The organism is Streptomyces sp. NPDC056169, from assembly GCF_042268445.1.
GTDB lineage: Bacteria > Actinomycetota > Actinomycetes > Streptomycetales > Streptomycetaceae > Streptomyces.
Map to the genome: position 1 here is coordinate 1 of NZ_JBHJUO010000025.1, position 54,493 is coordinate 54,493.

The 54,493-nt window shown below is 71.6% G+C and carries 58 protein-coding genes (1 of these 58 cut by a window edge); 28 read left to right on the plus strand and 30 right to left on the minus strand.

Going from position 1 to position 54,493, the window contains the following annotated elements; genetic code table 11:
• Positions 1 to 133: 133 nt before the first annotated feature.
• Genes ACFC0G_RS33710 through ACFC0G_RS33725 form a run of 4 tightly spaced genes read right to left on the minus strand, consistent with a single transcriptional unit; the run spans position 134 to position 3,768 of the window.
• A complete protein-coding gene (locus ACFC0G_RS33710; protein ID WP_376410920.1) occupies positions 134 to 805 on the minus strand; it encodes a response regulator in 672 nt (223 codons plus the stop codon).
• Entirely contained in the window at positions 802 to 2,046 is a 1,245-nt protein-coding gene (locus tag ACFC0G_RS33715; protein ID WP_376410923.1) for a sensor histidine kinase, read from the minus strand. Before ACFC0G_RS33715 ends, ACFC0G_RS33710 begins: the two co-directional genes overlap by 4 nt.
• Positions 2,047 to 2,059: 13 nt before the next feature.
• On the minus strand, positions 2,060 to 2,869 hold the full coding sequence (locus tag ACFC0G_RS33720) for an ABC transporter permease (protein ID WP_376410926.1): 810 nt from the start codon (positions 2,867 to 2,869) through the stop codon (positions 2,060 to 2,062).
• A complete protein-coding gene (locus ACFC0G_RS33725) occupies positions 2,866 to 3,768 on the minus strand; it encodes an ABC transporter ATP-binding protein (protein ID WP_376410929.1) in 903 nt (300 codons plus the stop codon). Before ACFC0G_RS33725 ends, ACFC0G_RS33720 begins: the two co-directional genes overlap by 4 nt.
• Positions 3,769 to 3,913: 145 nt before the next feature.
• Between ACFC0G_RS33725 and ACFC0G_RS33730 the strand changes: the two genes are divergently transcribed.
• Complete coding sequence (locus ACFC0G_RS33730; protein WP_376410932.1) at positions 3,914 to 4,483, plus strand: GNAT family N-acetyltransferase; 570 nt, start codon at positions 3,914 to 3,916, stop codon at positions 4,481 to 4,483.
• 7 nt (positions 4,484 to 4,490) lie between these two features.
• Here the strand turns inward: ACFC0G_RS33730 and ACFC0G_RS33735 are convergent, their stop codons facing one another.
• The 6 genes from ACFC0G_RS33735 to ACFC0G_RS33760 all read right to left on the minus strand — a co-directional run bounded on the left by ACFC0G_RS33735 (position 4,491) and on the right by ACFC0G_RS33760 (position 11,570).
• Positions 4,491 to 6,029 carry a type IV secretory system conjugative DNA transfer family protein gene (locus ACFC0G_RS33735; RefSeq protein ID WP_376410935.1) on the minus strand — a complete coding sequence of 513 codons (1,539 nt, stop codon included), beginning with the start codon at positions 6,027 to 6,029 and terminating at the stop codon, positions 4,491 to 4,493.
• Complete coding sequence (locus ACFC0G_RS33740) at positions 6,030 to 7,427, minus strand: ATP-binding protein (RefSeq protein ID WP_376410938.1); 1,398 nt, start codon at positions 7,425 to 7,427, stop codon at positions 6,030 to 6,032.
• A 20-nt stretch (positions 7,428 to 7,447) separates the two neighbouring features.
• Complete coding sequence (locus tag ACFC0G_RS33745) at positions 7,448 to 9,001, minus strand: SCO6880 family protein (RefSeq protein ID WP_376410941.1); 1,554 nt, start codon at positions 8,999 to 9,001, stop codon at positions 7,448 to 7,450.
• Positions 8,998 to 10,323: a hypothetical protein gene (locus ACFC0G_RS33750; RefSeq protein ID WP_376410944.1), complete on the minus strand. Its 1,326-nt coding sequence runs from the start codon at positions 10,321 to 10,323 to the stop codon at positions 8,998 to 9,000. Before ACFC0G_RS33750 ends, ACFC0G_RS33745 begins: the two co-directional genes overlap by 4 nt.
• A complete protein-coding gene (locus ACFC0G_RS33755; protein WP_376410947.1) occupies positions 10,313 to 11,146 on the minus strand; it encodes a hypothetical protein in 834 nt (277 codons plus the stop codon). The genes ACFC0G_RS33750 and ACFC0G_RS33755 overlap by 11 nt, the downstream gene beginning before the upstream one ends.
• A gap of 115 nt (positions 11,147 to 11,261) precedes the next feature.
• A complete protein-coding gene (locus tag ACFC0G_RS33760) occupies positions 11,262 to 11,570 on the minus strand; it encodes a hypothetical protein (protein WP_024757447.1) in 309 nt (102 codons plus the stop codon).
• 392 nt (positions 11,571 to 11,962) lie between these two features.
• Here ACFC0G_RS33760 and ACFC0G_RS33765 point away from each other — a divergent pair, with 392 nt between their 5' ends.
• The 5 genes from ACFC0G_RS33765 (at position 11,963) to ACFC0G_RS33785 (ending at position 15,417) form a co-directional block, all read left to right on the plus strand.
• Complete coding sequence (locus tag ACFC0G_RS33765) at positions 11,963 to 12,991, plus strand: NlpC/P60 family protein (RefSeq protein WP_376410951.1); 1,029 nt, start codon at positions 11,963 to 11,965, stop codon at positions 12,989 to 12,991.
• Between the two features lie 213 nt (positions 12,992 to 13,204).
• Entirely contained in the window at positions 13,205 to 13,927 is a 723-nt protein-coding gene (locus ACFC0G_RS33770; RefSeq protein WP_376410954.1) for a phosphatase PAP2 family protein, read from the plus strand.
• A 50-nt stretch (positions 13,928 to 13,977) separates the two neighbouring features.
• Complete coding sequence (locus ACFC0G_RS33775) at positions 13,978 to 14,100, plus strand: hypothetical protein (RefSeq protein ID WP_376410957.1); 123 nt, start codon at positions 13,978 to 13,980, stop codon at positions 14,098 to 14,100.
• Positions 14,101 to 14,251: 151 nt separating this feature from the next.
• Positions 14,252 to 15,094, plus strand: a complete 843-nt coding sequence (locus tag ACFC0G_RS33780) for a hypothetical protein (protein ID WP_376410960.1) — start codon at positions 14,252 to 14,254, stop codon at positions 15,092 to 15,094.
• A gap of 143 nt (positions 15,095 to 15,237) precedes the next feature.
• Positions 15,238 to 15,417 (plus strand): hypothetical protein, encoded by a 180-nt coding sequence (locus ACFC0G_RS33785; protein WP_376410963.1) that lies wholly within the window; start codon positions 15,238 to 15,240, stop codon positions 15,415 to 15,417.
• A 34-nt stretch (positions 15,418 to 15,451) separates the two neighbouring features.
• Here the strand turns inward: ACFC0G_RS33785 and ACFC0G_RS33790 are convergent, their stop codons facing one another.
• Entirely contained in the window at positions 15,452 to 15,817 is a 366-nt protein-coding gene (locus tag ACFC0G_RS33790; RefSeq protein WP_317597654.1) for a metal-sensitive transcriptional regulator, read from the minus strand.
• Between the two features lie 193 nt (positions 15,818 to 16,010).
• On the opposite strand from ACFC0G_RS33790, the gene ACFC0G_RS33795 reads away from it, so the two are divergent.
• Positions 16,011 to 16,631, plus strand: a complete 621-nt coding sequence (locus ACFC0G_RS33795; protein ID WP_327163361.1) for a DUF47 family protein — start codon at positions 16,011 to 16,013, stop codon at positions 16,629 to 16,631.
• 5 nt (positions 16,632 to 16,636) lie between these two features.
• Complete coding sequence (locus tag ACFC0G_RS33800; protein ID WP_376410968.1) at positions 16,637 to 17,635, plus strand: anion permease; 999 nt, start codon at positions 16,637 to 16,639, stop codon at positions 17,633 to 17,635.
• 115 nt (positions 17,636 to 17,750) lie between these two features.
• Here ACFC0G_RS33800 and pstB read toward each other — a convergent pair whose 3' ends face one another.
• The 11 genes from pstB to mshD form a co-directional block, all read right to left on the minus strand.
• Complete coding sequence (gene pstB / locus ACFC0G_RS33805) at positions 17,751 to 18,527, minus strand: phosphate ABC transporter ATP-binding protein PstB (protein ID WP_376410971.1); 777 nt, start codon at positions 18,525 to 18,527, stop codon at positions 17,751 to 17,753.
• Positions 18,528 to 18,552: 25 nt separating this feature from the next.
• Positions 18,553 to 19,626 (minus strand): phosphate ABC transporter permease PstA, encoded by a 1,074-nt coding sequence (gene pstA / locus ACFC0G_RS33810; protein WP_376410974.1) that lies wholly within the window; start codon positions 19,624 to 19,626, stop codon positions 18,553 to 18,555.
• Positions 19,623 to 20,597 (minus strand): phosphate ABC transporter permease subunit PstC, encoded by a 975-nt coding sequence (pstC, locus tag ACFC0G_RS33815; RefSeq protein WP_376410977.1) that lies wholly within the window; start codon positions 20,595 to 20,597, stop codon positions 19,623 to 19,625. The genes pstA and pstC overlap by 4 nt, the downstream gene beginning before the upstream one ends.
• A gap of 106 nt (positions 20,598 to 20,703) precedes the next feature.
• Positions 20,704 to 21,849 carry a phosphate ABC transporter substrate-binding protein PstS gene (gene pstS, locus ACFC0G_RS33820; RefSeq protein ID WP_376410980.1) on the minus strand — a complete coding sequence of 382 codons (1,146 nt, stop codon included), beginning with the start codon at positions 21,847 to 21,849 and terminating at the stop codon, positions 20,704 to 20,706.
• Positions 21,850 to 22,058: 209 nt separating this feature from the next.
• Entirely contained in the window at positions 22,059 to 22,481 is a 423-nt protein-coding gene (locus ACFC0G_RS33825; RefSeq protein ID WP_376410983.1) for an NUDIX hydrolase, read from the minus strand.
• Positions 22,478 to 23,524, minus strand: coding sequence for a CHAD domain-containing protein (locus tag ACFC0G_RS33830; RefSeq protein ID WP_376410986.1), 1,047 nt, complete (start codon positions 23,522 to 23,524; stop codon positions 22,478 to 22,480). Before ACFC0G_RS33830 ends, ACFC0G_RS33825 begins: the two co-directional genes overlap by 4 nt.
• On the minus strand, positions 23,511 to 25,823 hold the full coding sequence (locus ACFC0G_RS33835; RefSeq protein WP_376410989.1) for an RNA degradosome polyphosphate kinase: 2,313 nt from the start codon (positions 25,821 to 25,823) through the stop codon (positions 23,511 to 23,513). Before ACFC0G_RS33835 ends, ACFC0G_RS33830 begins: the two co-directional genes overlap by 14 nt.
• A 223-nt stretch (positions 25,824 to 26,046) precedes the next feature.
• Complete coding sequence (locus ACFC0G_RS33840; RefSeq protein WP_376410992.1) at positions 26,047 to 26,964, minus strand: ABC transporter permease; 918 nt, start codon at positions 26,962 to 26,964, stop codon at positions 26,047 to 26,049.
• On the minus strand, positions 26,961 to 27,803 hold the full coding sequence (locus ACFC0G_RS33845; RefSeq protein WP_376410994.1) for an ATP-binding cassette domain-containing protein: 843 nt from the start codon (positions 27,801 to 27,803) through the stop codon (positions 26,961 to 26,963). The genes ACFC0G_RS33840 and ACFC0G_RS33845 overlap by 4 nt, the downstream gene beginning before the upstream one ends.
• On the minus strand, positions 27,800 to 28,186 hold the full coding sequence (locus ACFC0G_RS33850) for a GntR family transcriptional regulator (RefSeq protein WP_376411219.1): 387 nt from the start codon (positions 28,184 to 28,186) through the stop codon (positions 27,800 to 27,802). Before ACFC0G_RS33850 ends, ACFC0G_RS33845 begins: the two co-directional genes overlap by 4 nt.
• Before the next feature lie 101 nt (positions 28,187 to 28,287).
• Positions 28,288 to 29,214, minus strand: coding sequence for a mycothiol synthase (mshD, locus tag ACFC0G_RS33855; protein WP_376410996.1), 927 nt, complete (start codon positions 29,212 to 29,214; stop codon positions 28,288 to 28,290).
• A 164-nt stretch (positions 29,215 to 29,378) separates the two neighbouring features.
• Here mshD and ACFC0G_RS33860 point away from each other — a divergent pair, with 164 nt between their 5' ends.
• Together ACFC0G_RS33860 and ACFC0G_RS33865 are read left to right on the plus strand one after the other, a co-directional pair.
• A complete protein-coding gene (locus tag ACFC0G_RS33860; protein WP_376410999.1) occupies positions 29,379 to 31,232 on the plus strand; it encodes a bifunctional metallophosphatase/5'-nucleotidase in 1,854 nt (617 codons plus the stop codon).
• Positions 31,233 to 31,349: 117 nt separating this feature from the next.
• Entirely contained in the window at positions 31,350 to 32,204 is an 855-nt protein-coding gene (locus ACFC0G_RS33865; protein ID WP_376411001.1) for a phosphatidylinositol-specific phospholipase C, read from the plus strand.
• A gap of 16 nt (positions 32,205 to 32,220) precedes the next feature.
• Here ACFC0G_RS33865 and ACFC0G_RS33870 read toward each other — a convergent pair whose 3' ends face one another.
• The 6 genes from ACFC0G_RS33870 to ACFC0G_RS33895 all read right to left on the minus strand — a co-directional run bounded on the left by ACFC0G_RS33870 (position 32,221) and on the right by ACFC0G_RS33895 (position 38,689).
• Complete coding sequence (locus tag ACFC0G_RS33870) at positions 32,221 to 33,024, minus strand: nucleotidyltransferase (protein ID WP_376411004.1); 804 nt, start codon at positions 33,022 to 33,024, stop codon at positions 32,221 to 32,223.
• 129 nt (positions 33,025 to 33,153) lie between these two features.
• The gene (locus ACFC0G_RS33875; RefSeq protein ID WP_376411221.1) at positions 33,154 to 34,509 is read right to left on the minus strand and encodes a sensor histidine kinase; all 1,356 of its coding nucleotides are present in this window, start codon (positions 34,507 to 34,509) and stop codon (positions 33,154 to 33,156) included.
• A gap of 143 nt (positions 34,510 to 34,652) precedes the next feature.
• Positions 34,653 to 35,384, minus strand: a complete 732-nt coding sequence (locus ACFC0G_RS33880; protein ID WP_376411007.1) for a response regulator transcription factor — start codon at positions 35,382 to 35,384, stop codon at positions 34,653 to 34,655.
• A 44-nt stretch (positions 35,385 to 35,428) separates the two neighbouring features.
• On the minus strand, positions 35,429 to 36,571 hold the full coding sequence (locus ACFC0G_RS33885) for a S1C family serine protease (protein WP_376411009.1): 1,143 nt from the start codon (positions 36,569 to 36,571) through the stop codon (positions 35,429 to 35,431).
• A 219-nt stretch (positions 36,572 to 36,790) separates the two neighbouring features.
• A complete protein-coding gene (locus tag ACFC0G_RS33890; protein WP_376411012.1) occupies positions 36,791 to 37,816 on the minus strand; it encodes a LacI family DNA-binding transcriptional regulator in 1,026 nt (341 codons plus the stop codon).
• 24 nt (positions 37,817 to 37,840) lie between these two features.
• Positions 37,841 to 38,689, minus strand: coding sequence for a response regulator transcription factor (locus tag ACFC0G_RS33895; RefSeq protein WP_376411015.1), 849 nt, complete (start codon positions 38,687 to 38,689; stop codon positions 37,841 to 37,843).
• Between the two features lie 239 nt (positions 38,690 to 38,928).
• Here ACFC0G_RS33895 and ACFC0G_RS33900 point away from each other — a divergent pair, with 239 nt between their 5' ends.
• The 8 genes from ACFC0G_RS33900 to ACFC0G_RS33935 all read left to right on the plus strand — a co-directional run bounded on the left by ACFC0G_RS33900 (position 38,929) and on the right by ACFC0G_RS33935 (position 44,313).
• Complete coding sequence (locus ACFC0G_RS33900) at positions 38,929 to 39,753, plus strand: alpha/beta hydrolase (protein WP_376411018.1); 825 nt, start codon at positions 38,929 to 38,931, stop codon at positions 39,751 to 39,753.
• A 45-nt stretch (positions 39,754 to 39,798) separates the two neighbouring features.
• On the plus strand, positions 39,799 to 40,053 hold the full coding sequence (locus tag ACFC0G_RS33905) for a MoaD/ThiS family protein (protein WP_376411021.1): 255 nt from the start codon (positions 39,799 to 39,801) through the stop codon (positions 40,051 to 40,053).
• 10 nt (positions 40,054 to 40,063) lie between these two features.
• Entirely contained in the window at positions 40,064 to 41,263 is a 1,200-nt protein-coding gene (locus ACFC0G_RS33910; protein ID WP_376411024.1) for a hypothetical protein, read from the plus strand.
• A 114-nt stretch (positions 41,264 to 41,377) separates the two neighbouring features.
• A complete protein-coding gene (locus ACFC0G_RS33915) occupies positions 41,378 to 42,064 on the plus strand; it encodes a DUF2993 domain-containing protein (RefSeq protein WP_376411027.1) in 687 nt (228 codons plus the stop codon).
• 303 nt (positions 42,065 to 42,367) lie between these two features.
• Positions 42,368 to 42,448: a putative leader peptide gene (locus ACFC0G_RS33920; RefSeq protein WP_350497993.1), complete on the plus strand. Its 81-nt coding sequence runs from the start codon at positions 42,368 to 42,370 to the stop codon at positions 42,446 to 42,448.
• Between the two features lie 161 nt (positions 42,449 to 42,609).
• Entirely contained in the window at positions 42,610 to 43,455 is an 846-nt protein-coding gene (locus ACFC0G_RS33925) for a sulfurtransferase (protein WP_376411030.1), read from the plus strand.
• A gap of 51 nt (positions 43,456 to 43,506) precedes the next feature.
• Positions 43,507 to 43,794, plus strand: coding sequence for a DUF1416 domain-containing protein (locus tag ACFC0G_RS33930; protein ID WP_017242395.1), 288 nt, complete (start codon positions 43,507 to 43,509; stop codon positions 43,792 to 43,794).
• Positions 43,795 to 44,046: 252 nt separating this feature from the next.
• The gene (locus ACFC0G_RS33935; protein ID WP_376411033.1) at positions 44,047 to 44,313 is read left to right on the plus strand and encodes a DUF3099 domain-containing protein; all 267 of its coding nucleotides are present in this window, start codon (positions 44,047 to 44,049) and stop codon (positions 44,311 to 44,313) included.
• A gap of 16 nt (positions 44,314 to 44,329) precedes the next feature.
• Here the strand turns inward: ACFC0G_RS33935 and ACFC0G_RS33940 are convergent, their stop codons facing one another.
• Positions 44,330 to 44,692, minus strand: a complete 363-nt coding sequence (locus ACFC0G_RS33940; RefSeq protein WP_024756301.1) for a DsrE family protein — start codon at positions 44,690 to 44,692, stop codon at positions 44,330 to 44,332.
• Between the two features lie 103 nt (positions 44,693 to 44,795).
• Between ACFC0G_RS33940 and ACFC0G_RS33945 the strand changes: the two genes are divergently transcribed.
• From ACFC0G_RS33945 to ACFC0G_RS33970, 6 genes are all read left to right on the plus strand, one after another.
• The gene (locus ACFC0G_RS33945) at positions 44,796 to 45,578 is read left to right on the plus strand and encodes a hypothetical protein (RefSeq protein WP_376411037.1); all 783 of its coding nucleotides are present in this window, start codon (positions 44,796 to 44,798) and stop codon (positions 45,576 to 45,578) included.
• Between the two features lie 17 nt (positions 45,579 to 45,595).
• Positions 45,596 to 46,435, plus strand: a complete 840-nt coding sequence (locus tag ACFC0G_RS33950) for a hypothetical protein (protein ID WP_376411040.1) — start codon at positions 45,596 to 45,598, stop codon at positions 46,433 to 46,435.
• On the plus strand, positions 46,432 to 47,379 hold the full coding sequence (locus ACFC0G_RS33955) for a hypothetical protein (protein WP_376411043.1): 948 nt from the start codon (positions 46,432 to 46,434) through the stop codon (positions 47,377 to 47,379). The genes ACFC0G_RS33950 and ACFC0G_RS33955 overlap by 4 nt, the downstream gene beginning before the upstream one ends.
• Before the next feature lie 235 nt (positions 47,380 to 47,614).
• Positions 47,615 to 48,187 carry an FABP family protein gene (locus ACFC0G_RS33960; RefSeq protein WP_376411046.1) on the plus strand — a complete coding sequence of 191 codons (573 nt, stop codon included), beginning with the start codon at positions 47,615 to 47,617 and terminating at the stop codon, positions 48,185 to 48,187.
• 42 nt (positions 48,188 to 48,229) lie between these two features.
• Positions 48,230 to 48,667, plus strand: coding sequence for a Fur family transcriptional regulator (locus ACFC0G_RS33965; RefSeq protein WP_376411049.1), 438 nt, complete (start codon positions 48,230 to 48,232; stop codon positions 48,665 to 48,667).
• 10 nt (positions 48,668 to 48,677) lie between these two features.
• Positions 48,678 to 49,643, plus strand: coding sequence for a YgfZ/GcvT domain-containing protein (locus ACFC0G_RS33970; RefSeq protein WP_376411052.1), 966 nt, complete (start codon positions 48,678 to 48,680; stop codon positions 49,641 to 49,643).
• A 26-nt stretch (positions 49,644 to 49,669) separates the two neighbouring features.
• Here ACFC0G_RS33970 and dtd read toward each other — a convergent pair whose 3' ends face one another.
• Entirely contained in the window at positions 49,670 to 50,095 is a 426-nt protein-coding gene (dtd, locus tag ACFC0G_RS33975) for a D-aminoacyl-tRNA deacylase (RefSeq protein ID WP_376411055.1), read from the minus strand.
• Positions 50,096 to 50,224: 129 nt separating this feature from the next.
• Between dtd and ACFC0G_RS33980 the strand changes: the two genes are divergently transcribed.
• From ACFC0G_RS33980 to ACFC0G_RS33995, 4 genes are all read left to right on the plus strand, one after another.
• A complete protein-coding gene (locus tag ACFC0G_RS33980) occupies positions 50,225 to 50,869 on the plus strand; it encodes an ABC transporter substrate-binding protein (protein ID WP_376411058.1) in 645 nt (214 codons plus the stop codon).
• A gap of 99 nt (positions 50,870 to 50,968) precedes the next feature.
• The gene (locus tag ACFC0G_RS33985; RefSeq protein WP_376411061.1) at positions 50,969 to 52,213 is read left to right on the plus strand and encodes a GNAT family N-acetyltransferase; all 1,245 of its coding nucleotides are present in this window, start codon (positions 50,969 to 50,971) and stop codon (positions 52,211 to 52,213) included.
• 70 nt (positions 52,214 to 52,283) lie between these two features.
• Positions 52,284 to 52,913, plus strand: coding sequence for a TetR/AcrR family transcriptional regulator (locus ACFC0G_RS33990; RefSeq protein WP_376411064.1), 630 nt, complete (start codon positions 52,284 to 52,286; stop codon positions 52,911 to 52,913).
• 60 nt (positions 52,914 to 52,973) lie between these two features.
• Positions 52,974 to 54,493: the 5' portion of a HelD family protein gene (locus ACFC0G_RS33995; RefSeq protein WP_376411067.1), read on the plus strand. It continues 514 nt past the right edge of the window; the window shows 1,520 of its 2,034 coding nt (coding positions 1-1,520); the start codon lies at positions 52,974 to 52,976; its stop codon lies beyond the right edge, outside the window.

Sequence of the window (54,493 nt, forward strand, 5' to 3'; positions counted from 1 at the left end):
GTACTGCAGGGGGGACCCTGTGGGAGAGTAGGACGCCGCCGAACAATCATTGTGGGAAAGCCCCGCACCTTATGGTGCGGGGCTTTTCTGCGTTCCGGGGCAGAAATGGGACTGCCTGTGCTTCTTATGCCGGTTATGCCGGCGCCACCAGTTGGGTGTCGTAGGCCAGGATGACCGCCTGGACGCGGTCGCGGGCGCCCGTCTTCGCGAGGATGCGGCCGATGTGGGTCTTCACCGTGGACTCCGCGAGATGGAGGCGTTCGGCGATCTCCGTGTTCGTCCAGCCCTGGCCGACGACCGTGAGGATCTCGCGTTCCCGTTCCGTGAGGGTGGAGAGGCGCGGGTCCTCCTCGGGCGGGGCCGGCGGCGCGGTGGGCCGGGGCAGGTGCTGGATGTAGGCGTCCAGGAGACGGCGCGTCAGGCTCGGGGCCACGACGGCGTCGCCGCTCGCGACCGCGCGGATGCCCGCGAGGAGCTCCTCCGGCTGGGCGTCCTTCACCAGGAAGCCGCTCGCACCCGCGCGCAGGCCCTCGTACGCGTACTCGTCGAGGTCGAAGGTGGTGACGATCAGGATCCGGGTGCGGGCGCCCGTCGTGACGATGCGGCGGGTGGCCTCGATGCCGTCGAGACCGGGCATGCGGATGTCCATCAGGACGACGTCCGGGTGGTGGCGGTCGACCAGGCGGATCGCCTCGGTGCCGTTCGACGCCTCGCCGACGACGGTCATGTCGTCCTGGCTCTCCAGCAACATGCGGAAACCGAAGCGCTGCATCGGCTGGTCGTCGGCGATGAGTACGGTCGTCACGAGGGGGAGTCCTCCAGGGGGAGTCGGAGACGGACCCGCCAGCCGCCGGCCGGCAGGGGGCCGCAGTCGAGTCGGCCATCGTAGAGGGCGGCGCGTTCGCGCATGCCGGTGAGGCCTTGGCCCGTGCCGTCGGTGAGGGGTGGGGTCGTGGTGGTCGTGCCTGTGTCGGCTACTTCCACCAGGAGTTCCTTCGGGGACCAGGACAGGAGCACGGTCGCTCGTGCCGAGGGGCCCGCGTGCTTGAGGGTGTTCGTCAGGGCTTCCTGGACCACCCGGTAGACCGTCAGCTGGGCACCCGGCGCGAGGGGTTGGGCGGTCGGCTCGTCGCGGATGTCGAGCTCCACCGCGAGGCCCGCCTTCCGTACACCGGTCAGGAGTGTGCCCAGGTCGGCCAGGGTGGGCTGGGGGTCGCGGACCGCCTCCTGCTCGTCGTCGCGCAGGACGCCGAGGAGGCGGCGGAGGTCGTCGAGGGCCTGACGGCTCGTCGTACCGATGGCGTCGAGGGCCTGGGCGGCGCGCTCGGGGCTCTTGGCCGCCGCGTACCTGCCGCCGTCGGCGAGACCGGTGATGACCGAGAGGTTGTGGCCGATGATGTCGTGCATCTCCCTCGCGATCCTGGTGCGTTCGGCTGCGGCGGCGAGCCGGACCTCCTGGTCGCGTTCGATCTCCAGGCGGCGGGCCCTGTCGACGAGGGAGGTGGTGTGGTCCCGGCGGGAGCGGACGACCAGGCCGAGGAGGGCGACGAGGGCGTACCCCCACAGGGTGGGGATGACGCGCTGGTCCCAGGTCTCGTGGGGGAAGCGGAGTGCGCCCGTCACCAGCGGCGGCAGGATGAGGGCGAAGGCCCAGAGGAGTGCGCGGGGCGGGCGGGTGAGCGCGAGGTGGAACACCGGGAGCATCTGGAGGTAGCCGGCCTGGAGGAAGGCCCCGGAGCCTTCGCTGACGAGCGTCGCGCAGGCCATCACGGCGAGGGCCGTCATGGGCCGGCTGCGGCGCCAGTAGAGCGGCAGGGTGAGGGCGAGGCTCAGGGCGAACACGAGCCGGCCGGGGACGGACGGGTCGCGGGCGGTGTTCTGCCAGCCGCCCGCCGCGTCCACGAGCGCCGCGACCGTCCAGACGAGCGTCAGGCCGGCGTCCCACACCGCGGGGTGCCGGATGTCGAAGGCCCGTGCCCGGGCCAGCAGGCGCTGGATGTACCTGCTCAGGCCCGTCGCCTCGGCAGTCGTCTCCTGAGTGGTCACCCGGTCATCATCCTCATACGTCACGGGACTTGAGCAACAGAGCGGGGACCGCGAGTGTCGCCGCCGCCCACAGGAGCAGGGCGAGGAGTGCGGCGCCGGGGGAGGCCGCGCCGGGCATCGGGGTCGCGGAACCGAGGGCGCCGGCCGCCTGGGTGGGGAAGTACCGGATGGCCGTGTCCATCGTCTCGTACGGGAGCATCCCGAGGATCTCGGGGACGATCAGGACCCCGCCGACGAACGCGCCGATCGCGCCCGGCACGGAGCGCAGGCCGGCGCCGAGGCCGAGGGCGATGACGCCGAGGAGCGTGACGCCGGCGGCGTTGCCCGCGATCGCGGTGAGGACGCCGTCGTCGGTGAGGGAGGCGGCCTGGTCGGTGCCGGAGAGGAAGGCCTGGGCCGTGAGGAAGGTGGCGAGGGCGGTGACCAGGGAGACCGTGAAGACGACGGCCGTGTAGACGGCGGCCTTCGCCCACAGGACGGGGAGGCGGCGGGGGACGGCGGTGAGGGAGGCGCGGACCATGCCCGTCGCGTACTCGCCGGCGGTGACGAGGATGCCGAGGACGGCGAGGGCGATGCCGCCGAGCTGGGAGCCGTAGAGGGTGAGGACGACGGTGTCGACGTCGGAGTCGCCGCCGTCGGAGGTGTACGTGGAGCCCATGAGGATGCCGACGCCGAGGACGAGCGCAGCGGCGGCGAGGACGGTGATCCAGGTGGAGCGGACGGTCCGGAGCTTGTGCCATTCGGAGCGGAGGATCCGGGTGAAGGTGAGGCCGTAGGGCGAAGGGGTGGTGGTGGCGGCCGTGGTAGTCGTGGTCGTCGTCATGCGGGGGCTCCCTGGTATTCGACGGAGTCGCGGGTGAGGTCCATGAACGCCTGCTCCAGCGAGGCGGCCTGCGGGGTGAGTTCGTGGAGGGGGAGGCCGTGGGCGGCGGCCGTGCGGCCGATCTCCGGGGCGTCGAGGCCGGTGACGAGGAGGGTGTCGGGTGCCTCGGTGGTGCAGCGCGCGTCGGGGAGGAGTGCGCGCAGCCGGTCCGCCTCCGGGGTGACGACCTTGACCGAGGCGCCGCCGGAGGTGCGTACGAGCTCGTCGACCGTGGTGTCGGCGAGGAGGCGGCCCTTGCCGATGACGATCAGGTGGTCGGCGGTGAGGGCCATCTCGCTCATGAGGTGGGAGGAGACGAGGACGGTACGGCCCTCGGCAGCCAGGGACCTGAGGAGGGTGCGGATCCACAGCACGCCCTCGGGGTCGAGGCCGTTGACCGGTTCGTCGAGGACGACCGTGGCCGGGTCGCCGAGGAGCGCGGCGGCGATGCCGAGGCGCTGGCCCATGCCGAGGGAGAAGCCCTTGACGCGCTTGTGGGCGACGTGGGTGAGGCCGGTGAGGGCGAGGACGCGGTCCACGCGGGTGCGGGGGAGGCCGTGGGTGTGGGCGAGGGCCATGAGGTGGTGGTACGCGGAGCGGCCCGGGTGCAGGGAGCGGGCTTCGAGGAGGGCGCCGACCCGGGTGAGCGGGGCGCGGTGGTCGGCGTAGGGGCGGCCGTCGACGGTGGCGTGGCCGCGGGTCGGGGTGTCGAGGCCGAGGATCATGCGGAGAGTGGTGGACTTCCCGGCGCCGTTGGGGCCGAGGAAGCCGGTGACGGTGCCGGGGCGGACGGTGAAGCTGAGGTCCTGGACGACGGTGGTGTCCCCGTACCGCTTGGTGAGGTTCTCTGCTCGGATCATGTCGTCGACGCTACGGAGCGGGGGGTGGCCGGACGTCGGACCCGGGGAGGGGACCGGGGCGCGGGGGTGGTACCGCGGTACGACGGGGCGGGTGTGAGAGGAAATGCCTTGTCAGGGGCGTCCTGTCGTGGCGAGGATCGTGGGCATGGACTATTCGATACGTACTCTCCGCGCCGACGAGTGGGAGAAGGCCCGTGAGCTGCGGCTCGCCGCCCTCCAGGACCCGGTCGCGCACCTCGCGTTCCTCGACACGTACGAGGACGCCGTGGAGCGGCCGGACAGCTTCTGGCAGGAGCGTGGTGCGGGGGCCTCGGAGAGCGGGGACGGTTCCGTGCGTCCGTTCGTCGCGGAGGCGGCGGACGGGCGGTGGGTCGGCTCGGTGACGGTGCTGGTGGAGCGGGCGTCGGCGGACGCGGTGTTCGGCGCGTCGGCGAAGGTCGACCAGACGCACATCGTGGGGGTGTACGTACGGCCGGAGGCGCGGGGCGGCGGGGCGATCGACGGGCTGTTCCGGGCGGCCGTGGAGTGGTCCTGGACGCTGTCGGATCCGGTGGTGGAGCGGGTGCGGCTGTACGTCCACGAGGACAACGCGCGGGCCGCGGCCTTCTACCGGCGCTTCGGGTTCGTGGCGTCGGGGGCGCGCGTGACCCTGGAGAGCGGCGTGAGCGCGGGCGCGGAGGAAGTGGAGTACGAGCTGCCGCGCCCGGGCGCGTAACGCGTGCTCAGGGGGTGAGCGCGCCCTCCGGCCAGCGGCTGCGGGCCTGTTCGCGGGAGCGGAGGAGGGCCAGGGTCGGGAGGCCCTGGTCGTGGCCGGTGGCGAGGAGCTCCGGGAGGTCGGGGAGCGGGGCCACGGCGGCGACGTCGTCGAGGACGAGCGTCAGTGGTGGGTCGAGCCGACCGTCGGATGACCGTGCGGCCATGCGGCGGCCGTGCTCGACCACGCTGGTGGCGAGGGCCGTGAGGAGCGGCATCGCGCCGGGGTGGGCTCGGGGGTCCTCGATCGCTTCGCCCACCAGGTAGAGGGTGCCCCCTTCGGCGAGGAAAGATGCGAGCGCCAGCGAATCCGTTCGATTCGGGACGCAGGACTCCCTGATGTGGATCGAGGAGAGCGCGGCGAGCGCACGGGCCGTCAGTTCCTGGGCGAGGCGGCGGCTTTCGGGGTGGGCGGTGAGCGCCGATTCGAGGAGGCCGGCGAGGCCCGAGGCGGCCTTGGGGTGGCTGCGGAGGATGCGTACGGGCTCGTGGGCGCCGGCGCCCTGGGCCCAGCGGTGGACCTGGCGGAAGGAGCGGCCGTCGACGGCGGCGGCGTGCAGCCAGCACCGCAGGAGCGTTTCGGCGGTCTCGGCGGTGGTGGCGTCGAGGCGGGAGTGCGGGCGTACGGGGGCGAGCAGGGCGGCGGCCCGCTGCTGGGCGACGGCCGGGTCCTCGCAGTGCTCGGACGGGGACCAGTGGAGCCGGGCGGGGGTGTCGCAGAGGTGGCCCGGGTCGTGGACGAGGACCGGGCCGAGTTTGCCGCGCGCGTCCTTCGTCGCCGACCAGACGGTGGGGTCCGAGGTGACGACGAGGACGGGGCCTTCGGCGTCCCGGATCGCCTGGACGGCGAGGGGGTGGCGGGTCTCCGGGGGGCCGAGGAGGAGCCGGGGGGTGGCGGCGCCCAGGGGGGTGGCGGCGGGGGTGACGGTCGGGGTGGTCGGGAGGACCGGTGGGACGGGCGGCGGGGCGGGCTGCGGGAGGGTGAGCCCGGGCAGTTCCGGGGCGTGTTCCTCCGCGGGGCGGCGTGGGGCCGGTGGGGCCGGTGGGGCGGTGGCCTCCGGGAGGGGCGCGGGGGCTTCTCGTACGAGCGTGGGGTCTTCCCGTACGGGAAGGGGCTTGCGGTCTCGTGCACGGGACGGCTCGTACGCGCCGGACTTGCGGTTCGCGCGGACCGCGCGCCAGCGGGCGATCGTGCCGAGGGCGAAGACCGCGAGGACGAGCAGGATCATCGCCTCGCCGATCAGCAGGCCCCAGAACAGCCCGTATCCCGACAGCCCGCCGGCCGGGGTGGCGGGCCAGGCCGCCGCCAGGTCGGTCGGGGCGGTCGCGAGGGAGCGCAGGGCCGCGGGGGTGCGGGTGAGGGCGACCCCCTCCGGCCAGGCGCCGTGGGCGAGGAGACCGCCCAGGCCGGTGGCCGCCCAGACCAGGACCGTGAGGCAGAGGAGGAGGCCGAACAGGCTGAGCAGCAGCCCGTCGGAGATGCCTCCTCCTCTCTTCGCCGGTTCCATCTACGCCACCGTCGACTGCGACGTGCCGTTCATCTGCTGCTCGATGAGGATCGCGCGCTGCTCCGTCTCCCACTCGAGTTCCGGGTCGGCGACGACCGAGGACTCGGTCATCGCGCGGTCGGTGTAGACGAGGGGGCGTTCGCGCTCGGTGATGAGGTGTTTGACCACCTGTACGTTGCCGTTGACGTCCCAGACCGCGATGCCGGGGGTGAGGGTCGGGATGATCTCGACGGCCCAGCGGGGCAGGCCGAGGACCCGGCCCGTGTTGCGTGCCTCGTCGGCCTTCTGGGCGTAGATGGTCCGGGTGGAGGCCATCTTGAGGATCGCCGCGGCCTCCTTGGCCGCCGCTCCGTCGACGACGTCGGAGAGGTGGTGGACGACGGCGACGAACGACAGGCCGAGGCGGCGGCCGAACTTGAGCAGCCGCTGGAACAGCTGCGCCACGAACGGGCTGTTGATGATGTGCCAGGCCTCCTCGACGAGGAAGATGCGCTTCTTCCGGTCGGGGCGGATCCAGGTGTGCTCCAGCCAGACGCCGACGATCGCCATGAGGATCGGCATGGCGATGGAGTTGCGGTCGATGTGGGAGAGGTCGAAGACGATGAGGGGCGCGTCGAGGTCGATGCCGACGGTCGTCGGGCCGTCGAACATGCCGCGGAGGTCGCCGTCGACCAGCCGGTCCAGGACGAGGGCGACGTCCAGGCCCCAGGCCCGTACGTCGTCTATGTCGACGTTCATGGCCTCCGCCGATTCGGGTTCGGGGTGGCGGAGCTGCTCGACGATGTCGGTGAGGATCGGCTGGCGGTCGGTGGTGTGGCTGGTGACGTAGGCGTGGGCGACCTTGAGGGCGAAGCCGGAGCGCTCGTCGAGGCCGTGGCCCATCGCCACCTCGATGATCGTGCGGAGCAGCGCGAGCTGTCCCGTGGTGGTGATCGAGGGGTCGAGGGGGTTGAGGCGGATGCCGGAGTCGTTGGCGACCATCGGGTCGAGCCGGATGGGAGTTATTCCCAGCTCCTGCGCGATGAGGTTCCATTCGCCGACGCCGTCCTCGCCCTGGGCGTCGAGGACGACGACCTGCCGGTCGCGGAAGCGGAGCTGGCGGAGCACGTACGTCTTCTCCAGCGCCGACTTGCCGTTTCCGGACTCGCCGAGGACCAGCCAGTGCGGGGCGGGGAGCTGCTGCCCGTACAGCTGGAAGGGGTCGTAGATGTATCCCTTGCCGCTGTAGACCTCGCGGCCGATGATCACGCCGGAGTCGCCGAGGCCGGGGGCGGCGGTCGGCAGGTAGACGGCCTGGGCCTGTCCGGTGGAGGTGCGGACGGGTAGGCGGGTCGTCTCCACCTTGCCGAGGACGAAGGAGGTGAAGGCGTCGGTGAGTGCGGACAGCGGATCTCGCATCGGTCGGTGCCCCTTCGGCCTTAGCGGCGGATGCCGGTCGCGAACGGCAGGGTGTTCACAAAGGCCCGGTGGTGCTCGCGGTCGCACCACTCCAGCTTCAGGTACGACTTGCCGGCGGAGGCCCTGATCGTGCGCTTGTCCCGGGCGAGGGCCTCGGGTGAACGCGACGACACCGTGATGTACCCGACGAGGTTCACTCCGGCCGCGCCGCTGGCGAGATCTTCACCCCGCTGGTCGAGCCGGCCGTGGGCGGCGATGTCGCGGGGGTCGACGGTGCGGTTCATCTTGGCGGCGCGGCTGGCGTCGGCCTCGTCGTTGGTCTTCTCGGTGAGCATGCGCTCGATGGCGACCTCGGTGGGCTCCAGGTCCATGGTGACGGCGACCGTGCGGATGACGTCGGGGGTGTGGACGAGGAGCGGGGCGAGGAAGTTGACGCCGACCGGGGTCATCGGCCACTCCTTCACCCAGGCCGTGGCGTGGCACCAGGGGGCGCGGGTGGAGGACTCGCGGGTCTTGGCCTGGAGGTACGTCGGTTCCATCGCGTCGAGTTCGGCCGGCCAAGCGTTTCGTTTCGTCATGGCCTGGATGTGGTCGATGGGGTGGTCCGGGTCGTACATGGAGTGGACGAGGGAGGCGAGCCGGGACTGGCCGAGGGGCTGGCGTACGCGGATGTCGGCCTCGGCGAGGCGGGCGCAGATGTCGGTGAGCTCGCGGGCCATGACGACGGCGAGGCCGGCGTCGCGGTCGAGCTTGCGGGCGCCGGAGGCGTGGCGGGCGGCGCGGGCCATGACGTTGGCCTCGGCGGCGAGTTCGCGCGTGTAGTGCATGCAGGCGACGAGGTAGGCGCGGTGCTGCTCGCTGGAGGTGGAGACCATCGACTGGAGCTGCTCGTACGACTCCTTGAGCCAGCCGGGGGCGGTGGCGTCGCCGCGCTGGGTGACGTCCTTGGCGTGGGCGTCGGGGTCGGCGGGGAGGGTGCGGGCCAGCATCTGGATGCGGGTCACGAAGCCGTCGCCGTTGGCGACGTGCTTGAGGAGGGTGCCGAAGCGGTCGACGAGGGCTTCCTGGTCCTCGCTGTCGCGCAGGCCGACGCCGGGGCCCTCGATCTCGATGGCGGCGGTGACGGTGCGGCGGTCGGCGTGGAGGAGGACGGCGATCTCGTCGGGGCCGAAGGGGGCGGCGAGCCAGCCGACGCGGCCGATGCCGGGGGGCGGGCCGACCTCGACCTCGCGGCCGTCGAGGCGGGTGCCGGACTCGGCGGCGACGGAACGGTAGGCCGTGCCGCGCTTGAGCATGCGCTTGAAGCTGCGGTTGATCTCGAACCACTTGTAGAACGTGCGGCCCTTGTACGGGAGGTACACGGCGGCGATGCCGACCATGGGGAGGCCGGCGAGGAGCGCGATCCGGAGGGGGAGGACGGGGACGAGGAGTCCGCTCATCATGCCGAGGAAGGCGCCGACGATGATGAGGGCGATCTCGCCCGTCTCACGGTTCTTGCCGACGATCGCGTTCGGCCGGGCGCGGCCGACGAGATACGTGCGGCGGGGCGCGACCGGCTGGGACTGGGTCGTCAACGCCCTCCACCTCCAGAGTTGCGGTTGCTGTGCGGGGTACCCGTGGTGGGACTGCTGCTACGGGGTGCGGGCGGGGGTGTGGCCCCGCCGCCGCGGTTGTCGCCGCCGCGGCTGCTGTGGGCGGCGACGCCGCCGGCGAGGGGGTTGGCGGGGCGGGCCTGGGAGCCCTGGCCGCCGCCGCCTCCGCTGTCGCGGGTGCTGTGGGTCTTGATGCCCTGGGAGACGAGGGAGGCGGGGGAGGAGATGACGGCGGCGGCCGTGTTCTCGCCGGCGCGGTGGAGCCGGTTGTTGCGGGAGGCGGCGATCTCGTCGCCGAAGCCGGGGACGAAGCGGTAGATGACCGCGGAGGAGAAGATGGCGAGCAGGATGATCGCGAGGCCGGAGACGACGGCGGAGAACGAGTCGGGGCCGGTGCCGGAGGAGAGGGCGCCGGCGAGGCCGAGGACGATCACGATGACCGGCTTGACGAGGATCACCGCGATCATGATTCCGGCCCAGCGGCGGACGTGGCCCCACATGTTCTTGTCGACGAGGCCGGAGTAGACGACGACACCGAGGAGGGCGCCGACGTAGAGCATCACGGCGCGGAGGAACAGCTCCAGGTAGAGGACGCCGGCGGCGAGGACGGTCACCAGCGACACGATGATCAGCATGATGGGGCCGCCACCGATGCTGTCGCCCTTCTGGAGGGCCTGTTTGAAGCTGCCGAAGAAGACGTCGGTCTGCTGGCCGGTGCCGGAGGCGATGACCTCGGTGACGGCGTCGGTGGCGTTGACGACGGTGTAGAGGATGAGCGGGGTGAAGGCGGAGGCGAGGACCGTCAGCCAGAGGAAGCCGATGGCCTCGGAGAGTGCGGTGGTGAGGGGGACGCCGCGGATGGCTCGCTTGGCGACGGCGAGGAGCCAGAGGAGGAGGGTGAGGAAGGTGGCGGCGGCGAAGACGATCGCGTACCGGCCGAGGAACTCCAGGTTGGTGAAGTCGACGTCGGCGGTTTCTTTGACGGCCTTGGAGAGGTAGTCGATGGTGGCGATGGCGGCGTCGGCGCAGCCGCGGGCGAGGGAGGAGAGGGGGTCGAGGGCGGTGGTCGGGTTGGGCAGGGGTGCCTGGGTGCCGCCGCCGGACTCGCTCCTCTCGCAGAGCTGGCGGGCCGTTCCCGTGAGGAGCTCGCACGCCTTGTTGCCCGGGGTCGGGGTCGGAGTGGGGGCCGTCGGGGTCGGGGTGGGGGCCGCGTGGGCGGCCGGGGCGAGCAGGAGGGGGGCGGCGAGGAAGGCGGCGAAGGCCGCGGTCGTCGCGCGCCCGGCCAGGCTTCGGCTAGCGGGCATAGGTGAACGCTCCGTATCCCTCGACGGCCTCGGCGATCTCGTCGGCCGTGGAGGCGCGGTTGTCGCCGTTGACCGGGGTGGGGCCTTCGCTCTGGCTGAAGGACTCGATGCGCCAGTCGCCCCCGACCCACGTGAGCTTCTGCGTGACGGTGAACCAGGTGGCGGTGACGGGCTTGGTCGATCCTGCGCCGGCGAGGCCGCCCAGACCGGTGCACCAGACGTCGACCGTCGCGGAGTTCTCCGTGTAGTCACGGACCTTGGCGCCGACGGGGACGGTGCGTGAGACGAGGGTCGTGCCGGCGGGCGCGGTGCCGTTCTCGTCGAGTCCCATGCCGGCCATGAGGCCGGCGGAGTAGGAGGCGTCGAGCTTCTTCAGGAGGTCTTCCACGACGGCGGGGTCGTGGATGGCGCGCACGATCTCCTCGCGCGGGCCGTCCTGGAACATCTCGGCCGAGCCGAGCACCACCGCGTAGTTCGTCGCCGCGCTCTGCGCGCCCTGCTCGGTGCGGGCGAAGCCTGCGGGGAGGCGGCCGTTCTTGCCGGTGACCGGGCGGATGCCTGTTGCTGCCGTCGGGGCCGTCTTGCCCGGGGTGCCTGCTGCGGGGGCCGCGTCCGCCGGGTCTCCGCCGCCGCGGTTGGCGAAGGCGATCGCCGCGATGAGGAGGACCACCACGCCCACGACCGTGAGGAGGGAGCGGGAGCTGCGGACGGGGCGGCGGGCGCCTCCGTAGACGTCGCCGCTGTTGCCCTCGGGCAGGCGGGTCCGGGTCTGGCCCGAGCCGCCCACGCCGCCGAAGCCGTCGTGCTCGTCGCCGAGGCTCATGCCGGGTACGCCCCCTCACTCGTTCGCGGGTACGACAGTGCTGCAGGATGGCTGGCCATCAGGGAACGCACACACAACATCAGCAGGCCTCAGGAGGATGGAGTCCGACGGGGGATCAGACGGCCATCCCGTACACGATGGTGAAGAGCGTCCCCAGCGATCCGATGATGAAGACGCCGGTGAGGCCGGCCACGATCAGGCCCTTGCCCTGTTCCGCGCTGAACGTGTCGCGGAGTGCGGTCGCGCCGATGCGCTGCTTGGCCGCTCCCCAGATGGCGATGCCGAGGCAGAGCAGGATGGCCACGGCCATCACGACCTCGATCATCACCTTGGCTTCGTTGCCCAGGCTGCCGAAAGGCCCCCAGTTCGGGGCGATTCCACCGATGATGGTGGTGATGTCGCCCTTTTCTGCCGCCAGGTACATGTAACTCACCGCCCCTGTTGGGTAGTTAACTGCCCTTGCCGGACGGCATGGGTCATCGCCCTATCTTCGCTGATGAAACCGCTCGCGTGTGACGGCTTGACGGCTCTCTTTACCCGATCCCCGCACACTTGACCGGTCTGACCGTCTTGACCTGCGGTGGTGTGGCCGGTTTCTATGCGAAGAAGCGTATGGTCACTCTGTGTATCACGGAGGGTGACTCCGGGCAATGATTGTCGTTGTTGCACTCTTGGGGCGCCGTCGCGCCGCCGGTTCGGTCGTCGGTGCGCGTCCTGCGGAAGAACTGACGGCACGTCGCGCAACCACCCCGTCGGGCCCCTCGCCGCCTAGACTGACTCCGGGGCGTACTGCCAAGAGCCAAGGGGTGGTTGACGGTGCGTAAGGCTGGCAAGGCGTGGCTGGTGGCCGGTGGGGCCCTCGGGGTCTGCCTCGGCTTCGTCGCCCTGCTCGTCGTCGGGACGTACTCCGCGGCGGCGGGTCTCATCGGCGGAGCGGGCAGCGGCAAGAACGGCACCGTGGGGCTGGCCAAGGGCTCGGTCCCCGCCGCCTACCAGGGGCTCGTGCAGAAGTGGGGCAACCTCTGCCCCGCGATCAACCCCGCCCTGCTCGCCGCGCAGCTCTACCAGGAGAGCGGCTGGAACCCGCGGGCCGTCTCCCCGGCCGACGCGCGGGGCATCGCCCAGTTCATCCCGGGGACCTGGGCCGGGCACGGCATCGACGGGGACGGCGACGGGGACCGTGACATCTGGGACCCGGCGGACGCGATCCCCTCGGCCGCCTCGTACGACTGCGAGATCGCCGGCTACGTGAAGAACGTGCCCGGGGACCCGGCGAACAACATGCTGGCCGCGTACAACGCGGGCGCGTACCGGGTCATCCGGCACAGCGGGGTGCCGCCCATCAGCGAGACGCAGAACTACGTGCGGATCATCCGCTCCCTGGAGAAGAGCTTCGCCCGGCCGGTGGGCCGCGTCGAGCCCTCCCGGCAGGCCGCCGGCGCCATCCACTACGCCCAGCAGAAGCTCGGCACCCCCTATCTCTGGGGCGGTACGGGCACGGCCGCGCAGAATGGCCGGTTCGACTGCTCCGGGCTGACCAAGGCCGCGTACGAGAACGTCGGCATCGAGCTGCCGCGCGTCGCCAACGACCAGTACAACGCCGGGCCGCACCCGAGCAGGGACGAGCTCCTCCCCGGCGATCTCGTGTTCTTCTCCGACGATCTGACGAACTCGCGGGCCATCCGCCACGTCGGTATCTACGTCGGCGGCGGGTACATGATCGACGCCCCGCGCACCGGTGCGGTGATCCGTTTCGACCGGATCGACACCCCCGATTACTTCGGTGCGACCCGGGTCACCAAGGAAGGCGCCGCCGCGCTGCCCACCCATCTTCCGCAGACGTAGGGGCAGGAGACGGACCGTCGGGTCGTAAGGGACATGGCCGGAACTCTCCGTCATGCAGTGGCCCTGAGCTGCGGTGAACCGTCACTCTTCGATAACGTCCTCATGATCCACCGGCGACAGCGGAACGCGCGCCTCAGGCAGTTCGTTCCCTGATCCGAACGCTCTGACCACGGGGGTGGGAAGACAGACACGAGAAGCAAGGGGCCGCAGCAGATGGCTGGACTCGCATCGGACGGTTCCAACCCCGATGTCAGCCTGCTCTACGACATCAACGGCCTCGCGAAGGCCGCTCCGCCGTGGTTCGACCGCGTCATGGAGTTCGTCGGCGAGTACGGGATCATGCTCGGGATGGTCCTCGTCGTGCTCTGGTGCTGGTGGAGCGTCCGTCGCAGCGGCACCCTCGGGGACTCCGTGTCCGCCGTCGCCGGGCTCGTCTGGGCCCCGCTGGCCGCCGGTATCGCCCTTCTCGTCAACATCCCCATCCGGGGCTTCGTCGAGCGCCCCCGGCCCTTCAACGACCACCAGGGCCTCGACGTCCTCGTCGCGGGCAAGACCGACTTCTCGTTCGTCAGCGACCACGCCACCATGGCCATGGCGCTCGGCGTCGGCCTCTTCGTCGCCCACCGGAAGTTCGGCCTCGCCGCCATCGGCCTCGCCCTCGCCGAGGGCTTCGCCCGGGTCTACATGGGCGTGCACTACCCGACCGACGTGATCGGCGGATTCGCCCTCGGTACGGCGGTGGCCCTGCTCCTCGCCCCCGTCGCGCTCGCCCTGCTGACCCCGCTCGTCTCCGCCGTCGCCCGCTCCGGCCGCGGCGCCCGGCTCGTCCGCTCCCGGCGCGCCCCGGAACCGCGCAGGCCGGAGGCCGTCGGCATCCCCGAGCCCCGGCTCGGCGGCCCCGCCACCGGCACGGACCAGAACGACCTCGCGGCCTAGGAACTCAAGGCCTCAAGGACCTAGGGCCTCAGGGGCCTTCGGGGGATGTCGTGCGGAGATGTTCCGAGGCGTCCGTACGGGCTCTGTCCCGCGATCTGCGGGCCGGCCCCGACCAGCCGCAGCTGCACCTGGCCAGCGCGAACGAGCCGCGCTCCGTCGTCGTGGTCGCGTGAGGGGAGGACTGCGCATGCACACGACCACCGTACTGCGCGTGACGGCTCGCCCGGGCCGTCGTTATGCGGAGCGGGTGTCCCCGAGCCCGCGGGATCCGGGGACGTGCGGGTCCCGGGCAAACAGCGGTGAGGCGTTGGGGGTTGGCAGGCGATGGTGGTGCAGGGGTACGGGCGTCCGCACGGTCGCGGGAGCGGGGCGTTCGCCGTCACCGCCGCCCTGGTCGGCTCACTCGTCGGGGGTTCGGCGGTCGCGGGCTGCGCCGCACCGGAAGACCCGAAGCCGGCGGTGGACCCGCTCCTCGCCGTACGGAACGCCGCCGACGCGCTGACCAGGGCCGGGACCTCCAAGGCGAGCACCTCCATGGAGATGGCCGCCGGCGGGACCCGGGTCACCATCCGCGGCGAGGGCGGCTACGACTTCCGCCGCCGCACCGGCCGGCTCCAGGTGGTGCTGCCCAAGGACGCGGCCGGGACCGACGAGCACCGGCCGATCACCGAGCTCCTCACCCCCGGCGCCCTCTACATGAAGAACCGGGGCGCGGGAGTGCCCGCCGACAAGTGGGTCCGCGTCGACACCACGGCCCTCGACGACGGGAACCTCGTCACGGGCGGGGCCACCGACCCGGCGGCCGCGGCGGAGCTGCTGCGGGGCGCCCGGGAGGTCACGTACCTCGGCGAGGTCGAGCTGGCAGGGGTGAAAGTCGGCCACTACCGCGGCGTCGCCGACATCGCCCACGCGGCACGCGTCGCCTCGCCGCAGCTGCGCGGGGCGCTCGCCGCGGCGGCGAAAGGGTTCGCCAAGGACACGGTGCCCTTCGACGCGTATCTGGACGCGGAGGGCCGGCTGCGGAAGGTCCGCCACCAGTTCAGCTTCAGCAACCAGGGCCGTACGGTCGCGGTCGCGTCGACCACCCTGCTGTACGGCTTCGGGGTCCGCGTCCAGGTGACGCTGCCGGACCGGCGGGACATCTACGCCGGGAAGATCAAGGCCTGAGCAGGGCCGCGGCCGGGCCCGGGTGGTTCGGACCATCGCCAAATGGTCCGGACGTGTCATGCGCGCTGGGTGGCGCTCTCCCTACGCTGGGAGACCGCCGGGAACCCTGGGAGACAGACGCCGGCAGGAAGAGGTGACCGCACGTGGCCCCGCCCGGTACAGCGACCATCCCCGCAGACCCGGACTGCGTCGCCCTCGCCGAGATCGAACTGTGCGGCGAACTGATCATCGCGGCGTCCGCCGCGGACGGGGAGCGCCTCAGCGCCGACCGGATCGACGAGATCCTGAGGGTGGCGGCCGAGCGGGCCGTACGGGAACGCTGACCGTACGGCCCCCCGCCGCGCAGAAGGGGCCCGCTCAGGTGCGCATCATGCGGGCGATGGCCTTTGTGGCCTCCTCGACCTTGGCGTCGATGCCCTCGCCGCCCTTGGCGGCCGCGTCCGCGACGCAGTGCCGCAGGTGCTCCTCCAGGAGCTGGAGCGCGAAGGACTGGAGCGCCTTCGTCGACGCCGAGACCTGCGTGAGTATGTCGATGCAGTAGACGTCCTCGTCGACCATCCGCTGGAGACCGCGGATCTGGCCCTCGATCCGGCGGAGCCGCTTGAGGTGCTCGTCCTTCTGCTTGTGGTAGCCGTGCACGCCGTGGTCGTGGTCGGCAGGCTCGACGGCCCCGACAGCCTCGACGGTCTCGGGGGTGACCTGGTCCGCCTCGGTGGTCGTCATCGCGTCCTCCCGTTGTCCAGAAAGGGGGTGTATACCCCTCGTGGGTATATGGTACCGATCCCCGCCGGTCCGGGCGGGGGCCCGTGCAGTTCACTGTGCCTGATGGGCGACACTGAGAGGACGCCGGTTAGCCGTGGCCGGATGATGCGCCTAGCATCAGCCTGACCGAAACCCAGCACCCCGAGGACCTCACGTGCGATTTCGTCTGACCCCCAGGGAGACGAGCTTCTACGACATGTTTGCCGCGTCCGCGGACAACATCGTCACGGGCTCCAAGCTCCTGATGGAACTGCTCGGCGCGGAGCCTTCCGCCCGGGCCGAGATCGCGGAGCGGATGCGGGCAGCGGAGCACGCCGGCGACGACGCTACCCACGCGATCTTCCACCAGCTGAACTCCTCCTTCATCACACCCTTCGACCGCGAGGACATCTACAACCTCGCGTCGTCCCTCGACGACATCATGGACTTCATGGAGGAGGCCGTCGACCTGGTCGTCCTCTACAACGTCGAGGAGCTTCCCAAGGGCGTCGAGCAGCAGATCGAGGTGCTGGCGCGGGCGGCGGAGCTGACCGCCGAGGCCATGCCGAACCTGCGGACGATGGCCAACCTCACGGAGTACTGGATCGAGGTCAACCGCCTGGAGAACCAGGCCGACCAGATCCACCGCAAGCTGCTCGCGCAGCTCTTCAACGGCAAGTACGACGCCATCGAGGTGCTCAAGCTCAAGCAGATCGTCGATGTGCTGGAAGAGGCGGCCGACGCCTTCGAGCACGTCGCCAACACGGTGGAGACCATCGCGGTCAAGGAGTCCTGAGCTTCGTGGACACCTTCGCTCTGATCGTGACCATCGGTGTCGCGCTCGGCTTCACGTATACGAACGGCTTCCACGACTCCGCCAACGCCATCGCCACCTCGGTGTCGACCCGTGCGCTGACCCCCCGGGCGGCGCTGGCGATGGCGGCGGTCATGAACCTCGCGGGTGCCTTCATGGGCAGCGGGGTCGCCAAGACCGTCAGTGAGGGGCTCATCGAGACCCCGACCGGCGACAAGGGGATGGGCATCCTCTTCGCCGCGCTGGTGGGCGCGATCATCTGGAACCTCGTCACCTGGTACTTCGGTCTGCCGTCCTCCTCCTCGCACGCGCTGTTCGGCGGCATGGTGGGCGCGGCGCTCGCCGGTGGCACCGAGGTGATCTGGGGCGGGGTGCTCGACAAGGTCGTCATCCCGATGTTCATCTCGCCGGTGGTCGGCCTCGTGGTCGGTTACCTGGTCATGTGCGCGATCATGTGGATGTTCCGCAAGGCCAACCCGCACAAGGCCAAGCGGGGCTTCCGTATCGCGCAGACGGTGTCGGCGGCCGGCATGGCGCTCGGCCACGGTCTGCAGGACGCGCAGAAGACCATGGGCATCGTGGTGATGGCCCTGGTCATCGCCGATGTGCAGGAGTCCGGCGACGACATCCCGGTGTGGGTGAAGATCGCCTGTGCCGTGATGCTCTCGCTCGGTACGTACGCGGGCGGCTGGCGCATCATGCGGACGCTCGGCCGCAAGATCATCGAGCTGGACCCGCCGCAGGGCTTCGCGGCGGAGACGACGGGTGCGTCGATCATGTTCGGCTCGGCGTTCCTGTTCCACGCGCCGATCTCGACGACGCACGTCATCACCTCCGCGATCATGGGTGTGGGCGCGACGAAGCGCGTCAACGCGGTGCGGTGGGGTGTCGCCAAGAACATCATCCTGGGCTGGTTCATCACCATGCCGGCGGCGGCGCTGGTCGCTGCCGCGAGCTACTACGTGGTGCAGCTGTTCTTCGGCTGATGCCGTCGAGGCAAATGGTTGGGCCCGGCTCCCCTGTGGGGGAGCCGGGCCCTTTCGTCTTCACGGTGGCACCGCCATGCAGCACCGAAAGACGGTCTTGGGGGGGGCGAGCGGTTTAGCCGAAGCGGCCGGAGATGTAGTCCTCGGTCGCCTGGACGCTCGGGTTGGAGAAGATGCGCTCGGTGTCGTCCAGCTCGATCAGCTTGCCGGGCTGGCCGACGGCCGCCAGGTTGAAGAAGGCCGTGCGGTCGGAGACGCGGGCGGCCTGCTGCATGTTGTGCGTCACGATGACGATCGTGAAGCGCTCCTTCAGCTCGCCGATCAGGTCCTCGATGGCGAGGGTGGAGATCGGGTCGAGGGCGGAGCAGGGCTCGTCCATGAGGAGGACGTCCGGCTCGACGGCGATGGCCCGTGCGATGCACAGACGCTGCTGCTGGCCGCCGGAGAGGCCGGAGCCCGGCTTGTTCAGGCGGTCCTTGACCTCGTTCCAGAGGTTCGCGCCCTTGAGGGACTTCTCGACGATGTCGTTGAGCGCGGCCTTCTTGTACTTGCCGTTCAGGCGCAGGCCCGCCGCCACGTTGTCGAAGATCGACATGGTGGGGAAGGGGTTGGGGCGCTGGAAGACCATGCCCACCGTGCGGCGCACGGCGACCGGGTCGACGTTGCTCCCGTACAGGTTCTCGTCGTCCAGCATCACCTTGCCCTCGACGCGGCCACCGGGGGTGACCTCGTGCATGCGGTTCAGGGTGCGCAGGAAGGTGGACTTGCCGCAGCCGGAGGGGCCGATGAAGGCCGTCACCGAGCGGGGTTCGACGGTCATCGAGATGTCGTCGATCGCCTTGTGGGCGCCGTAGTAGGCGGAGAGGCCGCTGACGTCGATTCGCTTGGCCATGGGGATCACTTCCAATTTGCCGCGGTCAGCGGCCGGTCTTCGGGGCCTTCCAGCGGGCGATGCCGCGGGCCACCAGGTTGAGGATCATGACGAAGGCGATCAGGACGAGCGCTGCGGCCCAGGCGCGGGACACGGCTGCGTCGGTGCCGACCGCGTACTGCTCGTACACGTAGAGCGGCAGGGAGGACTGGGCGCCTTCGAAGGGGTTCGGGTTGATGAGCTTCGTACCGAACACGAGGAGCAGGACGGGGGCCGTCTCACCGGTGATGCGGGCGACCGCGAGCATGACGCCCGTGGTGATGCCGCCGATCGCGGTGGGCAGGACCACCTTCAGGATCGTGCGCCACTTGGGGATGCCGAGGGCGAGGGAGGCCTCGCGGAGCTCGTTCGGGACGAGCTTGAGCATCTCCTCGGTGGAGCGGACGACGACCGGCATCATCAGGATGGCGAGGGCCATCGCGCCGGCGAAACCGGAGGGCCCGAAGCCGAGCATCAGGTTCCAGGTGGCGAGGATGAAGAGGCCGGCGACGATCGACGGGATGCCCGTCATGACGTCGACGAAGAAGGTGACGGCCTGGGCGAGCTTCCCGCCGCCGTACTCGACGAGGTAGACCGCGGTGAGGAGTCCGATCGGGGCCGCGATCAGGGTCGCGATGCCGACCTGCTCGATGGTGCCGAGCAGTGCGTGGTAGACGCCGCCGCCGGCCTCGGTGTCGAGGACGCCGTTCATCGAGTGGGTCAGGAAGTAGACGTCGAGGACTTCCATGCCCTTGCTGATCGTGACCCAGGCGAGGGAGAGCAGCGGGATGACGGCGAGGACGAAGCAGACCCAGACGAGGCTGGTGGCGACGCGGTCCTTGGCCTGGCGGCTGCCTTCGACCTTGGTGGTGACGGCGTACGTCGTGAGGACGAAGAGCAGGCCGGCGATCATGCCCCACTGGACCTTGCTGTGCCAGCCGGCGGCGAGGCCGATCCCGATGCCCGCGGCGATGGAGAAGGCGGCGACGGCGGCCGGGGTCCAGCGCGGGAGGCGGGCGTGGGAGAGGGATCCGCGGCGCGGTGCGACGGAGACCGGACGTTCCTGTATGGCGTGGCTCATGCCGCGGCCCCCGAGTACTCCTTGCGGCGGCCGATGATCCAGCGGGCGGCGCCGTTGACCAGCAGGGTGATGACGAAGAGGACGAGACCGGAGGCGATGAGCGCGTCGCGGCCGAACTCGTTGGCCTCGTTGAACTTGGCGGCGATGTTCTGGGCGAAGGTGCCGCCGCCCGGGTCGAGGAGGTGGCCCGAGATGAGGAAGCTGGGGGAGAGGACCACGGCGACGGCCATGGTCTCGCCGAGTGCGCGGCCGAGGCCCAGCATGGAGGCGGAGATGATGCCGGAGCGGCCGAAGGGCAGCACCGACATGCGGATGACCTCCCAGCGCGTGGCGCCGAGGGCGAGGGCGGCCTCTTCGTGCATCTTCGGGGCCTGGAGGAAGACCTCGCGGGTGACGTTGGTGATGATCGGAAGGATCATGATCGCCAGCAGGATGCCCACGGTGAAGAGGTTGCGGGCGGGGCCGTCGCCGGCCTTGTCGAAGATGTACGTCCAGCCCAGGTACTCGTCGAGCCACTGGTTGAGGCCGTCCAGGTACGGGACGAGGAAGATCGCGCCCCAGAGGCCGTAGATGATGCTGGGCACGGCGGCGAGCAGGTCGACGACGTACGCGAGCGGCTTGGCCAGCTTGCGCGGCGCGTAGTGCGAGATGAAGAGCGCGATGCCGATCGCGACCGGCACGGCGATGGCCATCGCGATGATCGAGGAGACGATCGTGCCGAAGGCGAGGACGGCGATGCCGAAGACCGGCGGGCTGCCGGCGGGGTTCCACTCGAAGGTGGTGAAGAAGTTGGTGCTGTCCTTCGAGATGGCGAGGACGGCACGGTAGCTGAGGAAGCCGGCGATCGCGGCCATGATCACGAGGAGGGTGATGCCGGAGCCTCGGGACAGACCGCTGAAGATGCGGTCCCCGGGGCGGGACGCGCTCTTGGCGCGCCGGCTCCTCTGTATGTCTGGTGTGGTGGTAGCCATCTGCTTCTCCGGTCTGCGGTGCCCGTACGGGTGTGCGGGCTCCTGGCGGCGGTGCACCGGATGCCGGGTCCGGCCCCTGTGGTGAGGGGCCGGACCCGGCCGGGGGTCAGGACAGGGTGGGGACGATCGCGCGGACCTTGGCCGCGATCTCGGCCGGGAGCGGGGCGTAGCCGGCGTCGGTGAGGACCTTCTGGCCCTCCTCGCTCGCGGTGTAGGTGAGGAACGCCTTCAGGGTCGGCAGGGTCTCCGCCTTGTTGCCCTTGTCGCAGGCGATCTCGTACGTGACGAGGACGATCGGGTAGGCACCCTCGGCCTTGGTCTTGTAGTCGAGGGAGAGGGCGAGGTCGTTGCCCGTGCCCTTGACCTTGGCGGCGGCGATGGCCTTGGACGCGTTCTCCGAGGTGGCGGCGACCGGGGCGGAGGCGCCGGTGTTGATGCTGACCGTGGAGGACTTGTTCGCGGCGGCGTACGAGAGCTCCATGTAGCTGATGGAACCCTCGACGTCCTTGACCGCGGTGGCGACACCGGAGGAGCCGTTGGCGGCCTGGCCGCCCTCGGCGGGCCACGACTTCGACTTCGGGTCGTGCTTCCAGTCGGCCGGGGCGGCGGTCGAGAGGTACTTGCCCAGGTTCTGGGTGGTGCCCGACTCGTCCGAGCGGTGGAAGGCCTGGATGTTGGAGTCGGGAAGCTTGGCGCCCGGGTTCAGCTTGGTGATCGCCGGGTCGTTCCACTTGGTGATCTTGTTGTCGAAGATCTTGGCGATGGTGGAGGCGTCGAGGACGAGGTTGTCCACGCCTTCCAGCTTGTAGCCGATGGCGATGGGGCCGCCGACCATCGGCAGGTTGACGCCGGTGCCGCCCGCGCAGACCTTCTTCGACTCGGCGACCTCTTCGTCCTTCAGGGCGGAGTCGGAGCCCGCGAAGGCGACCTGGCCCTGGTTGAACTTGGTGATGCCGCCACCGGAGCCGATGCCCTGGTAGTTGATCTCGACGCCCTCACAGGCGGCCTGGAAGTTCTTGACCCACAGGTCCATCGCGTTCCGCTGGGCGCTGGAGCCGGCGGCCAGCAGCTTGCCCTTGGCGCCCTCACAGGAGATGTTCGACGCGGCGGCGGAGGTCGTGGTCTTGCCGCCTTCCTTCGCCGGGGTCTCCGTGTTGTTGTCCGAGCCACACGCCGAGAGGACCAGGGCGCCGGAGACGACGAGGGCACCGATCGCGGAGGCGCGAAGCCCGTTCTTGCGCGAAAGCTTCACTTTCGGGTGTTCCTTCCAGAAGCCGCCTTGCCGCGGACCCAGTGTCCTGTTCGTTCTACGGCGGCGTGTGTCGGGTGGTGGTGCACTGTTGCGCTTCGTGCACCGTGTGAGTCCGAAATTAGGCAGAACAGGTGAAGCGGTCGACGGAAGAGAGTGAACGGAAAGTGAACCGTGCCGTAAGGCCGGGTGCGGGTACTCCGTACGGGGTGTCAGTGGCGTGAGGTGGCCATGGCGGCGTCCAGGAGTTCGCGGTCTCGTGGCTGGGTGAGGCGGGCGCGGGCCTCGCCCGGGGGCAGCCAGGCGAGGCGGTCGACCTCGCGGTTCGGCGCGAAGGCGCCGTCGAGGGCCCGGGCCGCCCAGTAGACGACCTCCTTGGGGCGGCCGGCCACCGGGTAGCGGGCCGTGGGGAGGCGGGGGCCGAGCGCGCAGCGCCGGCCCGTTTCCTCCAGGACCTCGCGCAGCGCGCAGGCCTCCGCGGTCTCCCCGCGCTTCCGCTTCCCCTTCGGGTGCGACCAGTCGTCGTACTTCGGCCGGTGGACGAGGGCGATCTCGATGCCGTGGCCGGAAACCGCCGGGCGCCAGAGCACGCATCCGGCGGCGCGGATCGGTTCCTGGAGGGGAGCGGTGCTCACGGGACCGGGGCCGTCGCTCTGCGCCAGGCGTGCTGGAAGGCGAAGCGGGCCGCTTCGACCTCGTGACGCTGGTCGGCGTGGAGGACCCCGAGGGCGTACGCCGTCGCCGGGGCGATCCGGGGGGTGCGGGCCGCCGCGGCGGCGGCCGCCGCGGCCTCGGCGGCGTCGCGGTGCCGGTCGAGGGCGCGGGCGGACTCGTACAGGACGGGGTCGGGCTCGCCGCCGGTGTGGAGGACCTCGGAGGCGTACCGGTGCAGGCGCAGCAGGTGCCGGGTCCGGTGCCAGGGCGCGTCCTGGGTCTCGCCGGCGGCGAGGGCGAGGGCGTCGGCGTTGTACGGGTGGGCCGCCCGGGTCAGCGGGAGCGCGGCCACCGATTCGAGGAGGCGCCGCTCGGCGACCGCGGCGGGCGCGTCCACGACCTCCATGGCGGGGGCCGAGCCCGCGGGGCCGAGGGGAACCTCGGAGGCGAGGAGGGCGACGGCGTCGGCGACCGCGTGGAAGCGGGCGGAGCCGAGGGCCTGGAGGGCCGCCGAGTGGGCGCGCGTACGGGCCAGGGTCAGCTGGCGGTCGAGGAGGGCGCCGGCCCGGGCGGCGCCGACGGTGAGTCCCGCTCCGGCACTCGTCCCGACGCCGGCCCCGGTGCGTGTCGTCGCGCCCGCTGTCGCGCCCGCCGCCGTTCCGCCGCCGCGGGCGGCCGGCACCGGGCCGCCGCTGCTCGACAGACGGGACAGCGCGTCCACCAGCCGGACGAGCCGGGAGGTGCAGGCGTGCTCCAGGGCCAGGGTCCCGGAGAGCCAGGCGAGCTCGGTCCGCAGCTGGTCGGCCCAGGCGGCGTCGAGCAGCGGCCGGAAGGTGTGGAGGGTGCCGCTGATCCGGCGGGCGGCGGCTCTCAGCGTACGGGCGGCCTCGTCCGTACCGGCCGCGTCCGAGCCGCTTTCGCCGTGGATCCGCAGGCCGCGGAGGAAGTCCGCGGCCCGGGCATGGAGATAGGGGGCCACGACCTCCCCCGCCGTGACGTCCCGCAGGGGGTCAAGGTTGTGCACGCCGGCGCCTCCGCGCGTCGATGAGCATCTCCTGGACGTGCCGCAGCGGCCGGCCCTCGGGATCGGTCGCGTGCCGCGTCCAGTTCCCGTCGGGGCCGAGGTGCCAGGAGGAGGTGGTGTCGGACATCCCGGTCTCCAGGAGCCGGGTCAGGGCAGCCCGGTGGGCCGGGTCCGAGACCCGTACGAGGGCCTCGATCCGGCGGTCCAGGTTGCGGTGCATCATGTCGGCGCTGCCGAACCAGACCTCGGGTTCGCCGCCGTTGCCGAAGGCGAAGATCCGGGAGTGCTCCAGGAAGCGGCCGAGGACCGAGCGGACCCGGACGTTCTCGGAGAGGCCGGTGACCCCGGGGCGCACGGCGCAGATGCCGCGGACCCAGATGTCGACCGGCACTCCGGCCCGGGAGGCCTGGTAGCAGGCGTCGATGATCGCTTCGTCGACCATCGAGTTGACCTTGATCCGGACGTACGCGGGCCGGCCGGCGCGGTGGTGGGCGATCTCCTTGGTGATCCGGGAGACCAGACCGTCCCGCAGCGACTTGGGCGCGGTGAGCAGCCGCCGGTACGTCTCGCGGCGCGAGTAGCCGGAGAGCCGGTTGAACAGGTCGGACAGGTCCGCGCCGACCTGGGGGTCGGCGGTGAGCAGGCCGAGGTCCTCGTAGAGGCGGGCCGTCTTGGGGTGGTAGTTGCCGGTGCCGACGTGCGAGTACCGGCGGAGGAGGTCGCCCTCCTGCCGGACGACCAGCGACAGCTTGCAGTGCGTCTTCAGGCCGACGAGGCCGTAGACGACGTGGCAGCCGGCCTCCTCCAGCTTCCGCGCCCACTTGATGTTGGCCTGCTCGTCGAAGCGGGCCTTGATCTCGACGAGAACGAGGACCTGCTTGCCGGACTCGGCGGCGTCGATGAGGGCGTCCACTATTGGGGAGTCGCCGGACGTCCGGTACAGCGTCTGCTTGATCGCGAGGACGTCCGGGTCGGCCGCCGCCTGCTCCAGGAAGGCCTGCACGGAGGTGGAGAAGCTGTCGTACGGGTGGTGCAGCAGCACGTCCCGCTCGCGCAGCGCCGCGAAGATGTCCGGCGCGGACGCCGACTCGACCTCGGCCAGGTCCCGGTGCGTGCCCGCGACGAACTTCGGGAACTTCAGCTCAGGCCGGTCCTGCCCGGCGATGCCGAAGAGACCGGTCAGGTCGAGCGGGCCGGGCAGCGGGTACACCTCGGCGTCGGAGACCTTCAGCTCGCGCACGAGGAGATCGAGGACGTACGGGTCGATGGACTCCTCGACCTCCAGGCGGACCGGCGGGCCGAAGCGGCGCCGCATGAGCTCCTTCTCCAGGGCCTGGAGGAGGTTCTCGGCGTCGTCCTCCTCGACCTCCAGGTCCTCGTTCCGCGTCACCCGGAACATGTGGTGCGCGAGCACCTCCATGCCGGGGAACAGCTCCTCCAGGTGCGCCGCGATGACGTCCTCCAGGGGGACGTACCGCTGCGGGGAGGCCTCCAGGAAGCGGGAGAGCAGCGGCGGCACCTTGACGCGCGCGAAGTGGCGGTGGCCGCTGACCGGATTGCGGACGACCACGGCGAGGTTGAGGCTCAGGCCGGAGATGTACGGGAAGGGGTGCGCCGGGTCCACGGCGAGCGGGGTGAGGACGGGGAAGATCTGCTGCCGGAACAGGGTGAAGAGCCGCGCCTGCTCCTTCTCCGTGAGCTCGGGCCAGCGGATCAGGTGGATGCCCTCGTCGGCCAGGGCCGGTGCGACGTCCTGCTGGTAGCAGGCGGCGTGCCGGGCCATGAGCTCGCGCGAGCGGGTCCAGATGAGTTCGAGGACCTCGCGGGGCTGGAGGCCGGAGGCGGAGCGGGTGGCGACGCCGGTGGCGATGCGGCGCTTGAGACCGGCGACCCGGACCATGAAGAACTCGTCGAGGTTCGAGGCGAAGATCGCGAGGAAGTTCGCTCGTTCGAGGAGGGGGGTCGTGGGGTCCTCGGCCAGTTCGAGGACGCGTTCGTTGAACGCGAGCCAGCTGCGTTCCCGGTCGAGGAAGCGGCCCTGCGGCAGCTCGTCGCCGAGGGAGCCGTCGGCGACGTACGTGTCGGGATCGGCGTCCACGTCGGCGACGATGGCGGCGTCGGCGCTGTCCATGGCCTGCGGGCGGTGTGCGGCTATGGACCCGAGGGACGACGCGGCGGACGTCCGGGCGGACGAGGACGCGGACGTCTGGGATGACGTCTGGGCCGACGACTGGGCGGACGTCTGGGCGGACGGCGTGGCGGAGGACTGGACCGGGACCTCGGCGGGCTGCTGGCTCATGGCCCCATTCTTCCGCGCGAAGGGGTCATCGGGCGCGTCGGAGCGGGCCGTGGGGGAGGGAAGTCTCCCCTTGGGGAGGACCGCCCTGCCGGGCGTGGTCACGGAGCGCTTCATTGCGTGAGCGTCGCAAGCGCGTCTGAATGGCCGGTAACGACGACATGTCGTCCCGGAATCGGGGGCGGGGCCGTGTCAGGGCCCCGCCCCGGGCGTGCGGCGTGCGGGTCTACGCGTGTCGGGCACGCAGGACGCGGAAGGCGGCGTACAGCGCGAGGGCGGCGAGGGCGAGGACGATTCCGGTCTCGATGAGCTGGGTGGGCCAGAAGTGGGATGCGGGGTGGTAGTCCCAGTAGCTGCCGGTGACGTTCATGTCGGCCGGGCAGACGTCCCAATGCTCGGTCCGGTCGAAGCAGGCGTGGCTCGGCAGGCGTTCCCCGGTGGCGGTGAGCAGGCCTGTTTCGGTCCCGCGGGAGGCGATGTCCACGGAGATGCCGTGGGTTCCGGGGAGAGGCCCGGTCAGGGTCTTCACCGGAATCAGCGACCAGCGGAGCGAGGCGATGACGAGCAGGACGAGGCCGGTGACGAGGCCGGTGAGGGCCATGGCCGTCACGGTGCGGCGGACCAGCTGGCCGATCAGGGAGCCGAGGGCGAGCGCGAACAGCGACTGGGCGACGAGGACGGGTCCGGTGGACACGTACGTTCCCGGTTGGTACCAGAGGAAGGACGAGGTGTCGCCGAGGTTCGCCCAGCCGAGCCGGTAGGCGCCGATCAGGGTGATCGTGCCGACGGCGGTCACGGCGCCGGCGACCGCGAGCTTCGTGCCGAGCCAGCGTGCGGGGGAGACGGACTGGGTGAGGGCGAGCTTGTACGTGCCCGATTCCAGCTCGCGCGCCACCATCGGGCCGGCGACGAACGCTCCGACGAGGAAGGGGACGACGGTCATGCCGGTCTGGGCCCAGTCCACGGCGATGCGGAGGAGGGAGTGGGCGTGGACCCCGTTCGTACCGACCGTTCTGCTGTCCCAGTAGCGGACCCAGACCATGCCCACGAGGCTCAGCAGGACTCCGGCGCCCGCCAGCCACAGCGTCCGCCGGTATTGGCGGACCGTCACCCAGGAGGGGCCCTTCAGGGCGAGCGTGCTCATGCCGAGGCTCCTTCGGGGGCGCGGAGGTGGGCGAGGAGGAGGTCCTCCAGGGAGGGTTCCTGGGTTTTCCAGGGCCCTTCGACCGGGCCCTCGTGGCGGATGAGGGCCGTGAGCTGACGGCCCGTCGTGCGGGACTCGACGACCGCGTGCGGGGCGAGGTCGGCGACCGGGCCCGTGAGCAGGGTGTGGGCGGCGAGGAGTTCGTCCACGGCGCCGTCGAGGCGGATCCGGCCGCCGTGGAGCAGGAGCAGGTGGTCGCAGGCGCCCTCCAGCTCGGTGAGGATGTGCGAGGACATGACGACGGTCGTGCCGTGTTCGGCGGCGTCGGCCATGAGCAGGCCCATCAGCTGGTGGCGGGCGAGCGGGTCGAGGTCGGCCATCGGCTCGTCCAGGAGCAGGAGTTCGGCCCGCTTGCCGAGGGCGAGCGCGAGGGCGACGCGGGTGCGCTGGCCGCCGGAGAGGTCGCGTACGAGGGCGTGCGGGTCGAGTTCGTCGGCCACCACGCGCTGCGCGGCGGTCTCGTCCCAGCGGCCCGGGTTGAGCTCGCGGCCCATGCGCAGGGTGTCGGCGACGGAGAGCCGGGGGTGGAGCGGCTTCTCCTGGGCGACGTACGCGAGGTGCTCGCGCGCGGGGGCCTCGATGGTGCCCTCGGTGGGGCGGAGGAGCCCGGCGGCGAGGGCGAGGAGGGTGGACTTGCCGGCGCCGTTGGGGCCGACGAGGGCGCAGATCCGACCGGCGGGGAGGGCGAACTCGCACTCCCGCAGGGCCCAGCCGCGGCCTCTCCCTCCGTATTTCTTGCCCAGGAGACCGGCCTCCAGCGCGATGCCGTCTCTCGTCATGCGTCGTCCCCCTCGAAGTGTTCCTTCAGTACGGATGTGAAGAGCGCGGACACGTCCTCGCGGTCCAGTCCCGCGGCGCGGGCGCGGCGGGCCCAGTCGGCGAGTTCGCCGCGGAGGGGCGAGTCGGCGGGGCCCGTGCCGAGTGTGGTGCGGACGAAGGTGCCCAGGCCTCTGCGGGCCTCGACGAGGCCCTCGCGTTCGAGCTCGCGGTAGGCCTTGAGGACCGTGTTGGGGTTGATGGCCGTCGATTCGACGACCTCGCGTGCGGTGGGCAGTCGGTCGCCGGGTTCCAGGAGGCCCATCCGGAGGGCCTGCTTCGTCTGCTGGACGATCTGGAGGTAGGTGGCGACGCCACTGCGCCGGTCGATGCGGTACTCGACCACGTTCCCTTTCACCACCCTTTCACTAATCAAGTAGTGAAAGGGTGGTGGAAAGAAGGGGGCGGTGTCAACCGCCCCCTGCCCTCAAAGGGTTTGAAGGAGAGTCAGGACTCCGTGCGGTACATCAGGTCCACCTCGTGCGTCACGAAGCCGAGCCGCTCGTAGACCGTCACCGCCGCCGTGTTGTCCGCGTCCACGTACAGCATCGCCGTCGGCAGCCCCTGCGCCGCCAGGTACCGCAGGCCGATCGCCGTGAGCGCCTTGCCGAGGCCGCCGCCCTGCGCCTCGGGCAGGATGCCGACCACGTACACCTCGCCGAGCTGCTCCTCGGCGTGCGTCTTCGTCCAGTGGTAGCCGATCAGCTTCCCGTCACGCTCCGCCAGGAAGAAGCCCTTCGGGTCGAACCACGGCTCGGCCATCCGGTCGTCCAGGTCGCGCTGCGTGAGCGAGCCCTGCTCGGGGTGGTGCGCGAAGGCGGTCGCGTTGACGGCGAGCCAGGCCGTGTCGTCCTGGCCGGGGACGAACGTCCGGACGGTGACGCCCTCGGGCAGCACCGGATCCGGGATGTCCAGCGGCGTCAGGGACCGCCGCAGCTGGCGCAGTTCGCGGAAGAGCGTCAGGCCGAGGACCTGCGCGAGGTGCCGGGCCGCCGACTTGCCGCCGTGCGCCCAGACGCGCAGCCGCTTGCCGGACGCGCCGAGCAGGGCGGTGCCGAGCGCCCGGCCGTGGCCGCGGCCCCGGTGGCTCGGGTGGACGACGAGCTCGGCGGCCGGGGCCTCGATCGGGTCGGTCTCCTCCAGCTGGGCGTAGCCGTAGAGGTGCGGTCCGACGGAGAGCAGGAAGTGGCGCACGCCCTCGCGGCGGCCGTGCCGCAGGTAGAGGCGCCCCTGCTCGGACACGGCGTGCAGCCCGTCGGCCCGGTCGGCGGCCTCAAGGAGCTCCAGTACGTCCTGGATCTGCTCGGGGGAGAGCTCGTCATACGTGTGGATCTGCCGTCCGGGTTCGATGGCCGGCGCCGCGTCGGAAGTCATGGGTACGAGCCTACGGTGACGTACCGCCGCCCCGGGGAAAGGCGGCGGCAACTGTCTTGTAACCCGCTACCCCCTGTTGCGCTACGCGCGTTGACTCTAGGCTGCACCGGCAGACGGGGGAGTAGATCAACGCCGCAAAAAGGGGCAAGGGGCAAAGGGGAAAGATGGCAGCGACACCGGGGAACAAGCGGAAGAACAAGACCGGGCGGCGCATTCTGGCCGCCGGGGCGGGACTCGCGACCGTCGGCGCTCTGTTCGCCGCGATGCCGTCGTCGGCGGGGGCCGCCGGGGACGAGTTCGCCGCCGGGAGCGAGAGCGCGTACGGGAACGGCAAGGGCTGGGGCCGGATGGTCGACGTCCAGCTGCTGTCCTTCAACGACCTCCACGGCAACCTGGAGCCGCCGACCGGCTCGTCGGGCCGGCTCACCCACCTCAAAGAGGACGGCACGACCGAAACCGTCAACGACGTCGGCGGCGTCGAGTACCTGGCCACGCACCTGCGGCAGGCCCGCCAGGGCAACCGGTACTCCGTCACCGCCGCCGCGGGCGACATGATCGGCGCCTCGCCGCTGGTCTCCGGGCTGTTCCACGACGAGCCGACCATCGAGGCGCTGAACAAGCTGAAGCTCGACGTGAGCTCGGTCGGCAACCACGAGTTCGACGAGGGCGCGCGCGAGCTGGCCCGCATGCAGAACGGCGGCTGTCACCCGACCGAGGGCTGTTTCGAAGGGGACAAGACCTTCAAGGGGGCGGACTTCCCCTACCTCGCGGCCAACGTGACGAACGAGAAGACCGGCAAGCCGCTGCTCGACCCGTACTTCATCTGGGAGCGCGACGGCGTCAAGATCGGCTTCATCGGCGTCACCCTCGAAGGCACGGCGAACATCGTGTCCGCCGAGGGCATCAAGGGCCTGAAGTTCGGCGACGAGGTCGAGACGATCAACAAGTACGCCAAGGTGCTGGAGCGCAAGGGCGTGAAGTCGATCGTCGCCCTGCTCCACGAGGGCGGCCTGCCGGCCTCGGGCGCGTACAACTACGACTGTGACAGCCCGGGTCCCGGCAACGGCATCTCCGGCCCGATCGTCGACATAGCCAAGAACGTCAGCCCGCAGGTCGACGCCCTGGTCACCGGCCACACCCACCAGGCCTACGCGTGCACCATCGCGGACCCGGCGGGCAAGCCGCGCACGGTCACCTCGGCGGCCTCCTTCGGCCGGCTCTACACCGACACGACGCTCACCTACGACCGTCGTACGAAGGACATCGTCCGCACCGCCGTCGCCTCCGCGAACCACGTCGTCACCCGTGACGTGAAGCCGGCCGACGACATGGGCAAGCTGATCAAGCGCTGGAAGGACCTGGCCGCGCCGATCGCCGGGCGTCCTGTCGGCCACATCTCCGCCGACATCGAGAACCCCCTCGATGTGGCGGTGTACGAGAAGCCGCTGGGCAACCTGATCGCGGACGCGCAGCTGGAGGGCATGGCCCCGGCGGACAAGGGCGGTGCGCAGCTCGCCCTGATGAACCCGGGCGGCGTCCGCGCGCCGCTGACCCACAAGGCGTCCGGCGCCGAGGGCGACGGGGTCGTGACCTACGGCGAGGCGTACACCGTCCAGCCGTTCACCAACATGATGACGGCGGTCGACCTGACCGGCGCCCAGCTCGTCACCACGCTCCAGCAGCAGGTCAGCGGCCTCAACCTGGCGGCCCCGAAGATCCTCCAGGTGTCGAGGAACTTCACGTACACCCTGGACATGACGAAGACCGGTGCCGACCGGATCGTGGTCGACTCGGTGCGGCTGAACGGTGAGGCGATCGACCCGGCGAAGACCTACCGGGTCGCGATGAACGAGTTCCTGTCCGGTGGCGGCGACGGCTTCGCCGTCCTGAAGGAGCACAAGAACAAGCTGGTCGGCGCGTCCGACCTGGACATGTTCACCGCCTACCTGGCGGCGCACTCCTCGGCCACCGCGCCGCTGGCTCCGCCGGCGACGGGCCGCATCACGGTCGTCAAGTAGCCCTTCCGGGCCCCTGAGCGAGGGGGCGGCGGACCGTTCCGACGGGTCGCCGCCCCCTTTCGCGTACGTCCGGAAGACCCCTGGTGTGTTTGTCGTGACCCTGACATCATCCGGCTCATGGAGCGACGACGTTTTCTCGTGGGTGCCCTCGGCGCCGGGGCCGCAGTGATGCTCGGGGCGCCCGCCGCGTCCGCCGTGGACGTACGGGCCTGGATGGCGGCGCACGGGGACGGTACGGCCCTGCGGCAGCTGACCATCCCCGGGACCCACGACTCCGGCGCCCGCTACGGCGGCCCCTGGACCGAGTGCCAGAACAGCACCATCGCCCAGCAGCTGGACAGCGGGATCCGGTTCCTCGACGTCCGGTGCCGGGTGACCGGCGGGTCCTTCGCCATCCACCACGGCGCCTCGTACCAGAACCTGATGTTCGGGGACGTCCTCGTCGCCTGCCAGGCCTTCCTCGCCGCCCACCCCTCCGAGACCGTCCTCATGCGCGTCAAGCAGGAGTACTCGGAGGAGTCCGACGCGACCTTCCGCGCCGTCTTCGACGACTACCTCGACGCGCGCGGCTGGCGCTCCCTCTTCCGGATCGGCGACGGCCTGCCGCTCCTCGGCGAGGCCCGCGGCCGGGTCGTCCTGCTCGCCGACAACGGAGGACTGCCGGGCGTCCGCTACGGCGACGGCTCGCTCTTCGACATCCAGGACGACTACATGGCCGAGCCGTTCGGCAAGTACCCCAAGATCGAGGCTCACTTCAGGAAGGCCGTCGCCCAGCCCGGGAAGCTGTACGTCAACTACGTGTCGACCGCCGCCGCGCTCCCGCCCCGCTGGAACGCCGACCGGCTCAACCCCCGCGTCCACTCCTGGCTCGACGGCGCCGAGGCCGCCGGGCGGACCGGGCTCGGGATCGTCCCCATGGACTACCCGAACACCCGGTCAGGCCTCGTCGAGGCCCTGCTCCGGCACAACTAGCCGCAACTAGCCGCAACTAGCCGGAGCGCGAGGCCTTCTCGCCGTGGACGGCGGTGTACTCGGCCGCCAGCCAGGGTCCCAGGTCGTCGATGAGCACGGAGAGGACCGCCGGATCGGGCGAGGGCGCGCGGCCGGTCGCCACGGCGAGGCGCATCTGCTCGGCACACTCCGGGTAGAAGCCGGCGAAGGCCGCGGCGGACCGGTCGAGGTCGCTGGTCCAGCCGCCCCACCGGGGCATGACCAGGGTGAACCCGGTACGGACGAGCCGGCGCCCGACCCTTCTGCCGAGGGCGCGGCGGTCGTCGCCCCGGGCCGCGCGGTCGCGCCAGCCGGGGAGCAGGCGGGCGAGGTCGCCGTTCGTCTCGCGGGCGAGGAGCGAGGTGGGGCGGTACCGGGGGAGCCCGTCGGCGAGGTCGGGGCCGAGGAGCGGGGTGCAGAGGCAGGCGACGAAGAAGCCCGCGTCGTGGCGCTCGGCCTCGCTGAGCAGGAGTCGCGTGCCGGACAGCAGGATGCCGACGCCGTCGGTCTGGGGGAAGTCGCGGTCGAGCGCGGTCTCGACGGCACGGGCGTCGGCGCGGTCGGCCGCGGTCGGCTCGTCGTGGAGGGCGAGCTGGAGATCGAGGTCGGAGACGCCCGGGGTCGCGGTGCCGCGGGGAACGCTGCCGTACAGGTAGGCGCTGTGCAGGCGGTCCGGGCCGAACGTTCCCGAGATCCGGGCGCGGGCGGCCTCGACGACCGGCGCGAACGCCTCGGGCACCCGCTCCAGGGCGCCTTCGCGCGCGATCGTTCCGTCGGGGGCGAGGCCGCGTTCGTCGTCCATGGCGACACTGTGCCCCGCGGCTCGCGTCGGCCGCCTCCGGGTTTCGGCCGACGGAGGCGGCGACGCTCTCCGGTGCTCCGGTCTTCAGCGCTCCGGTCTTCAGTGCTCTGGTCTTCAGCGCTCCGGTCGTCAGCGCTCCGGCGGCGGAGTCGGCGCGCCCGGCAGGCGGACCGTCGCCACCGTGCCGCCGCCCGGGGCCGGGGCGAGGCTCGCCGAGCCGCCCGCCTGGTGGACCGTACGGGCGACGATCGAGAGGCCCAGGCCCGAGCCCGGCAGGCTGCGCGCCGACGGGGAGCGCCAGAAGCGGTCGAAGACGTGGGGCAGCTCGTCCGGCGGGATGCCGGGGCCGTGGTCCCGGACCGTCAGCTCGCCGCGCATCAGGGTCACCTCGACCGTGCCCCGGGGCGGCGAGAACTTCACCGCGTTGTCCAGGACGTTGACGAGGGCGCGCTCGATCGCCGCCGGCTCGGCCCGTACGTACCAGGGCGCGAGGTCCGTGACGAAGGTCAGCTCCGGGCCGCGCAGCCGCACCCGGTCCAGGGCCGCGCGCAGGATGGTGTGGAGCGGGACCACTTCGAGGGGGCCGGGCCGTACGGTGTCCGGGCGCGCCAGCTCCTGGAGGTCGCCGATCAGGGCCGCCAGTTCCGTCATCTGCGCCTTCACCGAGGCCATCAGGGCCCGCCGGTCGTCCGGCGGAATCGCCCGGCCGGTCTCCTCGCTCCGCGCGAGCAGCTCGACGTTCGTCCGGAGCGACGTGAGGGGCGTACGGAGTTCGTGGCCGGCGTCCGCGATCAGCTGTGCCTGCCGGTCGCGGGAGGTCGCGAGCGCCGCCGTCATGGCGTTGAAGGAGCGCGACAGGCGGGCGATCTCGTCCTCGCCGTCCACCGGGATGCGGACGGTCAGGTCCTCGGTCGCGGCCACGTGCTCGACGGCGCCGGTCAGCCGGTTCACCGGTTCGAGGCCGGTCCGCGCCACCCACAGGCCGGCCGCGCCGGCGCCGACGACGCCGATCCCGGAGACCAGGAGGAGCACCCAGCGCAGGGTGGACATCGAGTTGTCGATCTCGGCGAGCGGGCGGGCGACGGAGACCGCGAGCCCGGGCGGGCCGTCGTGCGGGTAGGTGTAGACCCGCATCTCCCGGCCGTCGTCGTCCTTCACCGTGTGCAGCGCGTACGACAGCTGGCCGCGCGCCACCGCGAGGTCGGCGGGGCCGGCCGGGATCGCGGCCTGGCCCGAGGTGCACACGCTGCCGTTGGCGAAGAGCAGCTGCACGGTGTACGAGCCGCCCACCGGCGGCGGCGTCGTGCCCAGGCGGCACAGGGTGAGCAGGTTCTGCACGGAGGCGGCCTCCAGCCTGCTGCTGCGCAGCGAGGAGTCCAGCTCCGCCTCCAGCTGGGCCCGCGTCACGAACCAGCAGGCCAGCGAGACCGCCGCCACCGCGACCGCCACCGCGAACGCGGTGAGCAGCGCGAGCCGCGACCGCAGGGGCCGCGACCGGAACCAGGCGAGCGGGCGGAAACGGGCGAGCGGCCGGAAGCGAGACCCGGGGCGGGGCCCGTCGCCGGACGTGGGTCCGCTGCCGGGCGCGGGCCGGGGCTCGTCGCCGGGCCGTGGCGTCTCCGGGACGGTCACTCGCTTCCTCCTCCGCGCAGGACGTAGCCGACGCCCCGCACCGTGTGCACGAGGCGCGGCTCGCCGCCCGCCTCCGTCTTGCGCCGCAGGTACATCACGTACACGTCGAGCGAGTTCGAACTCGGCTCGAAGTCGAAGCCCCACACCGCCTTGAGGATCTGCTCCCGGGTCAGGACCTGGCGCGGGTGCGCCAGGAACATCTCCAGGAGCGTGTACTCGGTGCGGGTCAGCTCCACCGTCCGCCCGCCGCGGGTCACCTCGCGCGTCGCCAGGTCCATCCGCAGGTCCTCGAAGGACAGCACGTCGCCGTCGGCCGGGGCCGCGGCGGCGGAGGCGTACGAGCTGCGCCGGAGCAGCGCCCGGATCCGGGCGAAGAGCTCGTCGAGCTCGAAGGGCTTCACGAGGTAGTCGTCCGCGCCGGCGTCGAGGCCGGTGACCCGGTCGCCGACGGTGTCGCGGGCGGTCAGCATCAGGATCGGCACGGTCGAGCCGGCCGCCCTGATCCGCCGGGCCGCCGTCAGCCCGTCCATGCGGGGCATCTGGACGTCGAGGACGACGAGGTCGGGGGCGTACGCCTCGATCCGGGCGAGCGCGTCGAGGCCGTCGACGGCGTCCTGCGTGTCGTACCCCTCGAAGGCGAGGCTGCGGCGCAGGGCCTCCCGCACCGCGGGCTCGTCCTCGACGATCAGGATGCGCTCGCGGGCGCCTTCGTTCACCTGGCCAGTCATGGCACCAGCCTCGCACGCGCTCTCTTCACCAGGTGGTGCGCCGTTCAGTTGCCGCCGCCGGAGCGGAGGCTGTCGAGGTCGGCCTTCACCGTGTCGATCGGAATGGCGAATCCGAGGCCGACACTTCCGGCCGTGGAACCGCTCGAAGAACTGGGCGAATACATGGCCGAATTGATTCCGATGATCTCGCCGTTCATATTGATCAACGCGCCGCCGGAATTCCCGGGGTTGAGCGAGGCGTCGGTCTGGATCGCCTTGTACGTCGTCTTCGACGAGCCCGTGTCGCCGTTGAACTGCTGTCCGCCGAACTCGAACGGCCAGCCCTGTCGCGGGTCGTACTGCTGCTGCCCCTGCTGCTGGTCCTGGCCCGAGCCGGCACCGGCACCGGCACCGTCGTCGTCCTTGGCGACGGTCACGTCCCGGTCGAGCGCGGAGACGATGCCACTGGTGACCGTGCCGGTCAGGCCCTCGGGGGAGCCGATCGCCACGACCTCCTCGCCGACCTTCACCTTCGACGAGTCGCCGAGCGCGGCGGCCTTCAGACCGGAGGCGCCCTGGAGTTTGATCAGCGCCAGGTCCTTGTCGGGGTCCGTGCCGACGACATCGGCCTTGTACGACTTCCCGTCGCTGAGCTGCACGGTGACCTCGGAGGCGCCGGAGATCACGTGGTTGTTGGTGATGATCTCGCCGTCGGAGGTGATGATCACGCCCGAGCCGGTGGACTTGCCGGAGTTCGAGGTCGCGGAGATCTCGACGATGGAGGGGGAGACGGCCTGGGCGACGCCGGCGACCGTCCCCACGCTGCTCGCGGAGACGTTCGTGCCGTTCACGGCCGAGGAGGCGGTGGCGGGGGCGTCGGAGGTGAGCTGCTGGACGAGGGTCGCCGTGCCGCCGCCGACGGCCGCGGCGGCGATGGCCACGGCCGCGAGCAGCCCGACCCCGCGTTTGGCGCGGCGACGGGAGTCCGGAGCGGCGCCGGGGGCGGCGCCGGCGACCGGTGGATCCACGGGCGGCGGGACGTGCCCGCCGGACGGAGGCACCTGCCCGCCGGACGGCCAGATCGTGGTCCCCGGCTCCGTGGTGATCGGCTGCGTCGCCTCGTACGGCTGGGCCGGGGCGTACGGGGGCCTCGGGGGCTGCGGCGGGTAGTACGGCTGCTGCGGCTGCTGCTCCTGGAAGTCCGTCATGGCTACGACTCTCGGATCCGTACATGAGAGCCGTCTGAGGACCGGCTGAGAAGCCCGACAGAACCCTGTATGCCCGAAATAAGGATCCCGAGCCATGAGGATCCCGGGCCATGAGGATCCCGGGCCATGAGGATCCCGAGCCATGAGGATCCCGAGCCCGTGTGGTGACGAGCCCGTGTGATCACACGGGCTCGTACCGGCCTGCGGTCCTGCTCGGCGCTACTCGCCGCAGCCGCAGGAGCGGCGGACGACCAGGGCCGACGGGAAGAGCTTGAGCCGCTCGCGGCGCGAGCCCGCGACCCGCAGGCTGTCGTCCAGGACCAGGTCCACCGCCGCCCGGGCCATCGCCGGGCGGTCCGAGGAGATCGTGGTCAGCGGCGGGTCCGTGAGCGCCGCCTCCTTCACGTCGTCGAAGCCCGCGACCGCCAGCTCCGACGGCACCTCGATGCGCAGCTCGCGCGCCGCCCGCAGGACACCGAAGGCCTGGTCGTCGGTGGAGCAGAAGATGGCCGGCGGCCTGTCCGGGCCGGCGAGCAGCTTCAGGGCCACCTGGTAGGCGTCGTAGCGGTTGTACGGGGCCTCGAAGAGCCGGCCCTCGGTCGGGAGGCCCGCCTCCACCATGGCGCGCCGCCAGCCCTCGACGTGGTCGGCGACCGGGTCGCCGACGGCCGGGGTGTTCGGGATGCCGCCCAGGCAGGCCACGTACGGGTGACCGTGCTCCAGGAGGTGCCGGGTGGCGAGCTGGGCGCCGCCGATGTCGTCCGTCACGACGGCCACGTCGTCGATCGCCTCGGGGCGCTCGTGCAGCAGCACCACGCGCGCGTCCCAGGCCTCGATCTCGCTCGCGGCCTGTTCGCTCATGCCCTGGCTGACGAGGATCAGTCCGGAGACCCGCATGCCGAGGAAGGCCCGCAGGTAGTGGACCTCGCGTTCGGTCCGGTAGTCGGAGTTGCCGACGAGCACCATCTTTCCGCGCTCGGCGGCGGCCTGCTCGACCGCGTGGGCCATCTCCGCGAAGAACGGCTGCCGGGCGTCGGGGACGATCATGCCTATGAGGTCCGTGCGCCGGGACGCCATCGCCTGGGCCACCCGGTCCGGGCGGTAGCCCAGCTCCTTGATGGCGGCGAGGACACGCTCGCGCGTGGCCGGGGCGACCGGCCGGGGTCCGTTGTTGATGACGTAGCTCACGACCGCGGTCGAAGTACCTGCCAGTCGAGCTACGTCATCCCGCGTCACCTTGGCCACGCGCGGCAGTCTACGCGGGGTGACCTACCTACCGGCAGGTCGCACTGTGGCGTCCACCACGTTTCTGTCCTCCGCCGGGGTGACTTCCCGGTCGGCCTCCTTGACACGGGCGGTGCGGGCGGCTTCCTCCGTACGGGGGTCCGTCCGGGTGTCCTTCGCCCTGGCCTCGTTCGCCCGGGCCTCCTCGGCCGCGCGCTCGACCTTCTCCGGGGTGACGAAGCGGTAGCCGACGTTCCGCACGGTGCCGATCAGCGACTCGTGCTCGGGGCCCAGCTTCGCCCGCAGCCGCCGCACGTGGACGTCGACCGTTCGGGTGCCGCCGAAGTAGTCGTACCCCCACACCTCCTGGAGGAGCTGGGCACGCGTGAAGACCCGGCCCGGATGCTGGGCCAGGTACTTGAGGAGCTCGAACTCCTTGAAGGTCAGGTCCAGGACCCGGCCCTTGAGCTTCGCGCTGTACGTCGCCTCGTCGACCGACAGGTCGCCGTTGCGGATCTCCATCGGGGAGTCGTCGGAGACGATCTGCTGGCGGCCCATCGCGAGCCGCAGCCGCGCCTCGACCTCGGCCGGTCCCGCGGTGTCGAGGAGGACGTCGTCGATGCCCCAGTCGGCGGTGACGGCCGCGAGACCGCCCTCCGTGACGACGAGGATCAGCGGACAGCCGGGCCCCGTGGAGCGCAGCAGCTGACAGAGCGAGCGGACCTGCGGGAGGTCGCGCCGGCCGTCGACGAGGATCACGTCCGCGCCGGGGGTGTCCACGAGGGCGGGGCCCTCGGCCGGAGCGACCCGGACGTTGTGCAGCAGCAGGCCGAGTGCGGGCAGCACCTCGGTCGACGGCTGGAGGGCGTTGGTCAGGAGCAGCAGAGAGCTCATACCGCGCCACCTGCCATCGGTCGGTCGTGCTTCGTTCGCTCGCTCATCACGCGGTTCCTCCTCGGTCCCTGCGAGGACGTGCACTGCTTCGTACAGATCACTGGTCGGTGATCTGTACGATCACCGGCCGCTCTCGCGCCCTGAGAGCTTTTGTTCACCTATCCGTAACAACGGTCGGAAAACGCAAAAGGACCCGGGGGCTGCGTCGCCCGGATCCTCTGCCCAGCAGAATAGCCCACATGAGTTCAGAGGGAGAGAGGCGATTTCATATGGTGGATGTCTCGTCGCTCACTTCCGTCCATCCGCGTGATCCACGGCGTGTGATGTTGCGTACGGATGACGGTGTCCGTATCGAGGCGGTTTACGAACCCTCCGGTGCAAGTGTCACCGAAACGGCGGTCGTCGTCGCCCACGGCTTCACCGGATCGGCCGACCGGCCCGCCGTCCGCCGCGCCGCCCGCGCCTTCGCGGAGCGCGGCGCGGCCGTCGTGACCTTCTCCTTCCGCGGGCACGGCGGCTCCGGCGGCCGCTCCACGGTCGGCGACCGGGAGGTCCTCGACCTGTCCGCCGCCGTCCGCTGGGCCCGCGAGCTCGGCCACGCGCGCGTGGCGACGGTCGGCTTCTCCATGGGCGGGTCCGTCGTCCTGCGCCACGCGGCCCTGGAGCGGGGCACGGACGGACGCGTGGACGCGGTGGCCGCCGTCTCCGCCCCCGCACGCTGGTACTACCGGGGTACGGCCCCGATGCGCCGCCTCCACTGGGTCGTCACCCGCCCCGCGGGCCGGCTGGTCGGCCGGTACGGGCTCCGCACCCGGATCGACGGGCGGACCTGGGACCCCGTACCCCTCTCGCCCGTCGAGGCGGTCCCGCTGATCGCGCCGGTCCCGCTGCTGATCGTGCACGGCGACCGGGACGCGTACTTCCCGCTCGACCACCCGCGCACGCTGGCCGCCGCCGGCGGCGGCGCGGCGGAGCTCTGGCTGGAGCGGGGGATGGGCCACGCCGAGAACGCGGCGGACGAGGAGCTGCTCGCCCGGCTGGGGGACTGGCTCACGCGCCGATAGCCCATCATGGGGGGCGGCGCGCACACGAACGAAGGGAGCGCCGCTATGGCAGCGGGAACCATCCGCTACTGGGCCGCGGCCAAGGCCGCCGCCGGTGTCGCCGAGGAGCCGTACACCGCCGAGACCCTGGCGGAGGCCCTGGACGCGGCCCGCGAGAAGCACCCGGGCGAGCTCGTCCGGGTCCTGATGCGGTGCTCGTTCCTGATCGACGGCGACCCCGTCGGCACCCGGAGCCATGAGACCGTACGGCTTGCCGAGGGCGGCACGGTCGAGGTGCTCCCCCCGTTCGCAGGAGGGTGAACCCCACAGCATGAGCAACGACCAGCAGTACGACCCGTACGCGAACGGGCACGGGCAGCAGGGCCATGGGCACCAGGGCCACGGGCAGCAGGGCCACGACGTCACGCAGACGTGGGAGGGCCAGACCTGGGACACGCAGTTCCAGCCCGCGGTCCAGCAGCCGCAGCAGCCGCAGCCCGTGACGTACGAGGCGCCGTACCAGGATCCGTACGCGCAGCCCGCCTACGAGCCCGCTTACGAGCCCGCCTACGACAACACGGCGTACCTGGCGCCGCAGGGCGCCGTGGCGTACGAGCAGCAGCCGTACGCGGCGGCCCAGGCGGCTGCTCCCGTGGCACCCGCGCCTCCCGTGGCGTACGACACGCCCGTACCGGCGGCGTACGCGCCGGAGCCCGTGGCCGAGGCGGCGCCCGCCGCCGGCTACTCGTCGCCGACCACCTCCGGGAACACCCGGATCACCGACGCCCAGCGCGCGCGTGCCGAAGGCCGCTCGCCCGTGATCGAGCCCGGGCTCCAGCCGGCGGCCCTGACCGCCGTCCTCGGCCTGCTGCTCGCCGGCGGCGCCGCGATCGGCCCGTACGGGCTCCTCGTCCCGCTCGTCCTGCTCCAGGGCCTCACCGCCGCCGGCTGGTTCCGGCTCAACGGCATGTGGCCCGCCCGGCAGGGCATCGCCCTCGCCTTCGCCGGCGGTCTCGTCGCCGACGCCGCCCTGCTCGCCACCGGCCGGGAGCACGCGGCCGCCGCGATCCTGGGCACGCTCGGCGTCTGGGTCCTGCTCTGCCTCGTCCTCCAGCTCCGCAGCCACGCCGACCCGGACGAGCGCATGTACGGCCTGATGGCCGGCATCGCCTCGGCCGCGCTGACGGTCGTCGCCGCCGGGCACCTCGGCGCCGCGCCCGACGCGGTCGTCGTCGGCGGGATCGCGGTCGCCGCGACCGTCGTCGCCCGGGCGCTCCCGCTGCCCGGCCCGGTCTCCCTGATCGTCGCGCTCCTCGCGGGCGCGGGCGCCGGGATCGCCGCCGGCGGGCTGAACGACCTGGGCTCCTCCGGGGCGCTGGTCGGTCTCGCGGCCGGGGTCTGCGCGCTGGTCGGCCTGCGGGTGGCCAGCTACGACTACCCGTCGCGCTTCGTCCACATGACCGCGGGGATCGCGCTGCCGCTGACGGCCGCCGCGCCCGCCGTCTACCTGCTGGGCCGCGCCCTGGCCTGATCCGGGCCGGCAGCGGCACGGGAACCAACCGGCCCCTCGACACGTCGATCTTCGTGTCGGGGGGCCGAACGCTTAGTCGAACGCTTATCTGTCTATCGGGGGGACGCACAGCCCATGCGAGCACTGCGGATTCTGTTGATCGTGGCCGTCGTGCTGGGCGGGGTGCTCGTCGGGATCGACCGGCTCGCCGTGGCGTACGCCGAGTCGGAGGCGGCGAGCCGGGTGAATCTCTCGGGGGCGCGCAGCAAGTCGATCGAGATCGACATCAAGGGCTTCCCCTTCCTCACCCAGGTCGCGGACAAGCGGTTCGACGAGGTCGACGTGGTGGCGAAGGACGTCGAGGCGACGGCCGGCAGCCGGAAGATCAACATCGCCGAACTGACGGCCTCGCTCCGGGACGTGACGGTCACCGGCGACTGGTCGGGCGCGCGGGCGGGCTCGGCGTCCGGCACCGCCCTCATCTCGTACGCGGACCTCACGGCCGCCGCCGACCGCGAGGCCACCGTCGCCTACGGCGGCGACGGGAAGGTGAAGGTCACCGGGGGGATCGAGGTCATGGGCCGCAAGCTGACCCGTTCGGTCCTGTCGACCGTGACCGTCGTGAACGGCGACACCATCAAGGTCCGCGCGGACGAGGTGCCGGGCGAGGGCATTCCCGGCGTCGAGGGCCTGGTCCGCGAGCGGACCGACTTCCAGCGGCCGATCGGGCTGATCGCCGGGATGAAGGTGGAGAAGGTCGAGGCCAGGCCGGACGGCCTCGCCGTCGCGGTGTCGGGCAAGGACATCGCCCTGGCGGGCTGAGCCCCCTGGGAGGGGCCTCAGTGGGGCTCCGGGAGCGCCTTGAGCGGCCCCCGGGAGCGCCTTGAGCGGCCCCCGGGAGGGCCCTGAGCGGCCCCCGGGAGGCCTTGAGCGGGCCCTTCGCCACCCCTCTGATCACATGGTGAGACACCACCGTCCGATCCGCAGAAAGCGAACCGGACACCTCTGTGCGGAGGCGTCCGGAGTCGACCCCTGCGGTGATCGCGTCTCGCATCTCGGACGATCGCGTCTCAAAATACGACACACCGGTGACACGGCCGCCTGTCCGTCCCTACGATCGAGGGCATGAAGCGACAGGCGGATCTCACGAAGCGGCGGGCAGTAGACCTGTGCCGCGTCGCCGCCATGCTCTGTCGCTCAGTCTGAGCGGGACCACCGACTCCCGTATTCCTTCAGGCCCTTCGACCGCGGTCGGGGCCGACCTGTGCAGCCGTACGCACGTCGTACGCCACGCGACGACGCGTACCGCATCACAAACCCGCACCAACCGCACCACACCGCCGCACACTGCCCCGGAGGAGAACAGCATGGCTCGCAGCGACGTCCTGGTCGACGCGGACTGGGTCGAGGCCAACCTCGACAACCCGCAGGTCGTCATCGTCGAGGTCGACGAGGACACCTCGGCCTACGAGAAGAACCACATCCGCAACGCCGTCCGGATCGACTGGACCCAGGACCTTCAGGACCCGGTCCGCCGCGACTTCATCGACCAGGAGGGCTTCGAGAAGCTCCTCTCGGCCAAGGGCATCGCGAACGACACCACGGTCGTCCTCTACGGCGGCAACAACAACTGGTTCGCCTCCTACGCCTACTGGTACTTCAAGCTCTACGGCCACCAGGACGTGAAGCTCCTCGACGGCGGCCGCAAGAAGTGGGAGCTCGACTCCCGCGACCTGGTCGACGGCTCCGCCGTGCCGGCCCGCCCGGCCACCGCGTACAAGGCCCAGGCCCAGGACTCCTCGATCCGCGCCTTCCGCGACGACGTCGTGGCCGCGATCGGCGCCCAGAACCTGGTCGACGTCCGGTCGCCCGACGAGTTCTCCGGCAAGCTGCTCGCCCCGGCGCACCTCCCGCAGGAGCAGTCGCAGCGCCCCGGCCACGTGCCGAGCGCCCGCAACATCCCGTGGTCGAAGAACGCCAACGACGACGGCACCTTCAAGTCGGACGCCGAGCTCAAGGCCCTCTACGAGGACGAGCAGGTCGATCTGGCGAAGGACACCATCGCGTACTGCCGCATCGGTGAGCGCTCCGCGCTCACGTGGTTCGTCCTGCACGAGCTGCTCGAGGTCACGAACGTCAAGAACTACGACGGCTCGTGGACCGAGTACGGCTCCCTCGTCGGCGTGCCGATCGAGCTCGGCGCCAACAAGTAAGCCTCCGGACCTCCCCTTCTCCGGACCCCTCGACCGTAAGGACAGAACACCATGTGTGGAGCGCAGCCCGGCGGCCCCGACGCCTCGACGATCAAGCCCGGTGAGACCACCATCCAGGGCTTCGTGACCAAGGACGGCGAGCCCGTCACCGGTTACGTCCGCCTCCTGGACTCGACCGGCGAGTTCACGGCCGAGGTCCCGACCTCCGCCACCGGACAGTTCCGTTTCTACGCGGCCGAGGGCACCTGGACCGTCCGCGCCCTGGTCCCGGGCGGCACCGCCGACCGCCAGGTCGTGGCGCAGAAGGGTGGCCTCGCAGAGGTCGCCATCGCGGTCTGATTCTCTGACGCGCCCCTCGCACCGCTCGGCGCCGGGGGCGCCTCACAGGCTTCGAGCCGCTGCGTCGGCCTCCGGCCGCCGGAGTCCGGCTCAGCGCGAAGCCTCGTATACCGGCCGGAGGGCCGTGCCTCCTGGGGGGTTGGACGCCATTTCCAGGACTTGAGGCACGGCCCTCCGGTCATCTTTCCGTCCGCACCCCTCGTGCCGCTCGGCGCCGGTGACGGCCGGCCCGCTCGGACGTACGCTGAAGAGGTGTACGCACGCCGTCGCCACGTCTATTTCTGGATGATGGGCGCCTGCCTGGTGCTTTTCGTGGGCGCCTGGGCCGTCGTGCGGCTGTTTTCGATGCCGGTGGCGATCGGGATGTGCGTCGTCGCCATGGTCATCCCCCCGTTCGCCGCGATGGTCGCGAACCGCCGGGGCCCGGAGGACCGCTGGTGGGACGACCCTTCGGGGGACCCGAAGTCGGACGAGTGGTGGGACGAACTCGACGGCAAGAAGCGCCACCGCGAGCGCTGAGTACTCGCCTGCGGAATCAGTAGACGAGGGCCTGGGTCTCGTCCGCCATGGCCTCCTGGACGAAGACCTGCGCGCCCGCGATGCGGATGCCGTCCAGGACGTCCTTCTCCGTGATCTCGCGGCGGGTCGCGCACTGCGTGCAGAGCGTCACGCGGCCGGCCGCCAGGACCGAGTCGATCAGGTCCGGCAGGGGCGCGGCGTGCGGCAGTTCGAACTCGGCGGCGCGGCCCGGGAGGGCGAACCACGAGGACTCGCCGGTCAGCCAGAGCGAGACCTCGACTCCGCTGGCGACGGCGACGGCGGCCACCGTGAAGGCCTGGGAGCAGCGTTCGGGGGCGTCGGCCCCTGCGGTCACCTTGATCACGAGCTTCTTCGCCATATGCCGAACTGTAATGCGCGGCACGGCAACCCCCTGCGGCTCTCGCGTGTCAGTTGGGTGCGCGGGTTACGGAATCCGCCATTCAGGTCTCGTGGGGGGACTGTTGAACAACGAAGAAATCATCCCTGATCAGGGAATAGTGCCGCCGTCCGAGGTCGTACGACCGCGCCGCCGTGCCCTCCGTACGGTCGGGCTCGTCGCCGTCGCCGCCGTCCTCGGCCTCGTCGGCGGCACGGCGGTCGGATACGGCGTCCAGGCTCAGCGCGAACCGGCGCCGCTCCCGCCGCTGAACCAGCCGGCCCTCGCCTATCCCAAGCCTCTCCCGAAGGGGCAGGCGCCGGATCCGCTCCCTGCTTCGGAGGACCGTCAGGCCAAGGCGCAGGGCGACCTGCGGAAGCTGTTGGTCCCGAAGCCCGCGGGCGCGAAGAAGGACGAGTTCGGAGACCGCGACGGCTGGATGTCGGTCCGCGAGTACGCCTCCGACTTCGAGCGGGCCGGGGAGGCGCTGAGCTACCAGCTGGAGCTGGGCATCCGGCGCGTCGCGGTCACGTCCTGGAAGACGGGCGAGAAGCGGCTGAGCCAGGTCCGCCTGATCCAGTACCGCCCCGGCGACGAACTCGGCGCGCAGGATCACGTCGAGGACCAGCAGGGCTACATGACCGAAGACGAGTACGCGGAGGACGAGGGCGAGGCCCTCAAGGGCTCCGGCGACGGGCGCTACTACGTCTTCCCCGTGCGGCGGGAGGCCGGCTACCTCGACTTCTACGAGGCCAGGGCCTACTTCCACCGCGGCGACATCGCGGTCGAGATCTTCATCTTCGACACGAAGAAGATCGCGGAGAAGGACATCCGTTCGCTGGCCGAGCGACAGCTGGGGCGCCTGTGACTGAGGACCGGAACGACGTGAACGCACCCATCGAAACCATCGCGCCCGCTCCACTCGGTGAAGCCGCCGCCGAGGCCCCGCGGCAGCCGAAGCGCGGCGTGCGCCGCACCCTGCTCGGGGTCGTCCTGCCCGCCGTACTGGTCCTCGGCGCGGCGGGCGGCGGCGTGACGTACACCGCCGTCACCGTCTCCTCCGCCGACCGCACCGCGCCGACGGAGGTGTGGGGTCCGGCGGATTCGACCGCGAGCGACACGGACCCGGCCGCCGAGTCCGCCGCGCGCGGCAAGGCGGACACGCCGCTGAGCAAGCTGCTGCTGCCCGTGCCTCCCGGGTACGAGCTCGGCCCCGACCACGAGCTGTTCGGGAACGACGGCGAGCTGGGCGAGGCGGAGGCCGTCGCGCAGATGAAGCAGGAGGGCGAAGGCCTCTCCGGCAAGAAGCGGCGCGCGTACGAGAAGGACGTCGACCGGCTCGGCATCCAGGGCATCGCGGTCCGCTCCTTCGCGGACCTGAGCGACGCCGCCGTCGTCTCCGTCCAGATCACGCGGATGAAGGACAAGAGGCGGATCAAGGACAGCTTCCGGCTCCGCAAGGAGGTCCTGGAGTTCCTGGAGTTCCCGAAGGGGCCCAAGGTGAAGGACCACCGGAACGCCGCCTGCTACCTCATGCCCGAGGACAAGACGCTGAAGAAGAAGGAACGGGAGGAGCAGCTCGACGGCATGGTCTGCGTCGCCTACGACTCCGAGGTCATGGTCTCGGTCACGGCGGCGGGAGCCAAGCCGTTCGACCGGGAGGCCGTGGCGGACCTGCTCAAGCAGCAGCTCGACCACATCGAGTCCCCGGGGGAGTACGTATGACCGAGCAGACCCAGACCCAGACCCAGACCCAGACCGAGCCGCAGACCGAGCCCCAGACCGAGCCGCAGGCCGAGGCCCAAGCGCAGGTCGAGGCCCAGGCCCAGGTCGAGCCCCGGATCCCCGCGCCGTCCGTGCCTCAGACCGAAGCCGTACCGGCACCCGAAGGCGCACCCGCCCCCGCGCCGAAGAAGTCCCGGCGGCCGCTGCTCGCGGCCATCGCCCGCTGGACCGTCGCGGTGCTCGTGTGCGGCGGCGTCGGTGCCGGTACGGCCCTGGGGCTGACGTCCATGGAGCGCGACGAGGTGCCCGGTCTCGCGACCGAGTCCGACGGCCGCTGGACCTACCCCAGGATCGCTCTGCCGGCGCTGCCCGAGGGGGTCCCGCGTCCGTACTCCGACGGGAACGGCGGCGAGGTCCACCACGCCGACCTCCGCAAGCTCGTGCTGCCCGCCCCGGAGGGCGCCACGGTCGACCCCCGCCTGAACGGGGGCTGGATCGGCCTCGACACCTACCTCGCGCACTTCCACGCCGACGACCGGGTCGCGGTGAAGGAGGCCCTGGCCGACTCCGCCCTGCGGCACATCGCCGCCCGCGGCTGGACGACGCCGGACGGCACGACGACCCGGGTGTACCTGATGCGGTTCACGTCGGTCGCCTTCGCGGAGGCGTTCAAGGACGACGTCCTGGACACGGGCGTACGCGGCAGCAGGCTCCCGGCCGGCGTCGACGGCGAGACGGCGGACACCCTGCTGAAGGACGTCCGGGTGCCCTCCCTCTCCCTGTACGCCTTCGACGAGCGGAAGCCGTACGGACCCGAGCAGACCCGGTGGGCGTACATCCAGGCCGGCGACACCCTCGGGCTGGTCACCCAGACCCGTAAGGGCGAGGCGCTCGCCGTGCCCTTCCAGCAGACCGTCGCCCTCCAGGCGCAGCTGCTCGGCTGATCGCCACCGTGTGTCGCTAGACCCACCTCACAGAGTGGGCCGGGCCCCCGCCCACTAAGCTGGGGTCCGGCCCGTTCCGCCTTCACCGCTCAGCCGAGGAGCACTCTGTGATCATTTTCTTCGAAGTTCTGCTGGTCCTCGTCGCTGTCGGCGTGCTCGCCTTCACCGGACTGGCTGTGAAGAAGCTGTACCAGGGCCAGCGCTAACCCACCTCTAGAGAACGCCAGAGCTGCTCATGATCGAGATCCCGTCCGACCTCAATCCGGACCTCGTCCCCCTCGCGTTCCTGCTCGGTACGTGGGAGGGCGCGGGTGTCTCCGACTTCCCCGGCGCCGAGAAGTGCAACTTCGGCCAGTCCGTGACGTTCAGCCACGACGGCCGGGACTTCGTCGAGTACCACTCGCACTCCTGGGTCCTCGACAAGGACGGCAACAAGGTCCGTCCGCTGGAGAGCGAGAGCGGCTACTGGCGCATCGACAAGGACCGCAAGGTCGAGGTCGTCATGGTCCGCGACGAGGGCATCGTCGAGATCTGGTACGGCGAGCTCGCCGACCAGAAGCCGCAGATCGACCTCGCGACGGACGCCGTCGCCCGCACGGCCGCCTCGGGCCCGTACAGCGGCGGCAAGCGTCTCTACGGCTACGTCAAGAGCGACCTCATGTGGGTCGGCGAGAAGGCGACCCCCGAGGTCCCGCTCCGCCCCTACATGTCGGCGCACCTGAAGAAGGTCGTGACGCCCGAGGAGGTCGCGGAGATGGCCCGCAACCTCGGCGACCTGCCGGACGACGGCATCGCCTTCTTCCGCTAGACACCTGGGGGTGGCGCGCCGCGCCCTCCTACACTGGAGGGCGTGGTGACCACCGACTGGAAGAGTGACCTGCGGCAGCGCGGCTATCGGCTGACGCCGCAGCGGCAGCTTGTCCTGGAGGCCGTCGACGCGCTGGAGCACGCGACGCCCGACGAGATCCTGGTCGAGGTCCGCAGGACCGCGTCCGGCGTGAACATCTCCACCGTGTACCGGACCCTGGAGCTCCTGGAGGAGCTCGGGCTCGTGAGTCACGCGCATCTGGGGCACGGGGCACCGACGTACCACCTCGCCGACCGGCACCACCATCTGCATCTGGTGTGCCGGGACTGCGCGGAGGTCATCGAGGCGGACGTCGAGGTGGCCGCCGAGTTCACCGGGAAGCTCCGCGAGACCTTCGGCTTCGAGACGGACATGAAGCACTTCGCCATCTTCGGGCGGTGTGCGGAGTGCACCAGGAAGGCCGCGGACGCCGAGTCGTAGGCTTTCCCTTATGAAGAGCCCTCTGCTGTCCCTGCCCGGCGCCGTCGCCGCCGAAGGCCGCGACGAAGGCGTCGCCGCCCACTACGGCGACCTGTTCCGCGAGCAGCGCTCCCTCGCCGACGGCTCCGGTTTCGTCGACCTCTCCCACCGCGGTGTCGTCGCCGTCACCGGTGACGACCGGCTGAGCTGGCTGCACCTGCTCGTCACCCAGCACATGACCGACCTGCCGCCCGGGCAGGCGACCGAGGCGCTCGTCCTCTCCGCGAACGGGCACATCGAGCACGCCCTCTACCTCGTCGACGACGGCGAGACGCTCTGGGCGCACGTCGAGCCGGGGACGCGGGCGGAGCTCGTCGCGTACCTGGAGTCGATGAAGTTCTTCTACCGGGTGGAGGTCGCCGACCGCACGGACGACATCGCCATGGTCCACCTCCCCGCCGGCTCCATCGCCGCGGTCCCCGAGGGGGCCGTCGTGCGGGAGACCTCGTACGGTCGCGATCTGTTCCTGCCCCGCGCCGAGCTGGAGGCCTTCGCCGCCTCGCACGGTCCGGCCGCCGGGATCCTCGCGTACGAGGCGCTGCGCGTCGAGGCGCACCGGCCGCGGCTCGGCTTCGAGACCGACCACCGGACCATTCCGCACGAGGTCGGCCTCATCGGCAGCGCCGTCCACCTGCAGAAGGGCTGCTACCGGGGGCAGGAGACCGTCGCCCGCGTGCAGAACCTGGGGAAGCCGCCGCGCCGTCTGGTCTTCCTGCACCTGGACGGCAGCGAGGTGCTGCTGCCCGGGCACGGTGCGCCGATCCGGCTGGCCGCCGACGGCGAGGAGGGCCGGCAGCTCGGCTTCGTGACGAGCGCCGTCCGCCACTACGAGCTGGGGCCGATCGCCCTCGCCCTGGTGAAGCGGAACGTCCCGGTGGACGCGCCGCTGCTCGTCGGGAACACGGCGGCCGCGCAGGAGACGGTCGTCGAGCCGTAGAGCCGTAGAGCTGTAGCCGCTGGGACTTACACGTCCAGGAGGACCGTGAACGGGCCGTGGTTCGTGAGCGAGACGCGCATGTCCGCTCCGAAGCGGCCCGTTTCCACGCGCGCGCCCAGGTTCCGCAGCTGCGCGACGACCTCGTCGACGAGGGGCTCGGCGACCGGGCCGGGCGCGGCGGCGTTCCAGGTGGGGCGGCGGCCCTTGCGGGCGTCTCCGTAGAGGGTGAACTGAGAGATCACCAGGAGCGGCGCGTTCACGTCGGAACAGGACTTCTCGCCGTCGAGCACCCGGACGGACCAGAGCTTTCTGGCCAATTGGGCCGCCTTCTCCGGGGTGTCGTCGTGGGTGACCCCGACCAGGACGCACAGCCCCTCGCCGACGATCTCTCCGACGGTCTCCCCTGCGACGACGACGCTCGCGCCGTCCACTCTCTGCACCACAGCTCGCATGCCTCCCAACGTACCGGCCGGGAATCGCGGGGGGCCGAACGGGTGCAGAGCGCCTGCACGTGCACGGGTGGGAGTGGCACGATGCCTGTCAGGCGGTGCGGCTCCGCACCGGTCGAGGGGACGATTCTCATGAGTGCACCTGGCACCGGGCCGACGCCGTCCGGCCCCGTACCGCTGTTCCGCGCCGGAAGCGCGGGGGGAGGTGTGGGACGAAGCGTGAGCGGAGGCCTGGGCGGAAGCCCGATCGGCCGTCCGCCCGTGCAGCGGACCACCGAGCCAGCCCTGGCGGACCGGACGCAGCCGGACCTCGGCGCGCTGCGGCTGCCCGAGCTGCGCGCGCTGCGCCGGGAGGCGCAGAGCGACGAGGCCGACCTGAGCTACGTACGCCGCATGCTCCAGGGCCGGATCGACATCCTGCGGGCCGAGCTGGCGCGGCGGACCGACCCGGAGGCCCCGGTCCTCGACCGGCTCTCCGAGATCCTCGCCGACGCGCCCTCGCGGCACCGGACCTCGGCGCGGCACGTGACGCTGTCGACTCCGCGCGGCGAGGAGTACCGGCGACTGGCGTCCGAGATGCTGTCGGAGGTCGAGCTGTCGGACCTGACGGCCCGTACGGACGAGGAGCTGCACACGGCGATGGGGCGGCTCGCGGGGTACGAGCAGCAGATCTCGCGCCGGCGGCAGCACCTCCAGCGGACCGCCGACGACTGCAGCGGGGAGATCGCCCGCCGCTACCGGGAGGGCGAGGCACAGGTCGACGACCTGCTGGCCTGACGCGAGGGCGGGTACCCGGGGGGGGTGGCAGCCGGGCCGGCGAAACCCGGGTGCGAAACCCGGGTGCAGGTCCGGCTCGGCGCTGCGTAGGGTCGGGGGATGAGTGTCGACGTGCGCGCCGTGACGGAGTCCGACTTCCCCGGCTGGCTCCGTGCCCTGCTGACGGGGTTCCTCCGACCGCCCCACACCCCCGACGGGCTGGTCGCCGACCGGCTGGCGAACGCGGACCTCGCACGCACGCTGGCCGGCTTCGACCGGGACCGGGTCGTCGCCACCCTCCGGTCGTTCCGGCAGGAGGTCAGCACGGTCGGCGGGGGCAGTCTCACCGCCGACGCCATCACCCAGGTCACCGTCTCCCCGACGCACCGGCGTCAGGGGCTGCTGTCCCGCATGATGGGCGCCGACCTCGCCGCCGCGAAGGAGCGGGGCGACGCGATCGCCACGCTGATCGCCGCCGAGTACCCGATCTACGGCCGGTACGGCTTCGGCCCGGCGAGCTGGGCCACCGAGTGGAGCGTGGACATACCGCGGGCCGGGCTCGACCCGCGGCGCACCGGCCGTCCGGAGGACGGCGGACGGATCGAGCTGACCGACGGCGAGGAGATCCGCAAGATCGGTCCCGAGCTGCACCGCCGGCTCGCCGGGGTCCGCGCCGGGGTCACCGACCGCACCACGCGCGGCTGGGAGGTCGGCACCGGTCTCGGGTACCAGGTCGACCCGTGGAAGGAGCCCTTCTACGCCGTCCACCGCTCCGCTTCCGGTGAGGTGGAGGGGTTCGTCGCCTACTCCGCCGACGACAAGTGGGACGACACCAAGCAGCCGGTGACCACGGCGTCCGTGCGGGACCTGATCGCCGTCACCCCGGCCGCCGAGCAGGCTCTCTGGCGGTACGTCTGCTCGATCGACTGGATCACCCGGATCCGCTCCGGCTTCCGGGCGCCCGACGACCTGCTGCCGCTGCTCCTGCCGGACCCGCGCGCGGCGAAGACGCTGGCGCACGTCGACATGCTGTGGGTCCGGGTCCTCGACGTCGTCCGGGTCCTGGAGGGCCGGACGTATCCGGTGGAGGGGAGCCTCGTCCTCGACCTGCGGGACGCGGACGATCTGGCGGGCGGGCGCTACCGCCTCGACGCCTCCCCGGCGGGCGCGGCCTGTGTCCGTACCACCGAATCCGCCGATCTCGCCCTCGACATCGCGGAGTTGGGGACGCTGGCGTTCGGTGGCGAGTCGGCGGTACGGCTCACCCGCCTCGGTCGCGTCGAGGAGCTCACGCCGGGTGCGAGCGCCCGCGCCGACCTGCTGTTCCGTACGCCGCTGCGGCCGTTCTCGCCCGACATCTTCTGAACCTTGATCCGCATCCGGATCTTCTGAATACGGACCTTCCGAATCCGGATCTTCTGAGAGGGACCCACTCATGACCTCGGACGCAGCGGAGCCGTCCGGGCTGCGCGAACGGAAGAAGGAGCGCACCCGGCAGGCCCTGTCGGACGCCGCCGTCGCGCTCTTCCTGGAGAAGGGCTTCGACGCGGTCTCGGTCGCGGAGGTGGCCGCCGCCGCCGAGGTGTCGAAGCCGACCCTCTTCCGTTACTTCCCGGCCAAGGAGGACCTCGTCCTCCACCGGTTCGCGGACCACGAGGACGAGGCCGCCCGGGTGGTGGCGGCGGGGCGCCGCGCAGGCGCCGCGCCGCTCGACGCGCTGTACGCGCACCTGCTCGACGGGCTCGACCGGGAGGACCCGGTGACGGGTCTCTGCGATCACCCGGCCGTGCTCGCCTACCACCGGCTCCTGTACGGCACGCCCTCTCTGGTCGCCCGGCTCCACGCGTACCGGGCGCGGTCGGAGGCGGCCCTCGCGGAGGCGCTCGGCGGCGATCCGCTGGACGCGCGGGTCGCGGCCGGGCAGATCGTGGCCGTGCTGCGGGTCCTCGCCGAGGAGAACACGGCCCGGATCGCGGGCGGTGAGACGGCCGGGGAGGTGGCGGCGGACGCGGTGGCGGCGGCGGGGCGGGCGTTCCGGGCGCTGCGGGACGGTCTTCCGTACTGAGTCTTTTCGTGGACGAGTAAAAAACGTTACCCGGTAACGTTTTCCGTTAGTCTTGTCGGAATGACGTCACTGGACCCTGAGCTCGCCCGCGAACGCGCCCACCACGACGCCTGTCGTGCCGCCCTGACCCGGATGGCCGAGGACGTCGCCGAACAGGTCGTGACCGGCGAGGACGTCGCCGCGTCCGGCGCCGATGCCGAGGCCCTCGGCTTCCACCTCCGCAGTCGCTCCAAGGAGATGGGGGAACAGCCGCCGGGCCCGCTGTTCTTCGGCCGCCTCGACCGCGAGGACGGCCAGACCCATCACATCGGCCGCCGCCGGATCGCCGAGGACCCCGCCGCCCCGCCGCTCGTCGTCGACTGGCGCGCACCCGTCTCCCGCGCCTACTACCAGGCCGGCGCCCACGACCGGCAGGGCGTCCTGCGGCGCCGCCGCTTCGGCTGGGCCCCGCACAGCCGGGGCGCGACCGAGGACCTCACCGCCCTGGAGGACGAGCGTCTCGCGGACGGCGGGGCGCAGACCGTGAGCGCGCTCGTCGCCGGGGAGATCGAGCGGCCCCGGGTCGGCCCCATGCGGGACATCGCCGCCACCATCCAGCCCGACCAGGACGACCTCGTACGCTCCGACCCGGCCGCCTCGCTGTGCGTGCAGGGCGCGCCCGGCACCGGCAAGACCGCCGTGGGCCTGCACCGGGCCGCGTACCTCCTCTACAGCCATCCGCAGCGGATCCGCCGCTCCGGCCTCCTCGTCCTAGGCCCGCACCGCGCGTTCCTGTCGTACATCGCCGAGGTGCTGCCCTCGCTCGGCGAGACCGGCGTCCGCCAGGCCACCCTCGACGAGGAGCTCGCCCTGTACCCCGTCCGGGCCGAGGACGGGGAGGCGGCGGCCCTGGTCAAGCACGACGCCCGGATGGCGGGAGTGCTGCACCGCGCGCTGTACGGGAGGGTCGTCCCGGTCCCGCCGGGCGACCTCGCCGTCCCCGACGGCTCCTACCACTGGCGGGTGCCGGCCGCCGAGCTGGCCGCGATCGTCGAGGCGGTACGGGAGGAGGCGCCGCCCTACGCCACCGGGCGCGAGCGGGTCCGCGCCCGCGTCGTCCGGGCCCTCCAGCTCCGGGCCGAACGCCGGGCGGGGGCGGTGGGCGCGGCCTGGGCGCGGCGCGTGGAGCGGGCACGGGCGGTGACCGCGTTCCTCGACGCGTGCTGGCCGAGGACGACGCCGGAGGAGGTGCTCGCGGAGGTGCTGACGGATCCGGCGGGGGTCGCTTCGGTGGAGGGCGGGCTGACGGAAGATGAGGTGGCGGCGATTCGTTGGGTGCGGCCGCCCCGCTCGTACCGCTCGGCGCGGTGGACCGCCGCCGATCTCGTCCTCCTCGACGAGCTGGCGGGGCTGATCGAGCGTCCCGCGAGCTACGGTCACGTCGTCGTCGACGAGGCCCAGGACCTCTCGCCCATGCAGTGCCGGGCGATCGCCCGCCGTACCGCCTTCGGCTCGCTCACCGTCCTCGGGGACCTCGCCCAGGGCACCACCCCGTGGGCCGCCCGCGACTGGCGCGAGCAACTGGCCCATCTGGGCAGGGC

Excerpts from the sequence above, each read along its gene's own strand:
- ACFC0G_RS33720 (WP_376410926.1), bottom strand. The coding sequence starts at position 2,869 with ATGACGACGACCACGACTACCACGGCCGCCACCACCACCCCTTCGCCC.
- ACFC0G_RS33725 (WP_376410929.1), bottom strand. The coding sequence starts at position 3,768 with ATGATCCGAGCAGAGAACCTCACCAAGCGGTACGGGGACACCACCGTC.
- ACFC0G_RS33730 (WP_376410932.1), top strand. The coding sequence starts at position 3,914 with ATGGACTATTCGATACGTACTCTCCGCGCCGACGAGTGGGAGAAGGCC.
- ACFC0G_RS33735 (WP_376410935.1), bottom strand. The coding sequence starts at position 6,029 with ATGGAACCGGCGAAGAGAGGAGGAGGCATCTCCGACGGGCTGCTGCTC.
- ACFC0G_RS33740 (WP_376410938.1), bottom strand. The coding sequence starts at position 7,427 with ATGCGAGATCCGCTGTCCGCACTCACCGACGCCTTCACCTCCTTCGTC.
- ACFC0G_RS33750 (WP_376410944.1), bottom strand. The coding sequence starts at position 10,323 with ATGCCCGCTAGCCGAAGCCTGGCCGGGCGCGCGACGACCGCGGCCTTC.
- ACFC0G_RS33755 (WP_376410947.1), bottom strand. The coding sequence starts at position 11,146 with ATGAGCCTCGGCGACGAGCACGACGGCTTCGGCGGCGTGGGCGGCTCG.
- ACFC0G_RS33760 (WP_024757447.1), bottom strand. The coding sequence starts at position 11,570 with ATGTACCTGGCGGCAGAAAAGGGCGACATCACCACCATCATCGGTGGA.
- ACFC0G_RS33770 (WP_376410954.1), top strand. The coding sequence starts at position 13,205 with ATGGCTGGACTCGCATCGGACGGTTCCAACCCCGATGTCAGCCTGCTC.
- ACFC0G_RS33780 (WP_376410960.1), top strand. The coding sequence starts at position 14,252 with ATGGTGGTGCAGGGGTACGGGCGTCCGCACGGTCGCGGGAGCGGGGCG.
- ACFC0G_RS33790 (WP_317597654.1), bottom strand. The coding sequence starts at position 15,817 with ATGACGACCACCGAGGCGGACCAGGTCACCCCCGAGACCGTCGAGGCT.
- pstB (WP_376410971.1), bottom strand. The coding sequence starts at position 18,527 with ATGGCCAAGCGAATCGACGTCAGCGGCCTCTCCGCCTACTACGGCGCC.
- pstA (WP_376410974.1), bottom strand. The coding sequence starts at position 19,626 with ATGAGCCACGCCATACAGGAACGTCCGGTCTCCGTCGCACCGCGCCGC.
- pstC (WP_376410977.1), bottom strand. The coding sequence starts at position 20,597 with ATGGCTACCACCACACCAGACATACAGAGGAGCCGGCGCGCCAAGAGC.
- ACFC0G_RS33835 (WP_376410989.1), bottom strand. The coding sequence starts at position 25,823 with ATGAGCCAGCAGCCCGCCGAGGTCCCGGTCCAGTCCTCCGCCACGCCG.
- ACFC0G_RS33840 (WP_376410992.1), bottom strand. The coding sequence starts at position 26,964 with ATGAGCACGCTCGCCCTGAAGGGCCCCTCCTGGGTGACGGTCCGCCAA.
- ACFC0G_RS33845 (WP_376410994.1), bottom strand. The coding sequence starts at position 27,803 with ATGACGAGAGACGGCATCGCGCTGGAGGCCGGTCTCCTGGGCAAGAAA.
- mshD (WP_376410996.1), bottom strand. The coding sequence starts at position 29,214 with ATGACTTCCGACGCGGCGCCGGCCATCGAACCCGGACGGCAGATCCAC.
- ACFC0G_RS33860 (WP_376410999.1), top strand. The coding sequence starts at position 29,379 with ATGGCAGCGACACCGGGGAACAAGCGGAAGAACAAGACCGGGCGGCGC.
- ACFC0G_RS33865 (WP_376411001.1), top strand. The coding sequence starts at position 31,350 with ATGGAGCGACGACGTTTTCTCGTGGGTGCCCTCGGCGCCGGGGCCGCA.
- ACFC0G_RS33870 (WP_376411004.1), bottom strand. The coding sequence starts at position 33,024 with ATGGACGACGAACGCGGCCTCGCCCCCGACGGAACGATCGCGCGCGAA.
- ACFC0G_RS33880 (WP_376411007.1), bottom strand. The coding sequence starts at position 35,384 with ATGACTGGCCAGGTGAACGAAGGCGCCCGCGAGCGCATCCTGATCGTC.
- ACFC0G_RS33885 (WP_376411009.1), bottom strand. The coding sequence starts at position 36,571 with ATGACGGACTTCCAGGAGCAGCAGCCGCAGCAGCCGTACTACCCGCCG.
- ACFC0G_RS33895 (WP_376411015.1), bottom strand. The coding sequence starts at position 38,689 with ATGAGCTCTCTGCTGCTCCTGACCAACGCCCTCCAGCCGTCGACCGAG.
- ACFC0G_RS33900 (WP_376411018.1), top strand. The coding sequence starts at position 38,929 with ATGAGTTCAGAGGGAGAGAGGCGATTTCATATGGTGGATGTCTCGTCG.
- ACFC0G_RS33905 (WP_376411021.1), top strand. The coding sequence starts at position 39,799 with ATGGCAGCGGGAACCATCCGCTACTGGGCCGCGGCCAAGGCCGCCGCC.
- ACFC0G_RS33910 (WP_376411024.1), top strand. The coding sequence starts at position 40,064 with ATGAGCAACGACCAGCAGTACGACCCGTACGCGAACGGGCACGGGCAG.
- ACFC0G_RS33915 (WP_376411027.1), top strand. The coding sequence starts at position 41,378 with ATGCGAGCACTGCGGATTCTGTTGATCGTGGCCGTCGTGCTGGGCGGG.
- ACFC0G_RS33920 (WP_350497993.1), top strand. The coding sequence starts at position 42,368 with ATGAAGCGACAGGCGGATCTCACGAAGCGGCGGGCAGTAGACCTGTGC.
- ACFC0G_RS33925 (WP_376411030.1), top strand. The coding sequence starts at position 42,610 with ATGGCTCGCAGCGACGTCCTGGTCGACGCGGACTGGGTCGAGGCCAAC.
- ACFC0G_RS33930 (WP_017242395.1), top strand. The coding sequence starts at position 43,507 with ATGTGTGGAGCGCAGCCCGGCGGCCCCGACGCCTCGACGATCAAGCCC.
- ACFC0G_RS33940 (WP_024756301.1), bottom strand. The coding sequence starts at position 44,692 with ATGGCGAAGAAGCTCGTGATCAAGGTGACCGCAGGGGCCGACGCCCCC.
- ACFC0G_RS33955 (WP_376411043.1), top strand. The coding sequence starts at position 46,432 with ATGACCGAGCAGACCCAGACCCAGACCCAGACCCAGACCGAGCCGCAG.
- ACFC0G_RS33960 (WP_376411046.1), top strand. The coding sequence starts at position 47,615 with ATGATCGAGATCCCGTCCGACCTCAATCCGGACCTCGTCCCCCTCGCG.
- ACFC0G_RS33970 (WP_376411052.1), top strand. The coding sequence starts at position 48,678 with ATGAAGAGCCCTCTGCTGTCCCTGCCCGGCGCCGTCGCCGCCGAAGGC.
- dtd (WP_376411055.1), bottom strand. The coding sequence starts at position 50,095 with ATGCGAGCTGTGGTGCAGAGAGTGGACGGCGCGAGCGTCGTCGTCGCA.
- ACFC0G_RS33980 (WP_376411058.1), top strand. The coding sequence starts at position 50,225 with ATGAGTGCACCTGGCACCGGGCCGACGCCGTCCGGCCCCGTACCGCTG.
- ACFC0G_RS33985 (WP_376411061.1), top strand. The coding sequence starts at position 50,969 with ATGAGTGTCGACGTGCGCGCCGTGACGGAGTCCGACTTCCCCGGCTGG.
- ACFC0G_RS33990 (WP_376411064.1), top strand. The coding sequence starts at position 52,284 with ATGACCTCGGACGCAGCGGAGCCGTCCGGGCTGCGCGAACGGAAGAAG.